The sequence below is a fragment of the Paraburkholderia fungorum genome, assembly GCF_046026025.1.
In the GTDB taxonomy this organism is placed as follows: domain Bacteria; phylum Pseudomonadota; class Gammaproteobacteria; order Burkholderiales; family Burkholderiaceae; genus Paraburkholderia; species Paraburkholderia fungorum_E.
This window is the reverse complement of sequence record NZ_JAQQFL010000019.1, coordinates 115,343-161,331: the sequence shown is the minus strand read 5'-3', so window position 1 is coordinate 161,331 and position 45,989 is coordinate 115,343. Positions and strand designations below refer to the sequence as shown.

At 61.1% G+C, this 45,989-nt stretch carries 38 protein-coding genes (1 of these 38 cut by a window edge); 13 read left to right on the top strand and 25 right to left on the bottom strand.

What is annotated here, in order from left to right; all coding sequences use genetic code 11:
* The 4 genes from PQR67_RS21505 to acnA all read left to right on the top strand — a co-directional run.
* Positions 1-322, top strand: a 322-nt coding sequence (locus PQR67_RS21505) for a citrate/2-methylcitrate synthase (RefSeq protein ID WP_408463647.1), incomplete at its 5' end; no start/stop codon positions are given.
* A gap of 102 nt (positions 323-424) precedes the next feature.
* Entirely contained in the window at positions 425-931 is a 507-nt protein-coding gene (locus PQR67_RS21500) for a hypothetical protein (RefSeq protein WP_408463644.1), read from the top strand.
* Positions 932-956: 25 nt separating this feature from the next.
* On the top strand, positions 957-2,408 hold the full coding sequence (locus PQR67_RS21495; protein ID WP_408463641.1) for a bifunctional 2-methylcitrate dehydratase/aconitate hydratase: 1,452 nt from the start codon (positions 957-959) through the stop codon (positions 2,406-2,408).
* 45 nt (positions 2,409-2,453) lie between these two features.
* Entirely contained in the window at positions 2,454-5,171 is a 2,718-nt protein-coding gene (gene acnA, locus PQR67_RS21490; protein WP_408463638.1) for an aconitate hydratase AcnA, read from the top strand.
* A gap of 113 nt (positions 5,172-5,284) precedes the next feature.
* On the opposite strand, the gene PQR67_RS21485 is transcribed toward acnA, so the two are convergent.
* The 8 genes from PQR67_RS21485 to PQR67_RS21450 form a co-directional block, all read right to left on the bottom strand.
* On the bottom strand, positions 5,285-6,271 hold the full coding sequence (locus PQR67_RS21485) for a hypothetical protein (RefSeq protein WP_408463635.1): 987 nt from the start codon (positions 6,269-6,271) through the stop codon (positions 5,285-5,287).
* Positions 6,268-7,983, bottom strand: coding sequence for a sensor histidine kinase (locus PQR67_RS21480; protein WP_408463632.1), 1,716 nt, complete (start codon positions 7,981-7,983; stop codon positions 6,268-6,270). Before PQR67_RS21480 ends, PQR67_RS21485 begins: the two co-directional genes overlap by 4 nt.
* A 12-nt stretch (positions 7,984-7,995) precedes the next feature.
* Positions 7,996-8,106, bottom strand: a complete 111-nt coding sequence (locus PQR67_RS21475; protein WP_459251984.1) for a LuxR C-terminal-related transcriptional regulator — start codon at positions 8,104-8,106, stop codon at positions 7,996-7,998.
* Between the two features lie 288 nt (positions 8,107-8,394).
* Positions 8,395-9,447, bottom strand: a complete 1,053-nt coding sequence (locus tag PQR67_RS21470) for an OmpA family protein (protein ID WP_408463629.1) — start codon at positions 9,445-9,447, stop codon at positions 8,395-8,397.
* Positions 9,448-9,596: 149 nt separating this feature from the next.
* The gene (locus PQR67_RS21465; RefSeq protein ID WP_408463626.1) at positions 9,597-10,436 is read right to left on the bottom strand and encodes an ABC transporter permease; all 840 of its coding nucleotides are present in this window, start codon (positions 10,434-10,436) and stop codon (positions 9,597-9,599) included.
* A gap of 24 nt (positions 10,437-10,460) precedes the next feature.
* Positions 10,461-11,738 carry an ABC transporter permease gene (locus tag PQR67_RS21460; protein WP_408463623.1) on the bottom strand — a complete coding sequence of 426 codons (1,278 nt, stop codon included), beginning with the start codon at positions 11,736-11,738 and terminating at the stop codon, positions 10,461-10,463.
* Between the two features lie 120 nt (positions 11,739-11,858).
* Positions 11,859-12,908: an ABC transporter substrate-binding protein gene (locus PQR67_RS21455; RefSeq protein WP_408463620.1), complete on the bottom strand. Its 1,050-nt coding sequence runs from the start codon at positions 12,906-12,908 to the stop codon at positions 11,859-11,861.
* 173 nt (positions 12,909-13,081) lie between these two features.
* The gene (locus PQR67_RS21450; protein WP_408463617.1) at positions 13,082-14,179 is read right to left on the bottom strand and encodes an ABC transporter ATP-binding protein; all 1,098 of its coding nucleotides are present in this window, start codon (positions 14,177-14,179) and stop codon (positions 13,082-13,084) included.
* Positions 14,180-14,309: 130 nt separating this feature from the next.
* Between PQR67_RS21450 and pdxR the strand changes: the two genes are divergently transcribed.
* Complete coding sequence (gene pdxR, locus PQR67_RS21445; protein WP_408463614.1) at positions 14,310-15,863, top strand: MocR-like pyridoxine biosynthesis transcription factor PdxR; 1,554 nt, start codon at positions 14,310-14,312, stop codon at positions 15,861-15,863.
* Positions 15,864-15,878: 15 nt separating this feature from the next.
* Here the strand turns inward: pdxR and PQR67_RS21440 are convergent, their stop codons facing one another.
* Both PQR67_RS21440 and PQR67_RS21435 read right to left on the bottom strand, forming a co-directional pair.
* Complete coding sequence (locus tag PQR67_RS21440) at positions 15,879-19,655, bottom strand: DUF748 domain-containing protein (RefSeq protein ID WP_408463611.1); 3,777 nt, start codon at positions 19,653-19,655, stop codon at positions 15,879-15,881.
* A gap of 288 nt (positions 19,656-19,943) precedes the next feature.
* Positions 19,944-21,362: a DUF1254 domain-containing protein gene (locus PQR67_RS21435; protein ID WP_408463608.1), complete on the bottom strand. Its 1,419-nt coding sequence runs from the start codon at positions 21,360-21,362 to the stop codon at positions 19,944-19,946.
* A gap of 294 nt (positions 21,363-21,656) precedes the next feature.
* Between PQR67_RS21435 and PQR67_RS21430 the strand changes: the two genes are divergently transcribed.
* The 3 genes from PQR67_RS21430 (at position 21,657) to PQR67_RS21420 (ending at position 26,919) form a co-directional block, all read left to right on the top strand.
* Positions 21,657-22,325 (top strand): FMN-binding negative transcriptional regulator, encoded by a 669-nt coding sequence (locus tag PQR67_RS21430; RefSeq protein WP_408463605.1) that lies wholly within the window; start codon positions 21,657-21,659, stop codon positions 22,323-22,325.
* A 122-nt stretch (positions 22,326-22,447) separates the two neighbouring features.
* The gene (locus PQR67_RS21425; RefSeq protein ID WP_408463602.1) at positions 22,448-24,796 is read left to right on the top strand and encodes a heavy metal translocating P-type ATPase; all 2,349 of its coding nucleotides are present in this window, start codon (positions 22,448-22,450) and stop codon (positions 24,794-24,796) included.
* A gap of 140 nt (positions 24,797-24,936) precedes the next feature.
* The gene (locus PQR67_RS21420; RefSeq protein WP_408463599.1) at positions 24,937-26,919 is read left to right on the top strand and encodes a methyl-accepting chemotaxis protein; all 1,983 of its coding nucleotides are present in this window, start codon (positions 24,937-24,939) and stop codon (positions 26,917-26,919) included.
* 62 nt (positions 26,920-26,981) lie between these two features.
* Here PQR67_RS21420 and PQR67_RS21415 read toward each other — a convergent pair whose 3' ends face one another.
* Positions 26,982-27,635, bottom strand: coding sequence for a glutathione S-transferase family protein (locus PQR67_RS21415; RefSeq protein WP_408463596.1), 654 nt, complete (start codon positions 27,633-27,635; stop codon positions 26,982-26,984).
* 219 nt (positions 27,636-27,854) lie between these two features.
* Between PQR67_RS21415 and PQR67_RS21410 the strand changes: the two genes are divergently transcribed.
* Entirely contained in the window at positions 27,855-29,303 is a 1,449-nt protein-coding gene (locus PQR67_RS21410) for a polyhydroxyalkanoate depolymerase (RefSeq protein WP_408463593.1), read from the top strand.
* Position 29,304: 1 nt separating this feature from the next.
* On the opposite strand, the gene PQR67_RS21405 is transcribed toward PQR67_RS21410, so the two are convergent.
* The 3 genes from PQR67_RS21405 to PQR67_RS21395 form a co-directional block, all read right to left on the bottom strand.
* Positions 29,305-29,739 carry a cupin domain-containing protein gene (locus PQR67_RS21405; protein WP_408463591.1) on the bottom strand — a complete coding sequence of 145 codons (435 nt, stop codon included), beginning with the start codon at positions 29,737-29,739 and terminating at the stop codon, positions 29,305-29,307.
* 169 nt (positions 29,740-29,908) lie between these two features.
* Positions 29,909-30,520 (bottom strand): flavin reductase family protein, encoded by a 612-nt coding sequence (locus PQR67_RS21400; protein WP_408463588.1) that lies wholly within the window; start codon positions 30,518-30,520, stop codon positions 29,909-29,911.
* 193 nt (positions 30,521-30,713) lie between these two features.
* On the bottom strand, positions 30,714-31,523 hold the full coding sequence (locus tag PQR67_RS21395) for an Imm49 family immunity protein (RefSeq protein ID WP_408463585.1): 810 nt from the start codon (positions 31,521-31,523) through the stop codon (positions 30,714-30,716).
* A gap of 331 nt (positions 31,524-31,854) precedes the next feature.
* On the opposite strand from PQR67_RS21395, the gene PQR67_RS21390 reads away from it, so the two are divergent.
* Positions 31,855-32,424 carry an RNA 2'-phosphotransferase gene (locus tag PQR67_RS21390; RefSeq protein WP_408463582.1) on the top strand — a complete coding sequence of 190 codons (570 nt, stop codon included), beginning with the start codon at positions 31,855-31,857 and terminating at the stop codon, positions 32,422-32,424.
* 256 nt (positions 32,425-32,680) lie between these two features.
* On the opposite strand, the gene PQR67_RS21385 is transcribed toward PQR67_RS21390, so the two are convergent.
* The 7 genes from PQR67_RS21385 to PQR67_RS21355 all read right to left on the bottom strand — a co-directional run bounded on the left by PQR67_RS21385 (position 32,681) and on the right by PQR67_RS21355 (position 39,767).
* Complete coding sequence (locus tag PQR67_RS21385; protein WP_408463579.1) at positions 32,681-33,499, bottom strand: hypothetical protein; 819 nt, start codon at positions 33,497-33,499, stop codon at positions 32,681-32,683.
* 813 nt (positions 33,500-34,312) lie between these two features.
* Positions 34,313-35,032, bottom strand: a complete 720-nt coding sequence (locus PQR67_RS21380; RefSeq protein WP_408463576.1) for a hypothetical protein — start codon at positions 35,030-35,032, stop codon at positions 34,313-34,315.
* A 190-nt stretch (positions 35,033-35,222) separates the two neighbouring features.
* A complete protein-coding gene (locus tag PQR67_RS21375) occupies positions 35,223-36,137 on the bottom strand; it encodes a 3-hydroxyacyl-CoA dehydrogenase family protein (RefSeq protein WP_408463573.1) in 915 nt (304 codons plus the stop codon).
* A gap of 148 nt (positions 36,138-36,285) precedes the next feature.
* Positions 36,286-36,588 (bottom strand): hypothetical protein, encoded by a 303-nt coding sequence (locus PQR67_RS21370; protein WP_408463570.1) that lies wholly within the window; start codon positions 36,586-36,588, stop codon positions 36,286-36,288.
* 435 nt (positions 36,589-37,023) lie between these two features.
* On the bottom strand, positions 37,024-37,182 hold the full coding sequence (locus PQR67_RS21365) for a hypothetical protein (protein ID WP_183081521.1): 159 nt from the start codon (positions 37,180-37,182) through the stop codon (positions 37,024-37,026).
* Between the two features lie 329 nt (positions 37,183-37,511).
* Positions 37,512-38,948 (bottom strand): hypothetical protein, encoded by a 1,437-nt coding sequence (locus PQR67_RS21360; RefSeq protein WP_408463567.1) that lies wholly within the window; start codon positions 38,946-38,948, stop codon positions 37,512-37,514.
* Positions 38,949-39,080: 132 nt separating this feature from the next.
* Positions 39,081-39,767 (bottom strand): MgtC/SapB family protein, encoded by a 687-nt coding sequence (locus tag PQR67_RS21355; protein WP_408463564.1) that lies wholly within the window; start codon positions 39,765-39,767, stop codon positions 39,081-39,083.
* A 161-nt stretch (positions 39,768-39,928) separates the two neighbouring features.
* Between PQR67_RS21355 and PQR67_RS21350 the strand changes: the two genes are divergently transcribed.
* Entirely contained in the window at positions 39,929-41,035 is a 1,107-nt protein-coding gene (locus PQR67_RS21350) for an AGE family epimerase/isomerase (RefSeq protein WP_408463561.1), read from the top strand.
* 52 nt (positions 41,036-41,087) lie between these two features.
* Here the strand turns inward: PQR67_RS21350 and PQR67_RS21345 are convergent, their stop codons facing one another.
* Positions 41,088-41,363, bottom strand: a complete 276-nt coding sequence (locus PQR67_RS21345) for a hypothetical protein (protein WP_408463558.1) — start codon at positions 41,361-41,363, stop codon at positions 41,088-41,090.
* A gap of 218 nt (positions 41,364-41,581) precedes the next feature.
* Here PQR67_RS21345 and PQR67_RS21340 point away from each other — a divergent pair, with 218 nt between their 5' ends.
* A complete protein-coding gene (locus PQR67_RS21340; protein WP_007178724.1) occupies positions 41,582-41,785 on the top strand; it encodes a cold-shock protein in 204 nt (67 codons plus the stop codon).
* A gap of 133 nt (positions 41,786-41,918) precedes the next feature.
* Here the strand turns inward: PQR67_RS21340 and PQR67_RS21335 are convergent, their stop codons facing one another.
* Positions 41,919-43,541, bottom strand: a complete 1,623-nt coding sequence (locus tag PQR67_RS21335; RefSeq protein WP_408463555.1) for a methyl-accepting chemotaxis protein — start codon at positions 43,539-43,541, stop codon at positions 41,919-41,921.
* 267 nt (positions 43,542-43,808) lie between these two features.
* Between PQR67_RS21335 and PQR67_RS21330 the strand changes: the two genes are divergently transcribed.
* Positions 43,809-44,243, top strand: coding sequence for a PaaI family thioesterase (locus tag PQR67_RS21330; RefSeq protein WP_408463552.1), 435 nt, complete (start codon positions 43,809-43,811; stop codon positions 44,241-44,243).
* Positions 44,244-44,399: 156 nt separating this feature from the next.
* Here PQR67_RS21330 and PQR67_RS21325 read toward each other — a convergent pair whose 3' ends face one another.
* Positions 44,400-45,248 (bottom strand): ureidoglycolate lyase, encoded by an 849-nt coding sequence (locus PQR67_RS21325; RefSeq protein WP_408463549.1) that lies wholly within the window; start codon positions 45,246-45,248, stop codon positions 44,400-44,402.
* 103 nt (positions 45,249-45,351) lie between these two features.
* Positions 45,352-45,989: the 3' portion of an SDR family oxidoreductase gene (locus PQR67_RS21320; protein ID WP_408463547.1), read on the bottom strand. The gene runs 106 nt beyond the window's last position; the window shows 638 of its 744 coding nt (coding positions 107-744); the start codon falls outside the window, past its right edge; the stop codon is at positions 45,352-45,354.

Here is a 45,989-nt window from a genome sequence, read left to right as displayed (position 1 = left end):
TAACAAGGTCATCAAGGAAGTCGCAAAGCAGCTCTCGAAGGAAGCGGGCAACCTGAAGCTGTTCAGCATCGCCGAGCGGCTTGAAACCGTGATGGCGGATGCGAAGAAGATGTTCCCGAATCTCGACTGGTTCAGCGCGGTGTCGTATCACATGATGGGCGTGCCGACGGCGATGTTCACGCCGCTGTTCGTGATCGCCCGCACCGCAGGCTGGAGCGCGCACATCATCGAGCAACGGATCGACAACAAGATCATCCGGCCGAGCGCGAATTACACCGGTCCCGAGAATTTGAAGTACCTGCCGCTAAATAGGAGAAAATAGCGGTCGCTGTGCGCTTTCGAGGCGCGTGCAGTTCAACCTCGCGGTTCTCCAGATGGCCAACCGCGCACTGTTTAACTGAAACTAGATAGAAAGGTTTTCTCCATGAAAAAGCTGATGATCGCCGCCGTGATTGGCGCCCTGTCCACGACGATGCTGACCGTCGCGACTGACGCCGCCGCACAAACGGCGACCACCGCCACGAAACCGGCTGCCAAGGCTGTGGCGAAGCGCCCGCAACCGAAACGCCTGATCAAGCGCAAGGCCAACCCGGCCAAGGAAGCGAAGGTCGATCCGGTTCCGGACGGCTCCGAAAAGTGGTCGTGCAACGAAGGTCTGGCATTCGACCTGAAGGGCGACATGAAGCGTGACCAGATCGTCACGGTTCACTGGGCGAACAAGAACTACAATCTGCCGCGCGAAGCGACCACCACGGGCGCAGACCGTTTCCACGACGCCGCATCGGGTATGGATCTGGTCGTGATCCCGACGAAGGCGATGTTGTTCTCGGATAAGGACAGCTCGCGTCTGGCCGACGAATGCAAGACGGCAGCCATGATCCAGGGCGCACCGGCTCCGACGCAATCGAACGCGATCAACAAGACCAACTGATCCGTTACATCAGGAAAGCTCCCCGATGTCCGCTCCGATTTCCAACGTGCGACCCGCCCCGGACTCCGTCCTGGTCGATATCGTCGATTACGTACTGGATTTCCCGATCAACAGCACGCTCGCGCTGGATACCGCGCGTAACTGCCTGATCGATACGCTCGGCTGCGGACTTGAGGCGCTCACCTACCCGGCCTGCACCAAGCTGATGGGACCGATCGTGCCCGGCACGATCGTCCCCAACGGCGCCAAGGTGCCGGGCACGTCGTTCCAGCTGGACCCGGTTCAGGCCGCTTTCAACATCGGCGCGATGATCCGCTGGCTGGACTTCAACGACACCTGGCTGGCTGCTGAATGGGGCCACCCGTCGGATAACCTCGGCGGAATTCTGGCGACAGCCGACTGGCTCTCGCGCAGTGCCATCGCAGCAGGCAAAAAACCGCTGACGATGAAAGACGTGTTGATCGGCATGATCAAGGCGCACGAAATTCAAGGCTGCATCGCGCTCGAGAACTCGTTCAACAAGGTCGGGCTCGATCATGTATTGCTGGTGAAACTGGCTTCGACCGCGGTAGTCGGCCAGATGATCGGCTTGACGCGCGACGAGTTGATCAACGCGGTTTCGCAAGCGTTTGTCGACGGGCATGCGCTGCGCACCTACCGCCATGTACCGAATACCGGCTCGCGCAAGTCGTGGGCCGCGGGCGACGCGACGTCGCGCGCAGTGCGTCTCGCGCTGATCGCGAAGACCGGCGAGATGGGCTATCCGTCGGTGCTGACGGCGAAGACGTGGGGCTTTTACGATGTCCTGTTCAAGGGCAATGCGTTCAAGTTCCAGCGCCCCTACGGTTCGTATGTGATGGAAAACGTGCTGTTCAAGATCTCGTTCCCGGCTGAATTCCACGCGCAGACGGCGGTGGAGGCGGCGATGACGCTGCACGCGCAACTCAACGCAGCAGGCAGGCGCGTGGAAGACATCAGGAAGATCACAATCCGCACCCACGAAGCCGCGATCCGCATCATCGACAAGAAAGGCCCCCTGAACAATCCGGCCGACCGCGATCACTGCATTCAGTACATGATCGCCGTGCCGTTGATCCACGGCCGCCTGACGGCCGCGGACTATGAAGATTCGATCGCGCAGGACGCGCGACTCGATGTGCTGCGCGCGAAGATGGAATGTGTCGAAGACGCGCAGTTCACGAAGAATTACCACGATCCGGAGAAGCGTTCGATCGCCAATGCACTGACGATCGAATTCAACGACGGGTCGACGTTCGACGAAGTTGTAGTCGAATACCCGATCGGTCACAAGCGTCGTCGCGAAGACGGAATTCCGTTGCTGGTCGAGAAGTTCAAGACCAACCTCGCGCGCCGCTTCCCGGTCAGGCAACAACTGGCGATTCTCGACGTGTCGCTGGATCAGGCAAGGCTCGAAGCCATGCCGGTCAATGAATACGTCGATCTGTACGTCATCTAGTTAAGTTAAGTACTGTAGTTCCGCGATCAAACCAAGGAAAACACCATGGCCCACAACCTCCACAAAACGCTCAAGGAATTCGACAGCGGTTCCGGCAAAGGCAAGTTCTACTCCCTGCCGCAACTCGGCAAGGCACTGAACATCAAGATCGACCGCCTGCCGGTTTCGATCCGAATCGTGCTGGAATCGGTGCTGCGTAACTACGACGGCAAGAAAATCGCCGAAGAACACATCACGCAACTCGCGAACTGGAAGCCGACCGCAGCGCGCGTCGACGAAATCCCGTTCGTGGTGTCGCGCGTCGTGCTGCAAGACTTTACCGGCGTGCCGCTGCTCGCCGACATCGCTGCGATGCGCGGTGTTGCGAAACATATGGGCAAGGATCCGAAGTCGATCGAACCGCTGGTCCCGGTCGATCTGGTCGTCGATCACTCGGTGCAGATCGATCACTTCCGCGAAAAGAACGCGCTCGACCTGAACATGAAACTGGAATTCCAGCGCAACAACGAGCGCTACCAGTTCATGAAGTGGGGCATGCAGGCATTCGACACGTTCAAGGTCGTGCCGCCGGGCGTCGGTATCGTTCACCAGGTGAACCTGGAATACCTCGCACGCGGCGTGCACAAGAAGGCCGAAGGCGCGGACACGGTGTACTACCCGGATTCGCTGGTCGGCACCGACAGCCACACCACGATGATCAACGGTATCGGCGTGGTGGGCTGGGGCGTGGGTGGTATCGAAGCTGAAGCAGGCATGCTCGGCCAGCCGGTGTACTTCCTGACGCCGGACGTGGTGGGCGTCGAACTGAAGGGCAAGCTGCGCGAAGGCCTGACGGCGACCGACCTGGTCCTGACCGTCACCGAACTGCTGCGTAAGGAAAAGGTTGTCGGCAAGTTCGTCGAGTTCTTCGGCGAAGGCACGAAGTCGCTGTCGCTGCCGGATCGCGCGACGATCGGCAACATGGCGCCGGAATACGGCGCAACCATGGGCTTCTTCCCGGTCGACGAAAAAACCATCGACTACTTCAAGGGCACGGGCCGCACCGACGCAGAAATCTCCGCCTTCGAGAACTACTTCAAGGCGCAAGGTCTGTTCGGTATTCCGAAGGCTGGCCAGATCGACTACACCAAGGTCGTCACGCTGGATCTCGGCACGGTGACGCCGTCGCTGGCAGGTCCGAAGCGCCCGCAAGACCGTATCGAAATCGGTCACGTGAAGTCGACCTTCAGCGACCTGTTCTCGAAGCCGGTGGCAGAAAACGGCTTTGCCAAGAAGTCGGAAGATCTCGACGCGCAATACACGACGAGCAACGGCGTGGACGTGAAGAACGGCGACATCCTGATCGCCGCCATCACGTCGTGCACGAACACGTCGAACCCGAGCGTGCTGCTGGCAGCTGGCTTGCTGGCGAAGAAGGCTGTGGAAGCCGGCCTGACGGTCGCTCCGCACATCAAGACGTCGCTGGCCCCGGGATCGCGCATCGTCACGGAATACCTGACGAAGACCGATCTGCTGAAGTATCTCGACAAGCTCGGCTTCACGCTGGCTGCATACGGTTGCACGACCTGTATCGGTAACGCGGGCGACCTGACGCCGGAACTGAACGAAGCGATCACGAAGAACGATATCGTCGCGGCAGCGGTTCTGTCGGGCAACCGTAACTTCGAAGCGCGTATTCACCCGAACATCCGCGCCAACTTCCTGGCTTCGCCGCCGCTGGTTGTGGCTTACGCGATCGCCGGCAACATCACGCGCGACCTGATGACCGAACCGGTCGGCAAGGGCAAGGGCGGCAAGGACATCTACCTGGGCGACATTTGGCCGACCAGCGAAGAAGTCGACGCGCTGCTCAAGTTCGCGCTGGACGCAGACGCGTTCCGCAAGAACTACTCGCAGCTCACCAAGAAGGGTGACCTGTGGAGCAAGATCGAAGGCGAAGAAGGTCAAGTCTACGACTGGCCGAAGTCGACCTACATCGCAGAGCCGCCGTTCTTCGGCAACGACTTCTCGATGACGCCGGCTGACAGCATCCCTGCTGTCAAGAACGCGCGCGCGCTGGGCATTTTCGGTGACTCGGTCACGACCGACCACATCAGCCCGGCAGGCTCGATCAAGGAAGACTCGCCGGCAGGCAAGTGGCTGAAGGCAAACGGCGTGCAGAAGGCCGACTTCAACAGCTACGGCTCGCGCCGCGGTAACCACGACGTGATGATGCGCGGCACGTTCGCGAACGTCCGGATCAAGAACCTGATGATCCCGGCGAAGGCAGACGGCACGCGTGTGGAAGGCGGCCTGACGATTCATCAGCCGAGCGGCGAACAAGAGTCGATCTACGACGCAGCGATGAAGTACATCGACGCAGGTACGCCGACTGTTGTGTTTGCCGGTGAAGAGTACGGTACGGGCTCGTCGCGTGACTGGGCTGCGAAGGGTACGCAATTGCTGGGCGTGAAGGCTGTGGTCGCACGCAGCTTCGAGCGGATTCACCGTTCGAACCTGGTCGGCATGGGCGTTCTGCCGCTGCAGTTCAAGGGCTCGGATAGCGTGCAATCGCTCGGTATTACCGGCGAAGAAACGTTCGACGTCGAAGGCCTGGGTAATGACTTCAAGCCGCAACAGGAAGTGACGCTGGTGATTCGCGGTAAGGACGGCAAGGAGAAGCGCGTGCAGGTTCTGCTGCGTATCGATACGCCGATCGAAGTGGATTACTACAAGCACGGCGGGATTCTGCCGTTCGTGCTGCGTTCGCTGCTGGCTGCGTAAGCGTAGCGATTGCGCTTGTAGTTACTGCGAGCTGTTTTGCAGGGGCTGCGTCCTGTGGAGGACGCAGCCGACTTTAGAAGCCCGACCGTTGGTCGGGCTTTTTTTATGGCGTTTTACTTTTGAACACGGCCGGTTTGGAAAGCGTCCGGGTTGTCGGTGACCCGGCGCTGGGTCATGCGGGCGTTCCAGTCGGCGTCGCCAGGGACCGGGACGGTGGCGCGTGTGGTGACGTGGGCGCGCTGTTGGGTGGCCCAGTCGAGCAACGCGGCCTTGTCGAAGGTGTCGCCTTGGGCCGATGAACGTGCGGTCCATTCGGGTTGCTTCGACACGGATGGCTGCGTGGCCGGGCGAAGGGTTCGGGTTAAGGCGAGGCGTTCGTGGTGCGCCTCGGTCAAGCGCGCCACCTTGACTCGTTTCACGGTCTTTGCGGACGGCGTGACCATATCGTCGGCATGGGAAGCCACTTGCACAGCCTGCCTCGGCAAGACTTGGGTGATGTGCCTAGGTGCGGCTGCCGAGGCCGCGGCAACGGACTGCTGCGGCCCGTTCTCGGCCGTGGCCGCTGTCTGCGTATCCGCAACCGCCGTTGTTGCGACCGGTTTTGGATGATCGCCGCGCGGACTCTCCGCCGACAGAACCGTCGACACCACGGATAGCGCTTTCACCTTCTCCGCGTCCTTCATCGAGCATGTGACCAGCAACCACGTGAGCGCGATGGTGCAGCCGGCGAAAATCGACGCGGCGAGCACATGATCCGAGCGCGACGAACGCGGCCGACCGTTGCCCATCTCGAGGTAGCGTTTCGCTTCGGCCAACGCCTCATCGAAGCGATGGGGATTTGAGCGTTGCGGCGATGCCTTCCAGAGCAGGATGTGCTTCACGCCCGGCGGAAGCGGACCAGTCCGCGCTGGTTGGGGCTTGCGTTGTGCTGCGTCCTGAATCGCCTGTTGCGCTGCAGTTCGTGCGCCGAGCGGCGGTTCGTGTTGCTCGCCGACCCGCGCCGCACGTCGGCGCGAGCCGAAAGGCGGCGGCAAGCCATCGAATGGTCGCGGTTTCGGGAACGCCAGATCACCTTCGATTAGAGCCAGCGGTTGGGTCATCTTGTGGTGCTCCGGTATGTGGCGATCTCTGTGTCTAGCTGCGCCATTAAGGTCCGGGCGCGCTCCGCGAGCGTGTCGATTGCACCGGCTTCGCGTTCCTGCGACGTGCCGCTCGCGAACTGCAACGCCTCCATCAGACTGTGGGCGCCGACGAGACCCACGGCTCCGCTCAGTCTGTGCAGCAGGGCGCTCTGCCCGTCATAGTCACCGTCGTGACTCACTTCGCTCAGGCGCTTCAGGTCGTCGTCCATTGAATGGCGCCAGCCGCCCAGAAACATGGGGATATCGATACCCTCTTCGGACAGTGCGTCGAGATAGCGGCGTTCAAAGGGTTCAGATAGGGCGCTCGCGATAGATTCCGACTGTGCAGCATTGGCGAACACAGGCGCCTGAACATTACTAGCCGGTTCTGCGGCCGGTCGCCATTGTTCGACGGTGAACGGCGCACTGAAGCTCGCACGGGTGCCGGGACCCGAGCCGCTTGCGACCGAGAGCTCGCCTTGCATACGTTGCGCGAGTATCTGGCAGAGCGGCAAGCAGGCATCGGTGTCGCCAAACCACCCATCCGCAAGCGGTTGATCAGCGTCCGGCGCGAAAAGTTGTAGTTGAGTGGCGGGCGCGGCTTCTGCACCGACATCTGTCACATTGATCAAAATTCGCTGCGAGCCGGAATTCAATGGCTCCGCCGACACGACGAGCGCAATCTCTCCACGCGTGCTGAGTTGGACCGTGCGGCTTAGCAGGTGGAAGAAGATTTGACCCAGCCGGGCGCTATCGACGAGAATCCGTTCCGCGACCGCCTGGTCAATGCCGGCGCTCAAGCGCAAGCCTCGCTGAGCGGCAGACGGAGACAACAGCACAATGACGCCGTCGACAAGCTCGCGCAAATTAGTGACGCTTTCGTCGAGAACAACCGCGCGTGATTCCAGCGGCGAAATATCCAGTAGGTCGTGGAGCGTTTGGGACCACGTGCGCACTGCGAACCGGATCACCGGCATCTGCGCGCGTCGGGCGGACGGCGTGAGTGCCGTTTCGAGCGATTCAAGTAGACTCGATACGGCGATCAACGGAGCCTCTGCATACAGCCGCATCGTGCCAAGCAGCCAGAGCCGATCCTGTTTCGCGGCGGCACTCGCCTCTGCTGAGGCCGCGACGCGCGCGACTTGCTCGCGCGCGTCGGCCGCATCGCAACGTCGTTTCCATTCGCCCTCCGCGTAGTGTTGCTTCTCGGCGGCACGCTTCAACGCAGCACGGGACAGGCATGCGCCAGCGAGCGCAACGACTGCGGGAGCCGCCAGCGCCAACAGCCACGTTTGCCGCTCGATCGCGGCCTCATGCTCACCCGCCTTCGGTTGACCCACAAAGTGGCGGCTATCAGCTGGGGGAAGCACAAAACGGGCACTGGCAACAGCTTCGTCGCTCGAATGACCGTCGCGGGCTGGATGCCCGGCTTGCCCCACTACGTCGCGTGCAGCCGGCGCTGCGGCCAGACGCGAATCGTCGACGTGCAGTGTGCGCGGCGTACCGTCGACTAACGGTGCCGCGTTGGCGCGTAGCGACAGCATGCACAGCAGTACAAATGCACAGAGACAGCCCAATACCGTCGCGAAGCGGATCGAAGTGAGCCCCGCGTTGTGCGAAAAACGGTGAGCGTAACGCTGTGCACGGCGACGCGCGCCCCCTGAAGAGCCGAACAGATTCATTTCATTCATAGCCGACAAAACTCAATCGATCAGTCGATGCAATGAAGCAAATTCAATCAGGGCGGCCAACGAGGAAAGTCCAAGTTTTTCCTGGATGCGGCTCTTGTACGTGCTCACCGTCTTGTCGCTCATGAAAACATTCCCTTGCCACGCCAACGCTTGCCATCGGCAAGCCCTGACGGCCGCATCGGTCCGGTAGGAACCGCTCGCATCCCGAGCCTGAGAAACAGGGCGCCCGTTAGTATTTCCAGCCAACGCGCGTGCGAATTTACCCCCCGCCTCGCGGCGGGAGACTGCGGGGAATAATATTAGGGGGCTCGCAGCGAGCCTGCGATACAACGCGGCCTAGTCGAAATATCGACCGGCTGCGCGACGTCGGCATCTATTGAAACCGACGGTCATTCTTAACAAATGAGTATGCTAGGGCGCAGTAAGCACAAACTCGATCTCGACGCGTCGATTTGGCGCGAGACATTGCACTAGTTCGTCGCGCTTTTTTTGCTGGCAGTTAGCCACCGGATTCGCACTACCGCGGCCCTGCGCGGTGATCGGCAATGTCACACCGTGCTTGCTCAGGTACTGTCGGACTGTCTGCGCACGCTGCAAAGACAGGCTCTGGTTGTAGGTATCGCTGCCGAGGCGGTCGGCGTAGCCGGTTATCTTAAGCTCACGCATGGTGGGAATCTTCTTCAGACCCATCACCACGGCATCGAGACGTTGCTTGCCGGACGGCAGGATCGCTGCCTCGTTGCTGCCGTTAAAGTGGAATAGGGAGTCGGCACGCAGCGTTATCTTCTGCGGCGCCTGCGTTACATGGACCGGTGTCGGCGTCTGTTGTGCCTGCTTGCACTGCAACGCCGTTTCTGCCGATTTCCGTAAGTTATCCTGAGCCTCCGGCAAGCGCTTTTCCGCAGCAGAGAACTTGCGCGCCCATGCGTCATGCCCTGCTTGCATCAGTTCAACTTCAGCACATGCGAGAGGTTGTTGCGCTTCAGGACATTGCGCGGTAGCAGGATCGGCCTTGATTGCATTGACGATTTTCCACAAATCAGGGCGAACGGTAGACACCGTACGCAAAGCCGGATTGGCCGCGGATAAGGGAGTGTCTTTTTCGAGACCAATCGTGATCATGGCGGCCTGGCCAATAGCTTCCTCGACGAAGCCCCAGTGATCGTTACCCTGCCGCCCGGCATCGATCCAGCATTGTGCCTTCGCGTGGAAATAACTATTCCTGTCGCCCGGCAATTTATCAAGCCGCTGTTGCAACGATGCCAGTGCGGCGCCGCTGCTGACGATCGGCGCGTAGGTGTCTACCCATTGCCGGTTGGCCGCGCCAGCGGCGTCGTCCTGCGAAGCGCCGACGCCCGTTTTCAGCACGGTGGCATCTTCGATGCCGAGCCGTTCACGCGCGGCGTGGTCCGCGCAGCCTGCCAAGGCCAGTGCAAACGCTAGCACCGTTAGCTGAAGTTTCATTGGTTTTCTGCGTCGAGCGCATCGTCTTTGAGAAGGCTCTGAGTATGAAGAGACGCAGACGGGGGCGGAATGGGAACATTCCTAGAATGTCCTCGGAAAGTTGCGGCATCGAGATTCATGCCGCATAACAGACGTCATACCGCTCAGATTTAGCTGCGTACCGCCCGGGCGGCATTCCTCCCCCGCAGCCATTCGAGCGCAAGCAACAGGCAAGTAGAAAACACGATCAAAATCGTCGCCAACGCCGCGATAGTCGGGCTGATGTTCTCGCGGATGCCCGTGAACATCTGGCGCGGCAGCGTCGTCTGATCCGCGCCTGCCAGAAACAACGTCACCACCACTTCATCGAACGAAGTCGCAAACGCAAACAGCGCACCCGAAATCACACCGGGTGCGATCACCGGCAACGTGATGCGGAAAAACGTCTTCACCGGATTCGCACCCAGCGACAAACTGGCGCGCACCAGGTTGTAGTTGAAACCTTGCAACGTCGCGGCCACCGTCGTCACCACGAACGGCACGCCGAGCGACGCATGCGCGAGAATCAACCCGATATACGTATTCGCCAGCCCAAGCGGCGCAAAGAACAGATACATGCCGACGCCGACCACCACCACCGGCACGATCATCGGCGAAATCAGGATCGCCATCAGCAGCGCCTTGCCGCGGAAGTTCGCCTTGGTCAGGCCGATGGCGGCCAAGGTGCCGAGCACGGTCGCAACCACGGTGGCCGACGGCGCCACGATAAAGCTGTTCTTCGCCGCCATACGCCATTCATCGGACGCGATCAGGTTCTGATACCAGCGCAGCGACCATCCTGGAATCGGATACACCAGAAACGTGCTCGACGAAAACGACAGCGGCACGATGGCCAGCACCGGCAAAATCAAATACAGCAGAGTTAGCACGGCCAACGCGCGCAGCGCGAAATACCACACGCGTTCAACCAGAGACGTATGTGGCGCAAACAAGGGCTTGGCAAGTTTCATCGCGAGTAAGCTCCGTTCGGGCGATCAGCCGAGGCTCAGTGAGGAACGCGTGAAGCGCCCGTAGATGACATACAACACGAGCGTTGCGGCCAGCAGCAAACCGCCCAGCGCACACGCCATGCCCCAGTTGATCGTCACGTTGGTGAAGTACGCGACGTAGTAGCTGACCATCTGATCGCCCGGTCCGCCGAGCAAAGCCGGCGTGATGTAGTAGCCGATCGCCAGAATGAACACGAGCAGCGCGCCCGCGCCAATCCCCGGATAAGTCTGCGGCACATACACGCGCCAGAAGGCGGCAAACGGATGGCTGCCGAGCGAGATCGCGGCGCGTTGATAGGTCGGTGGGATCGACTTCATGACGCTGTACAGCGGCAGGATCATGAACGGCAGCAGAATGTGCGTCATCGAGATGTACACGCCAGTGCGATTGAACAGCAGCGACAACGGATCATGGAGCAGGCCACTTGCAATCAGCGCCTTGTTCACCAACCCTTCGCTTTGCAGGATCACAATCCACGCCGCGACGCGCACGAGGATCGACGTCCAGAACGGAATCAGCACGAGAATCATCACCAGATTCGCGCGACGATCGGACAGCGTCGAGATCCAGTAAGCGAGCGGGTAGCCGAGTAGTAGCGCGAAAAATGTCACCGCAGCGCCGATCACAAACGTACGGCTAAACACGGCAAGATAAATCTGTTGGTCTGGATCGGTCGGAATAATGTGGCCGAACGCGTCCTGCTTATGGTCCAGTGAAGCCAGTAGATAGAACGGCGAATACGCGCCTGAATTCTTTGCAATCGCCTGCCAGTAGGCGATGTCGTTCCAGCGCTCGTCGAGTTCGACGAACTTCGCGTGAACCTGGGCAGGCGTGAGATTTAATGGCTTGCTGTTGTCGTCGACGAACGGCATCGCACGCGCCGATTTCGCCACCAGCGAGCGGTAGCCGGGAATTTCGACGTTCAGGCGACGTGCCAGCGCACCCATGCCGTCGCTATCGGCGACCGCCGCGAGGTCCACGGCCAAGGCGGCATACGCGGCATCAGGAGGCGGCGTCTTGCGATCCCAAACGCGCAACGCATTCAGCGTATGTGGCAAGGCGTTAACCACTTCCGGATTTTGAGCGGCACGCGTCAACAGCGCGCCAATCGGCACGACGAAAATCAGCAGCAGGAAAATCGCAAGCGGCGCAATCAGCAACAACGCCATTGCGCGTTTCTTCGCTTCTGCTGCCTTCAGTTCCCGCTTGAGCCGAACGCTCGACTCAGGCGTCGAATCCGTGGCGATCGTCATCGTAGTCACACCGTCTCCCTCACATCCGGCCATTCGCGCACATCACGAAGACCTACGCTTACGCTTCATTGCATCGATACGGCGCGGCTTTATCAGCATAAAAAGCCGCGCCTTCTCACACCCAACTAATTACTTCGAAGCCCACGACGAGAAGCGTTGCTCCAGCTCATCACCATGGTCGGTCCAGAACGCCAGGTTCTGCAGCACTGCGTTCTTGCCATTAGCCGGCGAGTTCGGCAGATTCGCAAGCGTCTTCGGATCGAGCGCCTTGATGGCCGCCACGTTCACCGGACCGTACGCGATGTTATGCGCGTAGTCCTGCTGCGGCTTCGACGAAAGCGAATAGGCGATGTACTTCTCGGCCAGCGCCTTGTTCGGCGTGCCCTTCGGAATCGCCCAATAGTCGAGGTCGTAAATGCTGCCGTTCCACACCACCTTGAGGTTCTTGCCTTCCTTCTGCGCGGCGTCGATACGGCCGTTGTACGCAGTGGACATCACCACATCACCCGCGACGAGGAATTGCGGCGGCTGCGCGCCCGCTTCCCACCACTGGATGTTCGGCTTCAGTTCGTCGAGCTTCTTGAATGCGCGGTCCTGGCCTTCCTTGGTGGCGAGCACCTTGTAGACGTCCTTCGGCGGCACGCCGTCGGCCATCAGCGCGAATTCGAGGTTGTAACGCGCGCCCTTGCGCATTGCGCGCTTGCCGGGGAATTTCTTCACGTCCCAGAAATCGGCCCAGCCGGTCGGCGCGGTTTTGAGCTTGTCGGCGTTATAGGCCAATGCCGTCGACCACACGAAGAAACCCACGCCGCAGGTTTGCGGCGCTTCCGGAATCAGATCCGACTTCTTGGCGATTTTCGACCAGTCGAGTTTCTCGAACAGCCCTTCGTCACAGCCGCGGCCAATGTCGCCCGATTCGACTTCCACCACGTCCCAATTCACATGCTTCGCTTCGACCATCGCCTTTATTTTGGCCTGCTCACCGTTGTATTCGACGGCGGTCACCTTGTTGCTGGTTTGCGTTTCGAACGGCTGGTTGAATGCGACCTTTTGCGCGTCGCCATTCGCGCCGCCGAAGTTGACAACCGTCAGTTCGGCTGCATTGACTTGCGCGGCGCCCAGCGCGAGCGCCACAGCACCGACAGCGATGGCGCAGCGCGATTTCCCGATCTTGCTCATGGTGTGTTGCTCTCCTTTGGTGGTGTGCTTTCAACTTTCAGCGAATTACGGTACGGCCCGTTTTATGTGCTGCTGACTCGACCTGCCTGAATTTGACCAACTGTGATGAACCAAATTGCGCCGAACGATCTGCATCAACGCAAACTGCGTCGATCACTTCGCGCCAAACGCCCTCACGCCCCTGCAAACACGCGCAGATGCTCGGGCGCAAACTCCAGTGCAACCGGTGCGCCAGGTGCGAAGGTCTCAAGTGCGTCGGTGCCGAGCGGCACCTTGACGAAGCACTCGTCCTGTTCCGGCAGGCCACAGCGCATGCGCACGTGGTCGCCGAAATAGATCAGCCCGCGCGCTTCACCGCTTAGCGCATTGGCGCCGGACCGTGACACGCCGTTGGCGAGCTTCATGCGCTCGGGCCGGATACACGCAACCGCCGGCGTGCCCGCCCGCGCGCCGCCGATATTGCGTCCCGTGAGCCGCGTGCCGTCAATCAGATGAAACTCGCAGTACTCGCCATCGACGTTCGCGATCGTGCCGCGCAGCTTGTTGCTATCGCCGATGAAGTTCGCGACAAACTCGTTGCAAGGCGATTCGTAGAGACGGTCTACGGTATCCAGTTGCTGCACGATGCCTTTGTCGAATACGGCAACACGGTCGGACATGGTCAGCGCCTCGCCCTGATCGTGCGTGACGTACACGAACGTCACACCGAGCTTCTCGTGCAATGATTTAAGTTCGTACTGCATATGCTCGCGCAACTGCTTGTCGAGTGCGCCGAGCGGTTCGTCCATCAGCACGAGCTTCGGCTCGAACACCAGCGCCCGCGCTAACGCGATACGTTGCTGCTGGCCGCCGGAAAGCTGCGCCGGATAGCGCTTTGCGAAGCTCTCCATGCGCACCATCTTCAGCGCGTTATGGGTGCGATGCGCGCGTTCATCAGCCGACAGTTTGCGCACGGTAAGCGGATACGCAACGTTTTGCTCGACCGTCAGATGCGGAAACAACGCGTAGTTCTGAAACACCATGCCGATGTTGCGCTTATGCGGCGGCACGGTATTGAGCAGCGTGCCGTCGAGCCAGATTTCGCCGCCGGTGGGAAATTCAAAACCCGCCAGCATCATCAAACATGTGGTTTTCCCTGATCCAGAAGGTCCGAGCAGTGTCAGGAATTCGCCCTGATAGATATCCAGATCGAGTTGTTTGACGACCAGCGTTTCGCCGTCGTACGTCTTGCGCACACCTCGAAAGCTGACGATCACGTCATCGGTTTTCATCGCTTCAGTCTCCTCTGCGGTCCGGCTGGCTCCCCCTGCAAAACAGCGGGATTGCATTAATTGCGTGGCTCACTATAGTCCCTTCCGGTTCTACAATATGGAACCATTTCATTATTCCGGATAGAACCACTTGGACACCGTGATCTTGTCGGATTGGCTTGCCGCGAGGCTCGACCGCGCTGCCGCCGAACCGGTCTACAGACAGACGCTGCGGCTGATGCAACAGGCCATCCTGACCGGCCAGTTGCCGCCGGGCACCAAGCTGCCGAGTTCGCGCACGCTCGCCGAAGACCTCGGCATCGCGCGCAATACGGTGCTGCATGTCTACGATCAGCTGACCGCTGAAGGTTATGTGATCTCGACCACCGGCAGCGGCACCTATGTCGCCGACACGCGGCCGGACACGGCGGCCATGAATACGCGTAAGAAGCCGGCGGTGGCGACCAGCGATGCGGACAGTGCCAATCAGGCCAGTGAGGCCGCGAAGCCGCCAGAACGTGATCTGGGCGACCTCTCCACACGCGGACGCAGGCTCATCGATCAGGCCGGCGTCTCCGCCAAACAGTGGGGCGCGTTCATGCCCGGCGTGCCCGACGTCGCCGAGTTTCCGGCGCGTACATGGAGCCGTTTGCAGGCCAGGCTCTGGAAGGAAGCCAATCCCGATCTGCTGACCTATGCGCCGGGCGGCGGTTATCGGCCGTTAAGGCGCGCGTTGTCTGATTACCTGCGCGTCGCGCGCTCGGTGAATTGCACGCCTGATCAGATCATCATCACGACGGGCATCCATCAGTCGATCGATCTGGCCGTGCGTCTATTGACCGACGTCGGCGATCGCGCGTGGGTGGAAGAGCCGTGCTATTGGGGGGCGCGCAGCGTGCTGCAATCGTCGGGGATCACGCTGGTGCCCGTGCCGGTGGATGCCGAAGGCCTCAACCCACGTGAGCAGGATCTGCAACAGCCGCCGCGGTTGGCGCTCGTCACACCATCGCATCAATATCCGCTCGGCATGGTGATGAGTCTCGCGCGCCGCCGCACGCTGCTCGAATATGCGCGCCAGCACAACGTCTGGATCATCGAAGACGACTACGACAGCGAGTTCCGCTACGGCAGCCGTCCGCTAGCGTCGTTGCAAGGACTCGACGACGCCGGTCAGGTGATCTACGTCGGCAGTCTGGGAAAGATGTTGTTTCCAGGCTTGCGGATCGGCTACATGATCGCGCCGGAGCATCTGGTGGATACGTTCCGCACGGGCGTCGCCGAGCTCTATCGCGAGGGACAGTTAATGCAGCAGGCGGTGATGACCGACTTCATCATGGACGGCCATCTCACGTCGCATGTTCGCCGTATGCGAGCGCTTTACGGCGAGCGCAGGCAGATTCTGATCGACGCGATCACCGCGCGTTTCGGCAACGAACTGCCGGTGATGGGTGACGAGGCCGGTCTGCATCTGGTGCTCGGCCTGCCCGATCACGCGAACGACCGCGCGGTAACCGCTGCGGCTTACGATGCCGGCGTGATCGTGCGGCCGCTCGCCGCTTACTACAGCAGCGAGACACCCGCCCGGCGCGGACTATTGCTGGGATACGCGTGCGTGCCGAACGAGAAGATCGGACCGGCATTCGACACGCTCGCGCGCGTGATCGAGCAGACGGCGTTGAAGAAAAAGCGCACGCGCGCCGCCTGATCGCAACACAGCGCGTCACTTCAGGCCGAAGTCCACCCGCGTCGTCGTGCCCTTGTCCTTGATGCCGTCCGCGTTCAGCTTTGGCGCGACGATAAACACGCGACTGCTGTCGATCTTGCCTTCGAAGTACTGCTGCACGGCTTGCGCCCGTTGCTGCGCGAGATCACGCAAGCTCGCGTCGTTGATCGGCGCGTTGGCGGCCATCGCGGCCTTCATCTCGTCGTCCGGCAGGCTCTTGGTCAGGCCGACAAAATTGCGCGGCTTCTTGAAGTCGGCCGCCTTGTAGGCCTTGGTCAAGTACTTGTCGTATTCCTTCGGATCCACGCTAATGGTCGACAGATCCACGCTCTCGCCATTGCCCACCACGTCCTTGATCTTCTGCTGCTTGACCGCCCGATCGACGTATTGCGTCTGCAGGCCAGGTTCGTCAACCGCCGGGTCGACGCGGCCAATCAGATCGATACGAATCGAACTCTTGTCGGCCAGCGCCTTCACGATGGTGTCGAGCTTCTTGTCTGCAGCGTCCGACAGTTTCGCCGATCCAGGCTCGAATTCGACATAGCCCATCTCCTCACCACCGCCGCCGAAGGCATTGGCGATCAGCGAGAACGGTGCGGTCACGGCCTTCTGCAGCAGGTTCAGCACCGCGTGCCAGATCAGCCCGCCAATGCTGAACTCAGGATTCGACAATGATCCCGACACCGGAAGGTTCACATCGATTTCACCGCGCGAATTCTTCAGCAGCGAGATCGCGAGACGCACCGGCAGCTTGGTCGCCGTATCGTTATCGACGTGATCGCCGAACGTGAGTTGGTCGATGAAAATATGGTTGTTCGCGTTCAACTGATCGTTATCGAGCTTGTAGTGCAGATCGACGTTCAGCTTGCCCTTGGTGATCGGATACCCGGCGTATTTCGCCGAATACGGCGTGAGGTTGGTGAGTTCGATATCGTGCGCGCTTGCAGTCAGATCGAGCGCCGGCTTCGCGATCAGCGGATTGACCGTGCCACGAATCGACAGCGGTCCATTGGCCGCCAGTTTCGCGGCAATCTCCACAGGTGCGGGGGTGGTTGATTGGGTGCCGAACGCGCCGATCGTGCCTTGAATGCTGACCAGGTTCGCCGTGAAGTTCGGTTTGATGAAGTTGTCGGTGTACGTCACGCGGCCCTGTTGCAGCACCAGTTGGCCAAAGTGCAGTTTGACGGGGCTTTGCGGCGGCGTTGCGGCCGTGACCGTGGCCGGGGTTGCCGACGACGCCGGCACGGGCGCGGACGCCACCTCGGGTGCCGATGCCGCTTGCGGCGTCAAGGGCACAGGCTCGTGGCCGCCGCTCTTGTCACGCGTCAGCGATTGCGCGGCGCCGCTTTCATGCGCGACCACGTCCTTGAGGTTCAGCTTGCCTTGCGCGTCGAGCAGCACACGCCCATAGAACTTCGTGAACGTGACACGGCCTGCGTCGACCACCGTGCCATGTTCGTCATAGTCGGCCTTCAGGTTGCTGAGCGCGAGCGAACTCCATCCTGCGAACGGGTCCGAGGTCGCCTTGTCGATCATCCGCACGTCGACGAGCGCCACATCGCCGCGGTAGGTCGCTTTTAACGCCTTCGTCTGACTCAGCGCGAGATCGCCGTTCGCGTTGAGCAACGCGCTCGCGATCAGCGCATTCAGCTTGCTGCCGAAGTACGGTTCGAAGGCCGCCGCATCCAGGCGGTTCGCGTTCACCTTGACGGCCACCTTGAGCGGCGTGGCCGTGACATCGCCCTTTACGCCGAGCGTGCCTTTCTTGTTGAGCGTCGCTTGCAGATCGATCGGCAAGGGCTTACTCAGATCGTCGCTGATTTGCTGCACCTTCAACTGCAGCGGCGTCACGCTCAGCTTCACCGGATTCGGCGTGGTGTTGTCGGTGAAATTCGCGGTCGCGTCTTTCAGGTTGAGTTCGCCGATCTTGTAGTGCCAGGCGGGGCCTTCCGCCTCTGCTTTCTTGGCCGCGTGGATCGCGGTGCGTTGCTGTTCGACTTGATGCGGACCGGCGAGCGCGGCGAGGTCGATGCTGCCGTCTTTCAGACGCTGCGCATTGACCACCAGGCCGGTCGTGTCGACACCGGTGATATCGGCCGTGCGTCCCGCCACGTCCACCTGTTTGATCGTCACCTGGCCTTGCGCGAGCGAGACCACCGGCGTCTTGCTGCCGCGCGCCGCGAGTTTGAGCGACTGCAGATCCAGTTGCGAATCGCTGACCATGACGGCGGCCGGCGACTTCGACCAGTTGGCATCGACGTTCACGTTGGCGGACAGCGCGCCGTCAACGACTTGCGCGGCGGTGGCCGTGTCGAGATACGGCTGCAGCGGCGGCAAAGACAGCGACTTCAGATCGAGTTTCGCGTTGGCGGTCTTGGCCACAAGGCCGAACGCGCCAGCCACGCCGAGCGAGCCGGCGGTGTCCTTGAAGCCGGTATTGAGCGTGTAATGCGCGGGGGCGGTCGCGAGCGTCGAGAAATCCGTCAGCGTGACGGCCAGTTTTTGCAGACCGAGGTCGACCGGCCGCGAAGCGGCTTCGTCGTGAACGTTGACGGTGCCGTCATTGATCGCAAATTGCTTGATCGACAGATCCAGAGGCTTGGCGGTTTTCTCCGTGGCATTTGCGCCGGATGCCGCAACTGGCGCGCTGGCGGCGTTTTTAGCCGTCGTGGACGCCGGTGCTGACGCCGAAGCCCCCTCAGCAGGCGCGGGCGCGAACATCCGCTCGACACTCAGCACACCGTCTTTATCGCGCGCAAGATTGGCGCTGGGCGCGTCGATGCGGATATCGTCGAAGTGATACAGGTTCTTCAGCGGCTCGAGCGTCGCGGCAGCCACATGCACCGTGCGCGCCGCAAAGAACGGCGCCTTGCTCGGATCGCGCACGTCCACGTCGTTCAAATCGACGGTGCCCGCCACGCGCAACGAAGGCGCGTCGTTGGACATCACGAAGTTAAGTTTGAGATCGGTGGACAGCTTGCCGCTCTGCACAATCACCGGCAGCTTGGTCGGCGCATAGGACAGGAGCTGCGGCACGTCGAGCCCGTCGAAGCGCAGCGACACTTCCGATTCGCGCGACGCAGCAAACGGCTTGGTCTTGCCGTCGATAGCGAGCGGACTGCCGTCGATGCGCGCACGCAGTAACGGCTCGACAAAGATGTCGGTTTTCGAAGGCAGCGTGGCGATGAACGGAATGCCGAGCTTCCACTGATCGATCACGTGCGTGACGCCGAGCAGCTTGTCGTCGAAGGTGATCTGGCCGTTTTCGAGGCGAATGTTCGACACCGAAAAGAGCGTCGGCTTGCTATCGGGCTTGGCCGGCTGCTTCGAGAATTTCTCGATCAGGTCGGTGAAATTGAAGCGCTGCGCATCATAGCGAACGATATGAAAACGCGGCGAATCGAGTTGCACTTCGTCGATGATCGGCGCTGCGCGAAACAGCGAACTCCACGACGGCTTCACGATGAGCCGCGAAATATCGACGAAGTCGCCCGCGCCGCCACGTTCGCCGATATGCACGCGATCGGCTTCGAGTTTGAGCGTATACGGATTGAGCGCGATACGGCCAATCGTGGCGGGCCGGTCGAGTTGCTTGCTGAGTTGCTGCTCGGCAATGTGGCGAATCAACGGCGGTGCCGCGAAAAAGCCCAGCAGACCGAACAATACGAGGAAGATCAGCAGACCCGTGATGACACGCCGGGTGCGGCGTGACTGCGCGACATTGCGCACGGTCTGCATGGAAGAAGCGATTGATGCTTTGTTGAGGCTTGCCATGCTCGGTCTTGGGTAATGCGGCGGCAAGCCCACCGCGAAACGAAAATCCCGCAAGCGGCAGTATAAGTGGTGAATCTTACGCAGGGTAGCAATGTCAGGCGCAGCTTACATATTGTTGCATGCTGCAGCCGCGCATGTCCGCCGGTGCGAAGCGGCGGACATGGGCCGATTTATGCGCTACTCATGCATGGCTGTCACAGTCGCGACGCATAGTGCTCGCGCTTTTCATCAGCGAATTTCACTGCGGCAATTCATTGGCGAACTTCATTGCCCTCGTCATTGCGCCCTTCACTGCCGCACGACAGCCGGCGGTTGCCAACTGCCGTCAGTCGCTTGCGGTTTCGGCGCGTACAGGCGCAGCACCAGTTGCAGATCGGCGCGCGGCGCCGGCAGCCAATTGCCGCTCTTGCTACGCGCCGACGACACCGTCACGTCGAGCGAACCGTCGCGATTGCGGCGCGCGCCGTTGCGATCGCCAACCGCCAGACGCGCCGGCGCGCTTTCGCCTAACGCGCCGTCCTTCGTATAGGCGGTGATCGACCAGAAACCACGCACCGGCGGCAACTGGTTCGGCGCGAAGTGGATCACATAGCGGTTTGCGCCGTTGAGCGCATGACCGTCGCTGTCCTGGGTGACGACCGCACGCACTTCATCTTCCTTCGTGCCAATGCCCGACTGGGTCGCCGCAGCGTATGCCCGCATCGCGTAGTCAGGGCCGTAGCTGCCGACGCCGTCGCCAAACCAGCTCCAGCCATTGCCGCTCAGCAGATTGGACGGCGGCGTGACGACACGCTCGTGACCGTCGGCAAGACCCGCAGCAATCACGTCGGGCGAGTTCGGCAGCTTCACCGGGTCACCCGGCGTCACGCCGAAGTCGGAAAGAATTTTCAGCGCATGCGGATCAGCCGGCGTCGGCGGGTTGTCCGGCAGCGCCTGCGCGAGGCGGCTGAAAAAGCTGTTCGCGTCGAGCGCGGCAACTTGCGCGGCCGGTGTGCCGGAAGCGGCCACTGCGGCATCGGCGGCCGTGCTGCGCGGCGCCGCAATCGACGCCGAGCGCGTGCCGCCGGCGTAAACGCTCAGCGGCGCGACGCGAATCGCGCGCTGCAGCTTGCGCACCGCTGTGAGGTCACGCGTGCCGTTCGACTGGATACGCACGCTCACCCATGCGTTGCGGGTCGGCACGTCGACGCGCGTCACGCCCTTGGGCAAATCGCCCTGCCAGCCGGGGCCAACGAAAGCAATCGTTTGCGCCTTGATGCCCGCTGCGCGGGTGGCGAACTGTGCGCTGGTCGACCACACCACGTTGGTCCACATGTCGAGCACGCGGGCATCGACATAGCGGCCGCGCGAGTCGGGCAGCGACACGATCACCGGCTCGCTGCCGACGTCCAGCCAGCCCGTTGAATCGAGCGTATCGAGGCTCGGCTGCTGTGGATTGGCTGCGCCGATCGGCGGCAAGGCCTGCGCGTGCCGCAACGTATTGAGCGGCGCCTGGCCCGGATCGGTGCCGACCGCCGCGTCGCGTGCGACGCCCATCAGCACCAGCGGATAGCCGAACACATACGAATCGGCGACTTCGTCCTTGATCCAGCCGGTGGTTTTTTGCGTCGTGGACGGAGTCGACGCGCAACCGGCCAGAAATGCGAGGCCTGCGAGCGACGCGCAGGTCCAGTGAAGCGAAAACAGTTCTTGGCGATTTTTTATCATTCGTTCGGGTGGCAGAACGTGTGGTCCTAAGGGAGACGTCGGTGTGCGGCAAAACCTGGTTGCGCGGCCTCCCTAAGCCGGGCGCAGCGAGTCCGCAGCTTGTGTTGCCGACAACATCGGGTTGTATCGTATCCTTGTTCGCCAGGCAAGCGCAAAGGCAGTAATAGCGCTTTGTAACGAACGCGCGAATATTATTTGCGGTGCGTTTAACGGTTTTGTCACTCCCGAGCCGGTTTCTGCCCGGCTGGCAACCCATCCCGGTCACTCGCCGTCCTTTTGTCCCCGGAGCGTTTTATGTATATGCCCGCCCATTTTGAAGAGAACCGTCCAGAAGTTCTCCATCGCCTGATCGCCGAGCAGCCGTTCGGCACGCTGGTTACCCATGGGCCGGACGGGTTCGACGCGAACCATTTGCCATTCGAATTCGACGCAAAGCCAGCAACCGGAGAGGCTGACGCAGGCGCCCAGACCCACGGCATCCTCCGCGCTCACGTCGCCCGGGCCAACCCCGTCTGGCAGGAAGTCGCCGCGAACCCGGAAACGCTCGTCATTTTCCAGGGCCCCGCCGCCTATATCTCGCCAACCTGGTATCCCAGCAAGCACGCGACGCATCGTCAGGTGCCGACTTACAACTATATGGTGGTGCACGCGCATGGCCGGATCGTCGTGCGCGACGACGAGGCGTTCTTGCGCGGCCTCGTCGCGCGGCTCACCCGCAAGATGGAGGCGGGCGAGCCGGTGCCCTGGAAGATGGGCGACGCGCCGGCCGACTATATCGCCCAGATGCTGGGGGCGATCGTCGGTCTGGAGATCGAGGTCACGCGACTGGTCGGCAAATGGAAACTCGGCCAGAACAAGGAAGCCGCCGACCGGCGCGGCGCGGCCGACACCCTGCTGGCACGCACCGGCGACGAGCAGAAGGCCGTTGGCCAGGCGATGCTGGACGCGCCGCCGCCATTCTGAGCTTTTTTGCCCAACGACCTCGCTAACGGTCGTGCGACAAAAACATCCTTGACATTCCTATCATGGGAAGGTTAATACTCGGCTCATGATGCGGTCCAATGCCGCGAACAGGCTTGCCTACCATGACCGAACTTGCCACACCGCCGCGTCCCGCGGACGCCACGCCCTCCAGAACCACCGAACTCGACATCGGCGGGATGACCTGCGCCTCGTGCGCGATGCGCGTCGAAAAGGCGCTTGCCAAGGTGCCAGGCGTCGCGAGCGTATCGGTGAATCTGGCGACCGAAACGGCGAGCGTCAATCCAGACGACGCGAGCCCCGGCGCCGACCCCGACGCGCTAATCGCGGCAGTCAGGAAAGCAGGCTACGAGGCGACGCTGGTGGCGCCGCCAGACGCACCGGCGTCCCTCGCCGACGCGGCTGCCCTCGCTTCTGCCTCAGAAAACAAACACAACCAAACCCGCCGCGAACTGGCGGCCGTGCTCATCTCCGCCGCACTGACGCTGCCGCTCGCCCTGCCGATGGTCGGCGAATGGTTTGGCCTGCACACCATGCTTTCTCCGTGGCTGCAGCTCGGCCTCGCCTCGATCGTGCAGTTCGTGTTCGGCGCGCGCTTCTATCGTGCGGCCTATCGTGCGGTGCGGGCCGGCGCCGGGAACATGGACTTGCTGGTGGCGCTCGGTACGTCGGCGGCTTATGGAATCAGCGTCTACGAACTGGCGACCCATCGTGGCGACATGACCCATCTGTACTTCGAAGCCTCGGCGGTGGTGATCACGCTGGTGCGCTTCGGCAAATGGCTCGAGGCACGCGCCAAGCGCCAGACCACGGATGCAATCCGCGCGCTCAACGCACTGCGCCCGGACCGGGCGCGCATCCGCGTCGGCGCGGACGAGCGCGAAGTGCCGCTCGCACAAGTGCGGGTCGGCACGGTGGTGATCGTGCGTCCCGGCGAGCGCGTGCCGGTCGACGGCGCGGTGCTCGAAGGCCGCACCCATATCGACGAATCGCTGATTACCGGCGAAAGCCTTCCTGTACCGAAGCAGGCCACCGATCCGGTCACCGCCGGGTCGATCAACGGCGAAGGCGCGATTGCGGTGACAACCACCGCGATTGGCGCGGAAACGACTCTGGCCAGAATCATCCGCCTCGTGGAAAACGCGCAAGCCGAGAAGGCGCCGATCCAACGTCTGGTCGACCGTGTCAGCGAAATCTTCGTGCCGGCGATTCTGGCGATTGCGGCGCTCACACTGGTGGGCTGGCTGATTGCAGGCGCCGGAGGTGAAACCGCGATTCTGAACGCGGTCGCCGTGCTGGTGATCGCCTGTCCGTGCGCGCTCGGCCTGGCGACGCCCGCCGCCATCATGGCCGGCACCGGCGTGGCCGCGCGGCGCGGCGTGCTGATCAAGGACGCCGAAGCGCTGGAAACCGCGCATCGGGTGACTATCGTCGCATTCGATAAAACCGGCACGCTGACGCTCGGGCAACCGTCGGTGACGGCGTTCGAGGCGATCGGCGGCGTCGGGCGCGACGAGGCGCTGGCGCTCGCCGCAACGGTGCAGCGGCATAGCGATCACCCGTTGGCGCAGGCCGTGGTGAAGGCGTATGAGGCAACTCAGGCGGACGATCTGCGGGACGATAACGCAGTTGAAGAATCGCCGGCGAAGGTCGCAACGCGGTCGTCGCTTGCGACACTTACCGCGAGCGCCGCACGCGCGGTGCCCGGACGCGGCGTGGAAGCCGAGGTCGATGGTCGTACTCTCGCGCTGGGCAGCACGCGCTGGCTCAACGAACTCGGCATCGTGTTGCCGGCGCAATTCGCCGAGCGCGCAAAACAGCTCGAAGCCGCCGGCAACACCGTCTCGTGGCTCATGCAGCGCGCGCCGCTTGCGCCCGCCGCGCTCGCCCTGATCGCCTTTGGCGACACCGTTAAACCGACCGCGCGCGCGGCCGTCGAACGGCTCGCCCAAATGGGCATCAAAAGCGTGCTCATTACCGGCGACAACCGCGGCAGTGCGGCGAGCGTCGCCCAGGCGCTTGGCATTGCCGAATTCCATGCGGAAGTGCTGCCGGACGACAAAGCCCGGGTGATCCACGATCTGAAGATCCGCAGCGCCGGCATCGTCGCGATGGTGGGCGACGGCATCAACGACGCTCCCGCGCTCGCCGCCGCCGACATCGGCATCGCCATGGCGACCGGCACCGACGTGGCCATGCAGGCGGCCGGCATCACGCTGATGCGCGGCGATCCGGCGCTGGTGGCCGACGCCATCGACATTTCGCGCCGGACCTGGCGCAAGATCCAGCAGAACCTGTTCTGGGCGTTCGTCTACAACCTGATCGGCATTCCGCTGGCCGCCTTCGGCTTGCTAAACCCGATGCTGGCCGGTGCGGCAATGGCGTTCTCGAGCGTCAGCGTCGTCACCAACGCACTCCTGCTGCGCACCTGGCGCGGCGCGTCGGCACGTTGACGGCAATATGCAGCGCTATATTACGAAAAGCCTTCGAAATCGCTAAAGATGTGCGCAATTCGGCCGTAATCATGACATAGGGGTAAACCATGCATTCGCATGGTTTACACGCCGCATGTCTTCCTTTACGTCGAATACCCATGGAATTTCTCTCTTTGCGCCGCGCCAGCGTTGGCGCCCGGCTCGCCGTGCTGTCGTGCGCGCTGGTGGCCCTGATTTTTGCCGCCTTTACGTGGGCGCTCACGCGCAGCGCCGGCCAGCAGGTCAGCGATCAGGTGCTGCAGCGCATCGCCGACAAAGACCGCTCGATCGCCGCCATGATCACGCTGTTCGACGAGGCGCTGTCGGCGGAAGTCGATCGCTCGACGTCGCTGTTCGCCAGCTTCCTGCCCACCGGCTACACGCTAGACGAGAGCCAGAAAGTCGACGTCAACGGCGTCGCCACGCCAACCATCAAGGCCGGCGACAAAGTCCTGAACATGGATTTCTCGATTCCCGACCAGTTTCTCGAACGCAGCGGCGCGGTGGCCACCGTGTTCGCCCGCAGCGGCGACGATTTCGTCCGCGTGACGACTTCGCTGAAGAAACAGGACGGCTCGCGCGCCATCGGCACGCTGCTCGACCGCAAGGGGCCCGCGTACGCGCCGATTCTCGCGAACAAATCGTATACGGGACTTGCAGCGCTCTTTGGCAAACGGTGGATTACCCAATATCGGCCGATCACGGATGCGAGCGGTCGCGTGATCGGCGCGCTGTTCGTCGGCGTGAATGTGGACAAGGAAATCCAGTCGGTCGAAGACGGCATCAGCAATCTGAAAATCGGCGATAGCGGCTATTACTTCGTGGTCAACGCCTCGAAGGGCGCGGATCGCGGCAAGCTGATCGTGCACCCGGCCGCCGCCGGCCAGAACGCGGACAACGCGAATGCACCGTATCAGCAAATGCTCGACATGAAGGAAGGCCAGCTCGAATTCAGCTCCGCCGACGCGACACTCGGCGAGCGCAACGCGCGCGACAAATTCGTGTCGTTCATCACCGTGCCGCAATGGCAATGGCTGGTGGGCGGCATCGCGCCGCGCGACGAGGTGATGGCGGAGGTGAGCGCCACGCGCAATAAATTCCTGCTGATCGGTTTTGCGCTGGTCGGCGCGTTCGCGATCGTGTTCCTGATTGCCGTGCGCCGTCTCGTGAGCCGTCCGCTCGATGAAGCCGCAAAGGCGTCCGAGCGCTTCGCTTCGGGCGATCTGAGCGTGCGCGTGGCTGGCGGCGTCAAGGGCGCGAATACGCGGGCCGACGAAATCGGCCGCCTGATGCAGTCGATCGACGGCATCGGCGAAGGTCTCGCGCGCATTGTTTCGCAAGTGCGCAATGCATCGGCGGACATGTCGGAAGGCACTGAAAAGATCGCCTCCGGCAGCGGCAACATCGCCGCGCGGATTGCCACGCAAGCGAGCAGCCTCGAAGAAACGGCGGCCAGCATGGAACAGATCACGTCGACTGTGCAGCAGAACGCCGACCATGCCGCTCAGGCCAATACGCTCGTCACGCATGCCGCGGACGCCGCGCTCGAAGGCGGCCGCGCCGTCGAACGCGTGGTCTCGACGATGGGCGAGATCAGCCGCTCGTCGCAGAAGATCGCCGAGATCACCAGCGTGATCGAAGGCATCGCGTTCCAGACCAATATCCTTGCATTGAACGCCGCCGTGGAAGCCGCGCGCGCCGGTGAGCACGGCAAGGGCTTTGCAGTGGTGGCGTCGGAAGTGCGCGCGCTCGCGCAGCGCAGCGCGGCGTCGGTAAAGGAGATCGAGCAGTTGATCGCCGCTTCCACCGCGACCGTTCAAAGCGGTTTCCGGATCGCCGAAGAGGCCAGCTCGACGATGCAAGGCATCGTTCAACAGGTCGGCCAGGTGCGCGCGATCATGGCGGAAATCAGCGTTGCGTCACGCGAGCAATCGGGCGGCATCGAGCAGGTCAACCTTGCTGTCACCCAGATCGGCGAGGCAACCCAGCAGAATGCGACGATTGTCAGCGAGGCTGAACTCGCGGCGGCCGAGTTGCGCGATCAGGCTGCGCGGCTTGCGCAGGTGGTTAGCGTGTTCAAGCTGGAAGCCGGGCGGGATTAAGGCGTTGCCTTTGTGTCGGCGCGCGGCATGCTGCCCCGCGCCGGCATTAGCCTGCGCCATCGTCAAAACTCCACATCCAGTTCGTCGATCTCTTCCACTTCCTGCTGTGCGTCCGCGATCCATTGCTGCATCTCGGGCAACGCCATGATGCGCTGCCCGTAGTCGACGATCTCCGGGTCCAGCTTGACGTCATAGGTCACGAAGCGCGTCACCACCGGCGCGTACATCGCGTCTGCCGCGCTGCGCTCGCCGAACAGAAACGGCCCGCCGTACTGCTTCAGGCACTCGCTCCAGATCGTCACGATGCGGTCGATATCCGACTGCGCCCTCGCCCACACCTTGAAGCCCGGAAAATGCGCTTTCAGATTCATCGGCAGGGCCGAGCGTAGCGAAGCAAAACCCGAATGCATCTCGCCGCAAATCGAGCGGCAATGTGCTCGCGCGCGGATGTCTTTCGGCAATAGCGCCGCTTCCGGCTTCAACTCGTTCAGATATTCGGCGATCGCCAGGGTGTCCCAGATCTTGATGCCGTCATGAAAGAGACACGGCACCAGGATCGACGGCGACAGCAGCAGCAACTCGGCGCGCGCCGCGGGATCGTCGATCGGCATCACGATCTCTTCGAAAGACAGACCACTGAACTTCGTCAGCAGCCAGCCCCGCAGCGACCAGGACGAATAATTCTTGCTGCTGATGGTGAGCGTGGTATTCGCCATACGTTTCTCCTCCAGATGAGGCGTTCCGCCGACGCCTGACACCGCCCATGCACGTTGCCGTGCGCGGGCGCACCAAAGCGCGGCAAATTCGGCCCGCTTTGACAACTGGCGCAAATGCTATGCCAACGCGCAGGGACGGCCATGCCGGTGCAACCGCGCGATTGGCACATGACTTGCCTCTATTCGGGCTCCTTCCTTTCCTGCACTCGTGCGAAGGTTATGAACCTGTTCGCATATCCCACATACCAGGCTTTCGCCGACCTGATGCTGCCGATTCGGCACGGCGCGGCACTGGTGAATCATTCGCTCGACGCATGGCCCGCGTTTGGCGATACGTCGCATGGGCGCTCGCTACGCGCAAGCTGCGAGTTGCTGACGCTCGCCGGGCTCACGCCTGTCAGGCCGCCGTTCGACATCGATACCGTGGTGACGGAAGGCAAATCCGTACGGATCGTCGAGGAAGTGGCCGCGCACACGCCGTTCTGTTCGCTGTTGCATTTCCGTAAGGATGCCTCCCTTTCGCATCCGCAGCCGCGCGTGCTGGTGATCGCGCCTATGTCCGGTCACTTCGCGACCCTGCTGCGCGGCACCGTGCGCACGATGCTGGCCGAACACGACGTCTACGTCACCGATTGGCACAACCCGCGCGATGTGCCGTTGGGTCAGGGCCGCTTCGGCTTCGACGAATTCGTGCAGCATGTGATCGATTTCACTGAGGCGATCGGGCCGGGTACGCACCTGCTGGCGGTGTGTCAGCCGACTGTCGCCGCGTTGGCCGCGGTCGCCCTCATGGCCGCCGACGACAACCCCGCGCAACCCGCCAGCATGACGCTGATGGCGGGTCCGCTCGATACGCGCATCAACCCGACGCGTGTCAACGAACTGGCCAAGAGCAAACCGATCGAGTGGTTCGAACAGAACCTGATCAGCGCGGTGCCGTTCGGTTTTGCGGGCGCGCATCGTCGCGTGTATCCCGGCTTCGTGCAGTTGACTGCGTTTATGTCGATGAATCTAAACCGTCATCTCGACTCGTTCGAGACGATGCACTACGAGCGCGCCAAAGGCGATCCGGCGAAGGCCGACACGATCCACACCTTCTACGAAGAATACTTCGCGACGATGGACCTGACCGCCGATTTCTATCTGGAGACTGTCGATACAGTTTTTCAGCGACATGCGCTGCCGTTGCATGAGCTCACGGTGGGCGGGCGGCTTGTGGAGCCTTCAAAAATTCGTCGTACTGCGCTGCTGACCGTGGAAGGCGAAAAGGACGATATCTGCGCGGTCGGGCAGACGCTCGCCGCGCAGGACATGTGCGACAAATTAAGGCCGTATCTGAAGACGCATCATGTGCAAACCGGTGTGGGGCACTATGGCGTGTTCAATGGACATCGGTGGGAGCGGCAGATTTATCCGCGCGTGCGAGCAGTGATCTACGACAATGAACCGCGTGCGGTGGCGGTGAGTTCGCGGGCGCGCACGATTCAGCCGATGTCGGCGGCGGTGGCTTCGGAGGTGATGGCGGCAGCACCGGCGGCTGCGGCGGTGGTCGATGTTGTCGCAGATGCCAGCGTGATTGCTGCCGCGTCGAACGAAAGCGGCTCCGTCACCAAGCCGCGGCAGGCGTCACGGGCGCCGCGCCGGCGCCCACCCGCGACGCAATCTTGAGTCAAACCGCGACGCTCTTCCATGGCTGCACCGCCGGCACCTCGCACGGGCCTTCGACTTCGATGGATTTGAAATCGGCCGGCGACACGATTTCGATGTACTCCATATCTTCCGAGTAATCGAACAGATAGTGGACGATGCCCGGCGCCTGGTGCACGCAATCGCCCGCGGCGACGAGCGTCTCCTTGTCGCCATACATGAACCGCGCCCACCCCTTCAGCATGATCACAATGTGGAAATCGGCCTCATGGCGGTGCCAACCCGTGCCTTGCTCTGGTGCGTGATTCGCCTTGACGAGTTGCGCGAGCACCTTGCCGCCGGTTGCCTGCGCGATGCCTAAATCACGGTACAGAAAAAAATCGCGTAGGCCCTGATCCACGTAGGACGTGTCTTGCGGACGGATATGGCTGAACTGCGTGGCGAATTCGGTGGACATGATCGCGCTCCTCTTGAGTGAGCCGGCAGTTGAAAACGACGCGTTGAGCGTCGGTTGCAAGCATCAAGCGGGCCAGTTTGCGGGGTTCTGGTTTTGCGTGTTGCGGGGGCGACCGGGTGGGTGCCGCGCCGCATTGCGCGGCGCGAGATGATTCAAACGCTTTGGGTGCTTATGCGGTCGGTCGGAACATCTGGAACATCTCGCCAATTTCCGCGTAGTCCGCGCGGTAGCCGGCGCGCATGATCGGCTGCGCGGCATGGGTGTCGAACAGGCCGTCTTTCAGGTAGGCCTCGTTGATGTGGACGCCGACTACTTGGCCTAGCGACAGGTAGTTGTCCATCGGCTCGCCCTCTAGCGTGTGAAGACGGACGACTTGCAGCAGCTTGCATTCGAGCGCAGCCGGCGATTCGGCGACGTGCGGCACAGCGACGTTGCGACCGGGTGCGGGCGTCAGGCCGGCGAGTTCGAATTCGTCGACGTGCGGCGCGACCGGTGCGGAGGAACGGTTCATCTGCTCGGCGAGCGGCTTGCTGGACAGATTCCAGACGAATTCGCCAGTCGCTTCGATGTTGGCGATGCTGTCTTTACGGCCTTCGCTGCAGAAGCCGATGATAGGCGGGAAGCTGGCGAACGCGCCGAAGAAGCTGTAGGGCGCGAGGTTCAACGTGCCGTCGGTGGCACGTGAGGAAATCCAGCCGATCAGGCGCGGAGCGACGATGGCTTTGAACGGGTCGTGCGGGAGGCCGTGACCGGTGGCGGGGTTGTAGAAGTAGTGGGGCATGGGTTTGTGCTGGGGTCTGCGGGTGAGGCGGGAGATATTTATACCGCAGACTTGCTGGGGCTGCTGGGGGCGCATAAGACAAAGTGCTGCTGTCGGATCAAACCAGGCTAATACAAATTAGAGTTGCGGCCGCTGCCTCACCGTGAGCGAGCGGCACATCCCCGGCCTCCGGCTTTACCGGCGCCACGCGAAACTAGCCCACCGGCATATTAATGTCGAAGTTTTTCATGAAACCATAGGGGTCCTCGTAAGACGCCAACGGAGCGACAGGCAACCATTCGGCGGGTACAAGTGGAGACGGAATCTGTACCTTGTATCCGTGTCGCCACGCGATCTTTGCGTAGATTACCGCGTGTGTTCCTATTAGCTTCCTGGTGAAACCAAACGCCTGTTCCACGTTGCGAACACGTGCGATTTTTGGCGAAGTCAGTTCGCCCAGTGCGGACTCCATTCCGCCCAGATCGCCGCGCGCGAGAGCAAGATAAAAGCGATGATCGACCTCATACTTTTTCTGCGCGGCGACGGGATTGTCGAGAATTCTCAAACACCTCTTCTCCAGTGCATCCCAATCGCCCCGTGTCGCTAGCAACGCCTGATATCCGTGAAAGTCGGCGGTCGACATATCGTCGGCACGATTCATATCGAAAGGGAGTTCATAATGCGCGAACCAATCGATCAATGGCTCATGATCGGACAATAACGGCGCCAACAGCAGAAAAGCTGGATACCAGTTGCGTGGCTGCCGCTGAAAAAGCATCCGCGAAAGCTTTGCTTCCGCGTAGCACCACTGTTTGAATAAGTCCAGATTCCGATTGGCGAACCACGCAACCAGCGAGGATGCGGAAGCATGGCTGCGTAAGCTAAGCAAGCACGAATAGACGTCGCCTGTCCCGTCCTGGACGTGCTTCAGAAACAATTCCAGGTTATCGGACAGTACCTGTTGGTGAGCCTGCACGTGTGCAATACCTGCCTGCAGATCTTTCGTGTTGTCAGTTTTTCCCATGAGTCACTCGTTTTCTACTATTAGCTAATTTTGACAGGGACCGCGATAACCTGCCCAGTTGTCCGATTCACTCCAGCAACAGCAGTTGTCGACGTCCCGTTGGCTTGCGCCTTGAGAGCCGCAGGACGCTCGGGCTACCACGTTCTGACTGGATTCTGGGTTAAGCCTTCGGAAGACCGCTAAAGCAGATGCAAGCCTGTCAATGCGATTTACAGGCTTAAACCTGTATATTTCATTTACAGTCTGTAGGCTGTATCAATCTACACCGGTTTCCAACGACTCCGCGTACATCCGATCATCGCCCGAGCCAAATCTCAGGGAACATCGAAGAATGGACATAGATAGTAAGCAACTCAACGAGATCAGCAAATTTTTAAGCTACGTACTCCGCCATGAACCGCAGAGCATCGGCCTACAACTCGACACGGAAGGTTGGGCTGATATCGAGAGCCTCATTGCAGGAGCGGCCAAACAGGGCCGAACACTCGACCGGACTATCATCCACGCTGTCGTGTCGACCAACGACAAGAAACGTTTTGCCATATCCGAAGATGGTGCATGTATTCGCGCGGTACAAGGACATTCGACGCCTGCCGTACAACGCGAGTATGTCGAGACAGAGCCGCCAGAAACTCTTTATCACGGAACCGCGATACGTTTTCTCGAATCGATTCGTGAGCAAGGGTTGAAGGCGGGCGCTCGTCACCATGTGCATCTGTCGGCGGATGAATCGACTGCCCTCGCGGTGGGAAAGCGATACGGCGGTCCTGTGATTCTTGAGATTCAAGCCTTGCGCATGTATCGGGAAGGTTTCAAGTTTTTTCTGGCGGAGAACGGTGTCTGGCTCACTGACAGCGTTCCGACCAGATTTTTTAGCGTGCGCGGGGGAGTCGGTTTCTGAAGTCCAGATACATGCAGAGAGCGCAGCACATCCTGCAGAGAAGAGTGCAGTGAACAGCAAGGATTTTCGAACAATCATTATCTGCTCCGTGCTCGCTATTGACCTGCCGTCTCGCGAAAAACGTAATCTTCCAAGATCCTTCCTCTGGACGAAGACACACGCCGCGAAGTCGCGGGGAGGATTTTCTAACAACCCCGCGTCAGCTCGCTCTCGACGACAAGGGATGCAAATCGGATGGCATGCACGCTGACTATTTCTATTCTTTTTCGTCTACGCGCAACTGAAACTCGGGAGTGGCAAAAAGGTCGCCCGTCGGTCCTTTCTCGGCCCGGTCGTAGGCACGTTCGGATTGAAAAAAGGCATCAACAGCCAGATGCGCCTTGACCGCTAAACGACTGGCTAGCACCGCATCGAAATTGAAAATTGTATCGGCTAGCTTGTCGGTCAACTGAAGATAGATCATTTCTTCTCCGAGTTCCTTCACGACCGCTGCCGGTGCACTCATCAGTCGATCCTTGCCAAATAGCCGAACATAGGGAGGACCGAAAACGGTTCCCCAAAACACGTCCGGCAGCCAATGACGCAGTACGTGAGTCACAAGCATGAAGCGTTCGCCAAATGGTGCAGACGCACTGTCGAATGCAAAGTCCTCGTAACGAGCATTCGCAACATCAAGAATAGCGATGTCTGCTTCCGTACGTACGCTCAATGTTTCCAAGGCGTGAACAAGTAAGTCCTGCTCTACGTCCGCCAATTCCAAGGTCAAGTCAATGTTTGAGTGAGTATCTTTGACCATAGGCGACTTGCTACGCCATCGGACAGAGAATGCCCCCTCGGCTTTCGGGCACTTCTTACGTTGCCAGAAAACTGTTTCACATGTTCCTGCAGCAGGAACGAGGGCCTCAATATTTTGTGCATCGAACGCTCGATCGAGCGGTTCCCACCATCCCCATTTTTCTGGAAGGACATTCGGAAACACCTCCTCATAGGTGCGCACGGCCCTGAGAAAGTCCATTGGAGAGCGTAGCGACAGCGGACTCAACACGTTGACGCAGACCGGATCTTTAAATTTCATTCTGGGTTCCTCATGACCTGCCCCACGGCGTGAACTTACCGGTTCCGGGATCGTACACTCGAATCGATCCTCCCGACCTATTGACAAACGCCTGAAGCGGCCCGGAGATGGCCTGCGTGTTGGGACTAACAATCAATTGAATTGCATTGTCCGATACGAAGTAACCTCGGAACTGCTACAAGTTGTATATGTCTTTCACGTCCTTGACTTCGATGAATGTCTGCCCTTTGATTCCATCGGGCACAACAATCGCCTCTGTTCCATCTTCAAGTGTTACCGGAATGCGGGTCTTATTCTCAGGAACTTCCTCGGCGCTCAAGGCAGCACTTTGGAATTGCAAACCTCTCTGGAATGCTCCTGTAATGGAACTGGCACCCTGGCCGGTGACGGCCCGGCGTCGCCGCTCGACACGCAGCCGAATACAAACCTGGATTCAGCCACCGAATGGATTCAGAGCGCAATGCAAACCTCGAAGGAAACGCACCGCAACGAGGACTTCCGGTGCGAAGTCGTAAAGAGGCTTTTCTGGCTAGCCGGTGCCGCACACGCAACAAGCGCGAATTGCACAAATCGATCAACAACGTTGCAAGGTTTGCCCACACCATAAAGCACAAACCCGGCTCTCGGGCCGGGTTTGTGTCTCGGCGGCCGTCCGGGCAATATGCGGTACGCGCTTAACCTGCAACATCTCGTTCAAGCAGCGATTCATGGATCTCAACCGACGAGCCATCTTCATACTCAATCGAGTAAACCAGTTCGGCGGTCGATGCCGCGTCCCCCCACAAACCAGTAACTCAACCGTCGAGAAATTCCCTAGATAACCGAGCCTGTTTCGGCATAGCGTCTCTTCAACTCCGGCAACGCCGCAAGAATCCTGTTGAGTTCTTCAACGCGTTTCGGAAATATCGTCTCGAAAGCGTCGCTCGAATAGCGTTCGACAAAATCGAAATCCCCCAACAAGACGTGAACTATGCAAACCATGACCCCTTTCTGCATCTCCATCTGGTCGTACGGAGAGTTAGCGTGTCGCGTCGTGTACTTCGCAGGCAAACCTTTAAGAAGGTTTTCTTCAGTACTCAAGTCGTAATGCGTTTCGACAAACGAAATGCCGTCCCTCATCGTTGCCACCAAAACAGCGCGAACCTCGGCGAAATCGACAATCTGGTCTGCGATAGCCTTGGGGTTCGGGGCGGCTGCGAGGAACGCCTCCCTGCCTTCGACGACCCAACCTCCAAGCCTCAGATTGACCGGCGTATGTTTAAGCAACTGGGATACGACCTGAAAGCTAACGATGGAGGTAGAGCGCTCGATGCCCAGCAGCAATTTAGACAGCTTCATCGCTCTCTTGTTGTCTATCGTGACGCTGGGTTGAAGCGGTGTTGTTCCATGCTCGAAGCCGAAACCGGGATGGATGATGAGATCTGTGTGCTTCAGCGACTTGCTCTTGAACTGACCGGATGTGAAGGTCCAGCCGGTGAACTCGCGGGCCACGTCTTTGCAGATTTCATAGAGATCCGTTTTGAACGTACTCATGGTCGACTCATTTTTTACGGAGGATGATAACCGGGGTCAACGGCAGAGGGCCGTCCATTCCGGCCCTAGCCGCGTTGGTTCCGGCGCCAGTCCCCGATGCATTTCCGGATTGAACCGCCGGATAGACGGCAGCCTGATTCGGTGTCAGGGTGGCCCCGCCAGTTTTGATCTACACGCGGGCGTAACACCATCAACCGCGACTAATCACCCGCTTGCGGCCTTCCTTGACTTGCGCCAGATGTGCCTCGTCCCATTCATAAAAACCAGCACCACTGCGCACGCCAACGCGCCCCGCGTTGACCTGCGTGCGCAGTAGATCGAGTACGTCTTCGTCTTTCGCGAGTTCCGGCATCAGATGCGTGGAGATGTCGAGGAAGGTGTCGAGACCGCCCATGTCCGCGCCCTCGAACGGCCCGACAATCCCCCACCTGCGCCCGAGCGATGCCTTCATGACCCGATCGACCACGTCGGGCGTGGCAGCCCCTGAACGCACGATGTTCAGCGCCTCGCGCAGCACCGCGAACTGCAATCGGTTGCCGACAAAACCCGGAATCGCTTTCGTCAGCACCACGGGCTCCATGCCGATTGCGCTCATCAACGCGGCGGTCTGCCCGGTGACTTCCGGCGCGGTAGCGGTACCCGGCACCACTTCGACGAGCGGGATCATGTGCGGTGGATTCCAGAAATGCGCGATCAGAAAACGCTCCTTCGCGCGCAACGGAGTGGCTAGTTGATCAGGTGGAAAACCGCTGGTGTTGCTCACGAGGATTGCATCGTCCGCCATCAACCCGGCTAACGACCCATATAGGCGATGCTTCAGTTCAAGCACCTCGGGAATCGCCTCGATGACGAATTGCGCCGAGGCCATGACCTCGAGCTGCGCATGTGTCTCGATGCGCGAGAGCGCTGCCTGTTTGGCGGCGTGGTCGATGCGGCCGGCGTCGATCAGTTCGTCGAGCACCGCTTGCGCCTTCGGCACGACGCTCGCAAGGCGCGCCGGGTCGACGTCGTGAACGATCGTCCGGTGCCCATGCAATGCGCTTTGCGTCGCAATGCCGACGCCCATCAATCCCGTGCCCACTACGCCTATGACTGCCTTGTCCACGCCGCTCTCCCGCTACCGTCGATGAAAGCGTTCAAGCATAGCGCAGCACGCTGTCTTGCAAGACCGAACGTGACAAAGCCGGTCTCCCGTGAGGGAAGACCGGCTTTGCGGACTTCATGCCGCGACACGCGGCGCCGTCATGCACGCATTAATAGCGCGGCGGCGGCGGACGACGGTCGTCGTGGTGATGCGGATCGTAGTCGTGCGGATGATGACGCATCCAGTCGTCATGAGCCCAGTAGCGATGACCGTCGTAGTAACGATCGCCATGCCAGCCGATGTTGATCGACACGCCCACAGGCATCAGGCGAGGCTGGCCATAAACCACCGGTCCCGGACCATTCTCGATAATCACCCGTTCCTGGGCAAAAGCGCTGCCAGCCGCGAGCAATGCGCCGCCTGCCAGCAGAGTTGCAATGATCGAACGCGACATCTTGTTAAAGGTTTTCATAGTGACCTCCCATGCAAAAGTTTTGTATCAAGCCGGCGTCCGTGTTCGGTCGACATCGAACCGCGATTTGGGGTTCGGACCAGACGCCGTACGCTTGAAATCAACTTTAGCGGTGCAAACCGCATGAAGACGTGAGCACTTGTAAGCACACGTTTCGTAGAAAGGGACGGATGAAATGCAGCTTTTTTGGCGTTCGCCGCCCGTCTGCAGCAGATGCGCGGCGGATCAACCGAACGGCAGGGCGACGCCGTGTCAGCCGCCGTTACACTCATTTCGGCCGGGAAATATTCGGGAAGATGAGGAATGAAGCGGCAATCGCCCAAAAAACAAAAGCCACGGCTCGCGTTTCGCGGGCGGTGGCTTCAATGATGCGAGCGCATTCAACGTGCGCACCCATGCGCGGTGGTCCGCGCTCGGGTCGTACAACTTTACTTTTTAGTCGCTCAGCTTGATGCCGAACAACGTAGCTTGCGCTTTGCGCGCGCGCTCTGCTTCGCGGCTACGCGCTGCATACGAGTAATCTGAATCCAGCGGCAGATGGGGCGACGCAAAGAGGTCGCTGACCTTTTGGAACAATGCAAAAATGAAGCTCATGGCGACTCCCGGTTGGTTACTGCATTTGCTAGGGTTTTCCCTTAAGAAGCATTATAGGGTTTTCCCTAGTCAAAAGCTAGTGCAACGCAGCAATTTCCCGGATGTGGTGTGTTGCCGCAGGGTTTTGATCCATGGTGCGTCGCATCATGACAACGTCCCTGTTTTTCGTATTTGAGGGTCAAAGCTTCCGCTTACTGAAGCGTGGGGACTGCAGCGGCCTGCTGCGCGGGGGTTTCGCGCTCGTCTCGCTTTTGCGAGGGTTGACCAGGGCGGCACCGACGGCGCCTGACGCCGCGACCGGCTTTCGACGGCGCGGCGGTCACTGAAGATCAGTGGGAGTTGGCTGCTTTCGGCTTGTGCACGTGCTGTGCTCGCACGCTGCGTTTGGCATGAACAGGCGTGGCTGCGGCAGGCTGGAGCGCCGCCGTTGCCGCTGCACCAGAAGCGGCATTGGCTGCCGCTGCGGTGGCCATCGCCATGTGGGTGTCGAGCAAGCTGGCCATGGCGGCCTGCTGGTTCTGCATCATCTGTTCGATGCGATGCTGCTGGGCGGTAGTTTCACGCGTCAGGCGCATCAGAAGCACGGTCTGCGTGATGCCGATCGCGACCGTCATGAGCAACGCACCCACCACGATCGACAGCATCCATTTCATGCGGCGTGAATGGTCGGTCGCGGCGTGGCGTTGATCGGCGATCACGCCATACAGGGCGTCGACGATATCGGCGAAGGCCGTTGCCCGCGCACGGTCAAGTTCAGGCGCGGCGCGCAGTGCCGCCGCAGCCGCTTCGGCGCGCTGAGCTTCCCGAAACGAGGGCGTTGCGAAACCAGCGCTTGCGTGCGTGGAGGTAGGTGCTGGTGTGCCCGCAGCGAGCGACGCGGCCACATTGCCCGACGGCTTGACGCCCGGCTTCGACCCCGCAGTCACCACGCCGACTCCGGATTCCGGCGAAGAGAGCGCACGCGCAGTTCCAGCATCGGATTCCGAAGAAGGCGACGCACGTTCCGCTCCAGCATTCGCGGCTCCGGCATCTGCGGCTCCTGCATTTGCGGCCCCGGCATTCGCAACTCCAGCGCCCGCTGCTTCTCGCGAGGCCGTCGTCGCCTTGGCAAAGGTCGCCGCAAAGCGCTGCGGCGGCGTAGCCAGCCTGGCGCCACCAGAGGTCGAGGTAGCGGCCGTATCCGCCGTCGTGGCGCCCGGCTCAGCCGCCTGGCGCAGCGCGGTAACACTGCGCGCCACGGTCGCCGCCGCCATCGCAGGCGTGAGCGGCGCGGCCGAATCACATGCCGATGCCACCGGCGCTTCTGCGGCCGCCTTCGCATCCCCGGAAACCAGCGCTCCGCCAGCCACGGTTGTCGCCTCGACGGACTCCGTCTCCAGCCCGCTCAATTGCGCATTCACGGGCGCCGGTTCATCGGACTTCGTGGCGCGCGGCGCGCGGCGCGCCGCCCTTGCCTCCAGCGACAAGCCATCGGCGTCGATCACGCCGACCGCGGCCAGCACGACATCGGGTAATTCGAAGCCGTGCAGCGTGCCTTGCCGGACGTCGATGTTCATCGCCTCCAGCGTGGCGCGGGTGGGATCGTCGGGGAACAGGTCGAGCGTGCTGTCGTCGCGTGAGGCATCGCTCAGTTGCGCGAGACGTTGTGCCGAGCGCGCGGCGCGCGCCAGCTTGTTTTCAGTTTCGGTCGAGACGGTGGCCTGACGCCGCTTCTTCGAAGCGGTGCGCTGAGGCCGGGACTGCGTGGATGCTGCGGAATCTGCCATAGAGAAAAAAGCGGTCGTCGCCGGAAAGCGGGCGCCGAGCACCGCTCGTCAATGCCATTGGAATTTTTCGAGACCGCATTGTCGCATGGCCGCCCGCCCCAGCCGAAGCCATTCGCCGACGTTTTTCCGTTTTTAAGACGACGCCTCGTCCTGCCTGAACTGCTTGACGCCGTGCAACTGACGCAAGCGTGCGCAGATCGCTTCATATTCGGTATTCGACACGCGGTGCAAGGTGATTGTCACTTCATCGCATTCCGGTGCGTCGTCGCTCTGCTGCATCACGAATTGCTTGACGCGCGGGCTCGCGGCGCCGAGTTCGTCGTGCAGCGAATGGAAGGTCAAGGCGCCGCGCTCGACGATCATCGTCAACTGGCGCCGTTGCTTGACCGTGATGAAACGGCGCTCGAGCGGCTTGATCCCCGCAAGGATGATCAAAATGATGATGGTCGCGGCAATTGACGCCGTATACAGCCCACCGCCGACCGCAAGGCCAATCGCCGCGACCGACCAGAGGCTTGCCGCCGTCGTCAGTCCGCGCACGATCTCGCCGCGCAGCAAGATCGAGCCCGCGCCGAGAAAGCCGATGCCCGAGACTACCTGAGCGGCCATCCGGGACGGATCGAGCACGACGTGATCGCCCGTCAACACTTCGGCAAAGCCATAGGCCGACACGATCATGATGAGCGTCGAACCGACGCAGACCAGCATATGCGTGCGCAACCCCGCGGCCCATGACAGCCGTTCGCGCTCGAAGCCGATCACGCTGCCGAGCGCAGCGGCCAGCACCAGACGGGAAATGAGTTCAAGGTTCCCCAACATTGTTTTTCCTCCTTATCTGAAATTGTTCGACGCGTAGTGCGCACCTATGGCGGAGTGTCAGCGGCAGCGGTTTGCTTTATGCTTGGCCGCACGCCGGTGCCCTGAGCGCGACAAGCCCAGTCCGCAGGCGCCTCGAATGACCGCATTTGACCGACCGAACTATGCAGAGCATGCCCCCTCCCGCTTCGACGATCACCCTCGCCGCCTCCCTGCGCGATCACTTCACTCGTGTGGTGCTGCCTCTATGGCGCGGGCCCGGTTTCAACGCCGCGCTGAAGCTGCCATACGAAGCGGTCAGCGCCGAGGGTCCTGAACCGTTGCCGGCGCAACGCTACCGGGCGATGGCGTGCGCGCGACAATTGTTCGTGTTCTCGCAAGCGGGCGATGTGGCTCATGCCCGGGTGCTGTTCGACTCGCTGATCCACACCTTTCAGGACACGCGCCACGGCGGATGGTTCTTTAGCGTGGATGCGCAGGGTGCGCCGCTCGACACCACCAAAGACCTGTACACCCATGCATTCATCGTGTTCGCGTGCGCGGAATACGGCGGCCGTTCAGGCAACCGCGACGCACTGGACGTCGTGCATCGCACATCGGCACTGATTCAGTCGCACTTCGCGGCCGCTGGCGACCTGTTTAACGCCGCACTCACCGCGGACTTCGGCCAGGTAACCGGCACGCCGATCCAGAATCCCCTGATGCACCTCACCGAAGCCTGGCTGGCGGCTCGCGACGCCACGGGCGACCTCGCCTTCGACGCCGCGCTGCAGCGTCTTGCCGGCGCCGTCGCGCAGCACTTCGTGCATGCGCCGACCGGCTGCGTCGCCGAATTGCCGATCGGCGTGGAGGATAACCGCCTGGAACCGGGTCACCAGTTCGAGTGGTTCTGGCTGGTCAAGCAGGCGGGCACATTGTTCGAAACCACGGGACTCGACGAATCGCTAACGCGGGCGTTCCGCTTCGCGCAGCAGTTTGGCGTGGATCAGCAGACGGGCGGCGTATGCGCCTCGCTCGACGAAACCGGCCGGATCAAGGACGCCACCCAGCGGATCTGGGCCCAGACGGAGTATTTGCGTGCCCTGGCAAGCCATGACGACCCCGTCGTGCTCACCGCGCTGCCGCGCCAAATCGAGCTTTTCCGGCAACGCTTCCTGCGTCCGCAAGGCTGGTTCGAATGCAAAACGGCCGCCGGTGACGTGGCGCGTGCCGACATGCCGTCGACCACCCCCTATCACCTCGCGACCGCCTATGACGCGTTGCCGGGCTAAACGCCGGTCGCCGTCTGCCGGGCGCCGGCATTAAAGCCGACTGGCCGGTCAATCAATAGGCTTCGCGTTGCCAGGGGCCCCAATCGGCATCGGCAGTCTTAAATCGCGTGTAGGTCGCGCTGTGTCCGGTGGGGGTGTCCGAGATGTCGCCGTGGGGCTTTTTATCGGTGGTGTGAAGGGCGAAAGCCTGGTGATTTTCGGTGTCGATCGTGATGCGGCCGACTGGGTCCAGGACGCCTTCTTGAGGTAATTTCGACTCCAATATCGCGAGATACGGTGTCAAACGACTCCAGAACGAGGTAAGTTCTTCTTGCAAATAATGTGTCAATGTTTTTCCTGGAAAAGTAACACAAGCAGTTTACCCTACCGGCCGGAGCATCCCTGCAAAATGCTTTCCGGGCCCCAAAAGGGCCTAATCGGGGAATTCCCGAATACGGGTTGATTGGCGTCCATCATAAAGACGTGATACAACTCTCACTTCGCGCTCGATCTCACGTTGAGAAATAGCGGTCGCGAATGCAACACACAACATTTATTGGATCAAAAATGGCAACAGGTACTGTGAAGTGGTTTAACGATGCAAAGGGCTTTGGCTTCATCACGCCGGACGACGGCGGCGAAGACCTGTTCGCGCACTTTTCGGAAGTTCAAGGCAGCGGCTTCAAGTCCCTGCAGGAAAACCAGAAAGTGACGTTCGAAGTTAAGCAAGGCCCGAAGGGCAAGCAGGCTGCGAACATCCAGCCGGCCTAAGTACCTTCCGGTACTTGAAGCACCCTTAGGCGCTCGCGTCTAATGCAAAATGGCCCGCTTTGGCGGGCCATTTTCTTTTGCAGATGCCCTCTTTTGGGGCGCCGCTGCCAGGTCTGTACAGCGCCTGTACGACTCAGATTGCTCGAATCCCCGACAGCCCGGACGCCGCCTTTTGCCCGCGCAAGTCGTCCATTTGTTGCATCCGCAACACAGTTTCCGAAATTTCGAACACAGATACTGCTTCCTTCAATTGCTGCGTCTGCTGATGCAGCGAAGCCGCCGCTGCGGCCGCCTGTTCGACGAGCGCCGCGTTCTGCTGCGTCATCTCGTCCATCTGCACCACCGCCTGGTTGACCTGTTCGATGCCCGTGCTCTGCTCGAGCGACGACGCGCTGATTTCCGCCATCATCTGCGTGACCCGCGAGATCGACGCGGAAACGTTGCTCATCGCTTCGCCGGCGTGCTCGACCAGGGTTGAGCCGCCCTGAATCTCGGCGACCGATTCGCTGATCAACGTCTTGATCTCCTTGGCCGACTGCGCGCTGCGCTGGGCGAGACCACGCACCTCGCCCGCCACCACGGCAAAGCCACGGCCCTGCTCGCCCGCGCGGGCCGCTTCGACGGCTGCGTTCAGCGCGAGAATATTGGTCTGGAACGCAATGCCGTCGATCACCGAAATGATCTCGGCGATCTTGTCCGAGCTTTGCGCGATACCGCGCATCTTGTCGACCACCTCGTTGACCACGTCGCTGCCGCGCGAGGTCGCCTCGAGCGCGGTTTCTGCCAGCGCATTGGCTTCACGGGCGTGATCGGCGTTCTGGCGCACCGTGGCGGTCAATTCCTCCATGCTCGACGCGGTTTCTTCGAGCGACGCCGCCTGATTTTCCGTACGAGCCGACAAATCGGCGTTGCCGGTCGCAATTTCGTCGGCACCGAGGTGAATCGAGTCGGCCGATTCGCGCACGGTTTGCACCGTGCGCGCCACGCTCGCCTGCATTTTTGCGAGGCCCGAGAACAGCCGGCCGATCTCGTTGGTGCCACGCGAAGCGATCGGCTGGTCGAGACGCCCTTGCGCGATGCGGTCGAAGTGACGGCCGGCTTCTTCCAGCGGCGCCACCACGCCTTTGCGGAGCGCGGCATACACGCCGGCCGTACCCGCCACGAGAAGCAGCAGGATCGCGATGCTGACGGCGCGGAACATCGCCATGCGGCTGTCGATCGAATCGATCGACGCCCGGCTCGCCGCCGTGCCGAATTGCACGAAATTACGCGACTCGCCGAGATAGGCGTCCTGGAAACCCTGGGTCGGCTGGTCCAGAAACGCTTGAATATTGTTCGAGTCGAGAAACTGCGCCAACTCCGTCAGCGCATCGTGCAGCTTCTTGTACTTCTCGGCCAGCGCGGCAGCGCGTGCCGTGTTTTCGTCGCTGGTCTTCTGTGCGCCCATGAATGCGTTGAAGGACTGTTCGGCGGCCGTCAGCTGTTCGCGGGCGTGCTGCACGATGTCGGTCGGCTCGGCGCCGCCACGCACCATGCGCGTCCCGGCGCGCGACAGGTTGATGCGCGCATCCATCAGGTGCTGGGTCGTTTCATTGACGGCGTCCACCTGCCTCAAGGCGATGTTCGACAGCTCACCCACGTCGTCATGCGTGCGCGTGAGCGACCAGAACCCCAAACCCACTGTAACCAGCTGGAAAACGCAGAACGCGGCCAGAACACACAACAGGCCGGATGCGACCTTGATCTTGCTGAACATCGTGAACACCCAAAGCAAATAATGGCGGGACCTACGTCGGGGTTAACGGCAAGCCCGAACTTTGCTGAAGATCAATTTCGCGAAAGATCGCCTTACATCCCCTTTTCCTCGGTCAACTCCGCAATTCCCGTCGTTTTGCGCAACAATGCCGCGCAGATATTTTGGATTCACCTTGACGCGATGCATCAGCGCTTCCTAGAGTGGGTAGGGACTGCACAACGCACGCCGGTGCAGATGCCACTACGGGCCACGCCCCAAGGAATCACGATGACCGACATCCTCGACCGGGCGCGCGGCGCACTGCATGCCCAGCCGTTCAGCATGCTGCTAGGCGCCGAACTGATGCACACGGGCACCGACGAGCTGACGCTGTGTCTGCCGATCCGCGACGAGTTGCGGCAACAGCACGGCTTCGTGCATGGCGGTGTCATCAGCTATCTCGCCGACAATGCGCTGACGTTCGCGGGCGCGCTGTCGCTGGGTCCGAAGGTCGTGACCGGCGAGTACAAGATCAACTATCTGCGGCCGGTAGTGAACGGCACGCTGATCGCACGGGCGAGGGTGGTCTACGCGGGCCGGCTTCAGGCAACCTGCCAGTGCAATGTGTATGTGATGGACGGCGGCCGCGAGAAGCTCGTCGCGGTCGCACAGGGCACGATCAATCGCATCAGCGAGAACGGCGAGCACGAACCGGCGGCCTGAACGAACGAGACCCGCAGGCAAAAACCGCGGGCAAAATAAGCGAACCAAATAAGCGAGCCAAAGAAGCGAGCCAAAGAAGCGAAAGGCCGATCCCGCGTCGCGCGGGATCGGCCTTTCACTTTCCACATCGACAACGCTGTTCAACAGGCCGGAGAATTACTCGGCCGCGTAAGTCTTTTGCGTTTGCTCGCCGAGACCTTCGATACCGAGACGGATCGTCTGGCCCGGCTTCAGGAACACCGGATTCGGCTTCACGCCCATGCCGACGCCCGGCGGCGTGCCGGTGGAAATCACGTCGCCCGGTTGCAGGCTCATGCACTGCGACACATACGACACCAGCTTCGCCACGCCGAATACCATCGTCTTCGTGCTGCCGTTCTGATAGCGGTGGCCGTCTACTTCGAGCCACAGGCTCAGGTTCTGCGGATTGGCCACTTCATCGCGCGTCACGACCCACGGACCGATCGGGCCGAACGTATCGAAGCCCTTGCCTTTGTCCCACGTGCCGCCGCGTTCGATCTGCCATTCGCGCTCCGACACGTCGTTGATCACGCAGTAACCCGCGACATAATCGAGCGCGTTGGCTTCGTCGATATATTTCGCCGGCTTGCCGATCACCACGCCGAGTTCGACTTCCCAGTCGGTCTTCTTCGAGCCGCGCGGAATTTCGACGTCGTCGTTCGGGCCGCTGATCGCGCTCGTCCACTTGTTGAAAATCACCGGTTCCGACGGCACCGGAAGATTCGATTCGGCTGCGTGGTCGGCGTAGTTCAGGCCGATACAGATGAACTTGCCGATCTTGCCGACGCACGGGCCGATGCGCGGATTGCCTTCCACGACCGGCAGCGAAGCCGGATCGAGCGCGCGCAGTTTGGCGAGGCCTTCGTCGGTCAGCGTGGCACCGTCGATATCGCCAACCACCTTCGACAGATCGCGAATCTTGCCTTGGGCGTCGAGCAAGCCCGGCTTTTCCTGGCCTTTCGGCCCATAGCGAAGCAATTTCATCCTGGCACTTCCTTTCAGTGATAGTCGGTTCGTGTTTCGGTTCGCGGTTGGATTCGCGTTTGGGTCCTTACTTCAGCGGGTGTCCGGTGGGGACTCCGGCGCATCAGTTCGACCAGCCGCCGTCGATCACATGCGCGTGACCGGTAGTAAACGACGATTCGTCAGACGCGAGATACAACGCCAACGCGGCGATCTCTTCCGGTTTGCCGATACGGCCCATCGGCTGACGCGCGACAAAGGCCGCCTGCACGGCCTCGAGCGTCGCGCCTTGCGCCTTGGCCTGCTCGGTGATCCGCTGTTCGAGCGAGGGCGAAGCCACCGTGCCCGGGCAGATCGCGTTACAGCGTACACCACGCGTAATGAAGTCTGCAGCGACAGACTTGGTCAGCCCGATCACCGCGGCTTTCGACGCGCTGTACGCAAAGCGGTTCGGCACACCTTTCACGCTCGACGCCGCCGACGACATATTGATGATCGACCCGCCGCCCTTTTCCAGCATGGCGGGCAAAAACGCGCGGATCATGCGGTACATGGCCTTCGCATTCAGATCGAAGGCGAAGTCCCAGTCTTCTTCGCTGCATTCGAGGATATTGCCGGCATGCACGAAGCCCGCGCAGTTGAACAGCACGTCGATCGCGCCGACTTCGGACGCCAGCGCCTTGATCGCCGCGCCGTCGCGCGCGTCGAGCTTGCGCGCTTCGACCGGCTTGCCGGCGAGTCCGTCAATGCGGATATCGGTGG

Bases quoted from the DNA above. Each gene is read 5' to 3' on its own strand.
- PQR67_RS21415 (WP_408463596.1), bottom strand. From the start codon at position 27,635: ATGGCGAATACCACGCTCACCATCAGCAGCAAGAATTATTCGTCCTGG.
- PQR67_RS21395 (WP_408463585.1), bottom strand. From the start codon at position 31,523: ATGGGAAAAACTGACAACACGAAAGATCTGCAGGCAGGTATTGCACAC.
- PQR67_RS21435 (WP_408463608.1), bottom strand. From the start codon at position 21,362: ATGATAAAAAATCGCCAAGAACTGTTTTCGCTTCACTGGACCTGCGCG.
- PQR67_RS21355 (WP_408463564.1), bottom strand. From the start codon at position 39,767: ATGTTGGGGAACCTTGAACTCATTTCCCGTCTGGTGCTGGCCGCTGCG.
- PQR67_RS21430 (WP_408463605.1), top strand. From the start codon at position 21,657: ATGTATATGCCCGCCCATTTTGAAGAGAACCGTCCAGAAGTTCTCCAT.
- PQR67_RS21425 (WP_408463602.1), top strand. From the start codon at position 22,448: ATGACCGAACTTGCCACACCGCCGCGTCCCGCGGACGCCACGCCCTCC.
- PQR67_RS21455 (WP_408463620.1), bottom strand. From the start codon at position 12,908: ATGAGCAAGATCGGGAAATCGCGCTGCGCCATCGCTGTCGGTGCTGTG.
- PQR67_RS21340 (WP_007178724.1), top strand. From the start codon at position 41,582: ATGGCAACAGGTACTGTGAAGTGGTTTAACGATGCAAAGGGCTTTGGC.
- PQR67_RS21335 (WP_408463555.1), bottom strand. From the start codon at position 43,541: ATGTTCAGCAAGATCAAGGTCGCATCCGGCCTGTTGTGTGTTCTGGCC.
- PQR67_RS21495 (WP_408463641.1), top strand. From the start codon at position 957: ATGTCCGCTCCGATTTCCAACGTGCGACCCGCCCCGGACTCCGTCCTG.
- PQR67_RS21330 (WP_408463552.1), top strand. From the start codon at position 43,809: ATGACCGACATCCTCGACCGGGCGCGCGGCGCACTGCATGCCCAGCCG.
- PQR67_RS21365 (WP_183081521.1), bottom strand. From the start codon at position 37,182: ATGAGCTTCATTTTTGCATTGTTCCAAAAGGTCAGCGACCTCTTTGCG.
- PQR67_RS21475 (WP_459251984.1), bottom strand. From the start codon at position 8,106: ATGAGCGACAAGACGGTGAGCACGTACAAGAGCCGCATCCAGGAAAAA.
- PQR67_RS21390 (WP_408463582.1), top strand. From the start codon at position 31,855: ATGGACATAGATAGTAAGCAACTCAACGAGATCAGCAAATTTTTAAGC.
- PQR67_RS21405 (WP_408463591.1), bottom strand. From the start codon at position 29,739: ATGTCCACCGAATTCGCCACGCAGTTCAGCCATATCCGTCCGCAAGAC.
- PQR67_RS21360 (WP_408463567.1), bottom strand. From the start codon at position 38,948: ATGGCAGATTCCGCAGCATCCACGCAGTCCCGGCCTCAGCGCACCGCT.
- PQR67_RS21385 (WP_408463579.1), bottom strand. From the start codon at position 33,499: ATGAAATTTAAAGATCCGGTCTGCGTCAACGTGTTGAGTCCGCTGTCG.
- PQR67_RS21370 (WP_408463570.1), bottom strand. From the start codon at position 36,588: ATGAAAACCTTTAACAAGATGTCGCGTTCGATCATTGCAACTCTGCTG.
- PQR67_RS21465 (WP_408463626.1), bottom strand. From the start codon at position 10,436: ATGAAACTTGCCAAGCCCTTGTTTGCGCCACATACGTCTCTGGTTGAA.
- PQR67_RS21470 (WP_408463629.1), bottom strand. From the start codon at position 9,447: ATGAAACTTCAGCTAACGGTGCTAGCGTTTGCACTGGCCTTGGCAGGC.
- PQR67_RS21380 (WP_408463576.1), bottom strand. From the start codon at position 35,032: ATGAGTACGTTCAAAACGGATCTCTATGAAATCTGCAAAGACGTGGCC.
- PQR67_RS21350 (WP_408463561.1), top strand. From the start codon at position 39,929: ATGCAGAGCATGCCCCCTCCCGCTTCGACGATCACCCTCGCCGCCTCC.
- PQR67_RS21500 (WP_408463644.1), top strand. From the start codon at position 425: ATGAAAAAGCTGATGATCGCCGCCGTGATTGGCGCCCTGTCCACGACG.
- PQR67_RS21420 (WP_408463599.1), top strand. From the start codon at position 24,937: ATGGAATTTCTCTCTTTGCGCCGCGCCAGCGTTGGCGCCCGGCTCGCC.
- PQR67_RS21440 (WP_408463611.1), bottom strand. From the start codon at position 19,655: ATGGCAAGCCTCAACAAAGCATCAATCGCTTCTTCCATGCAGACCGTG.
- PQR67_RS21325 (WP_408463549.1), bottom strand. From the start codon at position 45,248: ATGAAATTGCTTCGCTATGGGCCGAAAGGCCAGGAAAAGCCGGGCTTG.
- PQR67_RS21450 (WP_408463617.1), bottom strand. From the start codon at position 14,179: ATGAAAACCGATGACGTGATCGTCAGCTTTCGAGGTGTGCGCAAGACG.
- PQR67_RS21480 (WP_408463632.1), bottom strand. From the start codon at position 7,983: ATGAATGAAATGAATCTGTTCGGCTCTTCAGGGGGCGCGCGTCGCCGT.
- PQR67_RS21410 (WP_408463593.1), top strand. From the start codon at position 27,855: ATGAACCTGTTCGCATATCCCACATACCAGGCTTTCGCCGACCTGATG.
- PQR67_RS21485 (WP_408463635.1), bottom strand. From the start codon at position 6,271: ATGACCCAACCGCTGGCTCTAATCGAAGGTGATCTGGCGTTCCCGAAA.
- PQR67_RS21400 (WP_408463588.1), bottom strand. From the start codon at position 30,520: ATGCCCCACTACTTCTACAACCCCGCCACCGGTCACGGCCTCCCGCAC.
- acnA (WP_408463638.1), top strand. From the start codon at position 2,454: ATGGCCCACAACCTCCACAAAACGCTCAAGGAATTCGACAGCGGTTCC.